The sequence below is a fragment of the Thiocystis violacea genome (genome assembly GCF_016583575.1).
Lineage (GTDB): Bacteria > Pseudomonadota > Gammaproteobacteria > Chromatiales > Chromatiaceae > Thiocystis > Thiocystis violacea.
Genome location: NZ_NRRG01000039.1, coordinates 1 through 49,821, shown reverse-complemented (window position 1 = coordinate 49,821; position 49,821 = coordinate 1). Strand labels below are relative to the sequence as shown.

Here is a 49,821-nt window from a genome sequence, read left to right as displayed (position 1 = left end):
TCTCGGGATCGCTGGCCGGGGCGGCCGTTTCGCGCACATCGAGATAGGCGAGCACGTCGGCCTTCTGAATCCGTCCATCGCGCCCGCTGCCATCGATCTGGCGCGTATCCAGATTCATTTCCTTGACCAGGCGACGGGCCGAGGGGGTGACCAGCGGCTCGTCCGCCGGAGCCGGTCCGGCCGGCGGGGGAGGCGCGGGGGACGTGGTCACGGGCGCCGGAGCAGGCGCGGCGCGCGGTGCCTCGGCGGCGACCCCGCTCGCCTCGACGATCAGCGCCAGCAGGGCGTCGGTCGTGACGACGGCGCCCTCGGGCGCCTGGATCTCGCCGAGCGCGCCGTCCTGGGGTGCCGGCACCTCCAGCACCACCTTGTCGGTCTCCAGTTCGACCAGAATCTCTCCCTGTGTGACCGGCTCGCCGGTCCGTTTATGCCAGGCCAGAACCGTGGCCTCGGCGACGGATTCGGGCAGGGAGGGTACGCGGACTTCACGACTCATTGGGGCGGGATCCTTTTGTTCATGGTCGGGTTGTAATGGCCGCCGAGGGCCTCGTCGATCAGGCGTTCGTGTTGCTCGACATGCGCGGCGCGATGGCCGACGGCGGGGGCCGCCGAGGACGGGCGGCCGACATAGTGGGGGCTCTTACCGCTCTGGATCAGCTGATGGAAGCGGTGCTTGATCTGGTCCCAGGCGCCCTGGTTCTGCGGCTCCTCCTGGCACCAGACGATTTCCTCGGTGTTGGGATAGGTCTCGATGGCGGCGGTGAAGTCGTCCTTGGGAAAGGGGTAGAGCTGCTCGATGCGCAGGATGGCGACATGGGTCTCCCCGCGTGTGCGCCGCGCCTCCAGCAGATCGTAATAGACCTTGCCGCTACAGAAAATCAACCGCTCGACGTTCGCCGGATCGATCGGATCGATCTCCGGGATCACCGACTGATAGCGACCCCGGGCGAGTTCCTCCAGCGAGGAGACCGCCAGACGATGGCGCAGCAGGCTCTTGGGCGTCATCACCACCAGCGGCTTGCGGTAGTCGCGCACGATCTGGCGGCGCAACAGATGGAACATCTGCGCCGGGGTGCTGGGCACGCAGACCTGGATGTTGTGCTCGGCGCAGAGTTGCAGGAAGCGCTCCAGCCGCCCCGAGGAGTGCTCGGCGCCCTGGCCCTCCAGACCGTGCGGCAGCAGCATCACCAGTCCGCAGCACAGCCCCCACTTGGTGCCGGCGGAGGTGATGAACTGGTCGATCACCACCTGGGCGCCGTTGACGAAGTCGCCGAACTGGGCCTCCCAGAGCGTGAGCGCCTGGGGCTCGGCGGTGGCGAAGCCGTATTCGAAGCCAAGCACCGCCTCCTCGGACAGGATCGAGTCGATGGCGATGAAGGCGCCCTGATGCCCCCCGAGATGTTGCAGCGGGGTGTAGGCGTCGCCGCTCGCCTGATCGTGAATCTTGGCGTGACGATGGAAGAAGGTGCCGCGTCCGGCGTCCTGCCCGGACAGGCGTACCGGAACCCCGGCGTCGAGCAGGGTGGCGTAGGCGAGATTCTCGGCATAGCCCCAGTTGAGGAGCTGATCGCCATGGGCCATCTTGCGCCGTTCCTCCCAGATCTTCTCCACCCTGGGATGCAGCTCGAAGCCATCCGGAAGCCGCAGCATGGTCTCGGTGAGCGCGCGCAGGCGCTCGATCGGGACGCCGGTATCCACGTCCTGGTCCCAATTCTTGCCGCGACAGAAGTTCCAATCGACCCGCGACATATGGTCCAGACCGCAGAGCACCGGGCGCGCGATCAGGACGCCTTGCTCGATGGAATCGCGATAGGCGCTGATCATGGCCTCGCTCTCGTCCCTGGAGAGCAGACCGTCGGTGATCAGCCGGTCGGCGTAGACGGCCCTGGGCGTCGGATGCTGGCGGATCTTGCTGTACATCATCGGCTGGGTCACGGCCGGTTCATCGGCTTCGTTATGGCCGAGGCGGCGATAACAGATGAGGTCGATGATGACGTCCTTGTGGAACTGGTTGCGGAAGTCGAGCGCCAGGCGGGTGACGAAGATCACCGCCTCGGGGTCGTCGCCGTTGACATGGAACACCGGCGCCTGAACGATCTTGGCGACATCCGTGCAGTAGGCGCTGGAACGGGTATCGAGCGGATGGCTGGTGGTGAAGCCGATCTGATTGTTGATGACGATATGCACCGTCCCGCCGGTCCCGTAGCTGCGGGTCTGTGACAGTTGCAGGGTCTCCATCACCACGCCCTGACCGGCGAAGGCCGCGTCGCCATGGATCAGCACCGGCAGCACCTGATCGCCCGAGCGATCGCGGCGGCGGCGCTGGCGGGCGCGCACCGAGCCCTCGATGACCGGATTGATGATTTCCAGGTGCGAGGGATTGAAACCCAGCACCAGATGCACGATGCCGCCGGGGGTCTCGATATCGGTCGCGAAGCCCATGTGGTACTTGACATCGCCGACCTGCTGGCGCCAGTCCATATGCACCCGGCCCTCGAACTCGTCGAAGATGTCCTGCGGGGGCTTGCCGAAGATGTTGGTCAGCACGTTCAGGCGCCCGCGATGGGCCATGCCGATGACGATTTCCTGCTGACCCTTGCGTCCGGCGCGCTGGATCAGCTCGTCGAGCATGGGGATGAGCGCGTCGCCGCCCTCCAGCGAGAAGCGCTTCTGACCGACGTAGCGCTGATGCAGGTACTTCTCGATCCCCTCGGCGGCCGTGAGCAGGGTCAGCAGCCAGCGGCGGTCGGCGGTGTCCAGCTCGGGCCGGGCGCGGTAGCCTTCCAGGCGTTTCTGGATCCAGCGCTTCTCCTGGGTGTTGGTGATGTGCATGTACTCGGAGCCGACGGTGCCACAATAGGTCTGTTCGACAATCGCGATGATCTCGCTCAGCGGCATGCGGTCCGGGGCGTAGAGCGAGCCGGTGTGGAAGACCACGTCCAGGTCGTCCGGTCCCAGGTTGTGATAGGCCGGATCCACGTCGGCGATCCTGGGCGGCTCGCGCAGCTTGATGGGGTCGAGGTTCGCGACCTGGTGGCCGCGATAACGGTAGCCGTTGATGAGGCTGAGTACGGCCGCCTGCTTCTCGGCGGCGGCGGGCTCCAGACGCTCGGTCGCGCGGGCGCGGGCGCTGGAGCGGCTTTCCGCCGCGAGGCGCAGGAAGTTCTCGCGCACCGGACCGTGCGGGGATTCCTGGACGACGGGTTCGTTGGCGGCGTCCTGGCGCAGACCGTCGAAGCGGGCGCGCCAGGCAAGGTCGATGCTTTCGGGATCGATCAGATACCGCTCGTAAAGATCCTCGATGAAGTCCGCGTTGCCGCCGTAGAGGGCGCCGGAGCTTCGGAATGAATCCAGGATTGTGCTCATGCTTTGTATTGACTGGTCTTTGGTGGTTTTTTGTTTTTTAGAACGAGGGTTTATAACATATTCGACGGAGGACTCAACCCGCCTCCCGGAAGCGGTTCGCCGACGGGCTTGTTAAGGGACTCCGCCAGGCGCTATTGGTTCGGGCGAATGGGATCGGCCGGCCTTCGCGATCGATCGGGCGATCCATCCCCGGCAAGGACTCGAAGGCTGATAAAATCAGTCACGCGAGGAGGGCGCGCCCGTTTTCGCGCGGCTTGCATCACGAATATCTCGTCCAATATCAAGACAGACGCGGGTCGAGATGGGTTCCAGTGGCGACATCGAGTACGAGTTGGCACGATGGACGACAAAAAAAGTACGGCGGTCGATCCCGAGGAGCGTAAGCGGCAGCGCGTTCGTCTGGCCAGACTGGAGGCGGACATGGCCTATTTCCAGGCGCGCCTGGAGTTGATCGGGGAGGCGAACAGCAGTAATCGAGCCGCCCAGCGCAAGGTTTTCAACCTCTTGCACAAGACGGTGGCCAGCAAGATCCTCAAGGTCAAGCGGCAATACGCCGAGCTTAACTGATTCCGGCGCCCGACCCGGGCTTGGCGATTTCACGATTTTTACATTCCACTATGTGCACCCTGGTTATCCTCGTTCGACCCGGCCACGACTGGCCGGTCCTGATCGCCGCCAATCGTGACGAGATGGCCGCGCGGGCGTCACGCCCGCCCGCCCGTCATTGGCCGGACCGTCCGGAGGTGGTGGCGGGGCTCGACCTGGAGGGCGGCGGCGCCTGGCTCGGGATCAACGACCACGCGCTCCTGGCTGCGGTCATGAACCGCGAGGGTAGCCTGGGACGGCGGCCGGGAAAACGCAGTCGCGGCGAGTTGGTCCTGGAGGCGCTCGACCACGCCGAGGCCAGCGAGGCGGCCCACGCCCTGGCCGAACTGCGACCGGACGCCTATCGGCCCTTCAATCTGGTCGTGGCCGATCCGCGCGCGGCCTATTGGATTCGCCATCATGGCTCGGGCGGAATCCAGGTCGCGCCGATCCCGCCGGGTCTGCATCTGCTGGCCGGCACCGACCTCGACGATCCGGATCATCCCCGCGTCGCCACCTACCGGCCGCGTTTCCAGACCGCCTCGGTGCCCGAGCCCGAGCGCGACGACTGGTCCGACTGGCGCGCCCTCCTCGCCAGCCGCGAGTACCCCGAGGCGCTGGGCCCCGAGGCGGCCATGCTTCAGGATCGACCCGACGGCTTCCGAACCCGCTCCAGCGCCCTGATCGCGCTGCCGGCCTTCCCCGGATTCAGGGGCCAGCCGGTCTGGCGGCATGCCGAGTGTGGTCCCGATCCCGAGACCTTCCAGACCGTCCTATGACACAATCGCGCCTGGCCGCCGCGGCTTGGCCGCGTGACGGGCGCCTTCTTCCGAGTCAGTCCCCAGGATTCAACATGTCGAACAGCATTCGTATCGCCACCCGCAAGTCCCCCCTGGCCATGTGGCAGGCCGAGCACACCGCCGCGCGTCTCAAGGCGCTCTATCCCGACCTCGAAATCGAGATCATCGGCATGAGCACCAAGGGCGACAGGATTCTGGACGCGCCCCTGGCCAAGGTCGGCGGCAAGGGACTCTTCGTCAAGGAACTGGAGCAGGGCATGCTGGAGGACGAGGCCGATATCGCGGTGCATTCCATGAAGGACGTCCCGGTCGATTTCCCCGAGGGATTGCACCTGGCGGTGATCATGGAGCGCGAGGATCCCAGGGATGCCTTCGTCTCCAATACCTACGAGTCGATCGAGCAGTTGCCCCAGGGCGCCTGCGTCGGTACCTCCAGTCTGCGCCGTCAGTGCCAGATCGCCGATCGGCGCCCGGATCTGCGCATCGAACCCCTGCGCGGCAACGTCAACACCCGACTCGCCAAGCTCGACGCGGGCGAGTATGACGCCATCATCCTGGCCTCGGCCGGTCTGATCCGGCTGGGTTTCGAGGATCGCATTCGCGGCCGGATCGAGCCGACGGTGAGCCTGCCGGCGATCGGGCAGGGCGCCATCGGCATCGAGTGTCGCCAGGACGACCCGCGCGTGAACGATCTCATCGCGCCGCTGCACCATCGCGAAACGGCGGACCGGGTGCTGGCCGAGCGGGCGATGAACGCGCGTCTGCATGGCGGCTGTCAGGTGCCGATCGCCGGCTATGCCACGCTCGACGGGGACCGGCTGTTGCTCAAGGGGCTGGTCGGGGATCCAGATGGTTCGCGCATCCTGCGCGCCCAGGCCGAGGGTCCGCGCGCCGAGGCCGAGGCCATTGGTGCCCGCGTGGCCGAGGATCTGTTGTCCCAGGGCGCGGGCGAGATCCTGAGCGCCTTGACGGAGCATTGAATGAGCGCGTCCCCCGATCTCGCGGGCCGCGGTGTGTTGGTGACCCGCCCGGCGGGTCAGGCGGAACCCCTGTGCCGCTTGATCGAGGAGGCTGGTGGGCGGGCCATTCGCTTCCCGACCATCGCCATCGAGCCGGTCACGGAGGCCGGTCTGGCCGCGCTTCTGGCCCAATCCTGGGATCTCATGTACTTCGTCAGCCCCAACGCTGTGGAACAGGCGCTGACGCTGGTCCCCGACGGTCGCTGGTCCCAGGTGACCTGGGTGGCGGCGGTGGGCCGCGGCACCGCCAGGGCGCTGACCGCGGCCGGTCGCGCGCCGGATCTGGTTCCGAGTGATCGCTACGAGAGCGAGGCGCTGCTGGAGATGCCGGAACTCGCGGCCATGTCCGGGAAACGCGTGCTCATCGTGCGTGGCGAGGGTGGCCGGGGGCTCTTCGCCCAGGCCATGAGCGAGCGTGGCGCCGAGGTGCGCTTCGCGGAGATCTATCGCCGCGTCCGGCCGAGCGTCGATCCGGCGCCACTGCTGGCGCGCTGGTCGGAAACTGTCGACTATGTCATGGCCACGAGCGACGAGGTGCTGCTGAACCTGGCCGAAATGCTGGGCGCGGATGGCCGGGATCGGCTGCTCGAAACGCCTCTGGTGGTGATCGCCGAGCGCACGGCCCTGACCGCGCGTGATCTGGGCTTTCGGGTCGTCAAGGTCGCCGAGCGCGCCGAGGATGCCGCCATCCTTCGGTCACTGAGCGATCTGGCCGGATCCCGCTGACGGATTGGGCAGGTAGCCGTCCATGGCCATCTGGGTGATGACATCCTCGATCACCTGGCTGATGGTGGTCTGCTCCGAATTGGTGTCGAGCGGCCGTGAGCGCCCCGACCAGACCAGGCGTTCCCGCTTGGCGTCATAGAGATTGGTTTCCAGCCGTAGGGCCTTGGCGTCCTTGTAGTAACCGGGTTCGCAGACCTCCTCGTAGACCTGGCTGAAATAAGGCACCAGATTTCGATAGTGATCGGGAATGGCGCCCAAGCGCGACGCTGGTTGGCCATCGGGCGGTGCGTCCGTGATCAGATGGGTGATGATGACCGCGTCGGCGTCGGCGCGGGAGTAGCCCTCAGTCAGCCTCACCAGCAGGCGCAGATTGGCGTCGGACACTAGCCGGTGTCCCGGCGTGGCGCTCACGCCAAGCGCCCGCAAGCGTTCGACGAAATTGTCCTCGTAGGCGCGCCGCACCTTGGGGCTGTTGGTAACGCCGAAGACCACCACTCGATGGTAGCGCGTGGGCGTATGGCCGGGATCGGTCCAGATCGAGGAGACCGGACCGGTTGAGCAGGCCGTCGTCAGCATGGCCAGCAAGCCGATGACGAGGGCGCGAAAGACAGGGTGCATCGGTCGATTCCCTAATGGACTGAGACAGGCGCCCGTGACGCCGATCGAGGACGATCAAGTTCGATGAGGGGCTCTCCCTTACGCCTCTATGCTGGAGCCATCCCGTCGGGGGCTGTATGAGACGGCGTTCAAGGTTGGCGGGCGCACGGGGCCTATCGATTTCATGGCCAGGCCACCCAGCCCAGTATGCCGGACGGGCGAATTCCTGCCTAGATCCCGCCCCAGTCGTCGTCCGAGCCCCCGGTGAAGGCGTCGGAGAACATCTGGTCGCGCTCCGCTCCGCGTGATGCGAAGGCGGCGCGCGCCGCCTTGGCCATCGCCGGCGGACCGCTGAGATAGATCGCGAATCCGCCAAGATCCGGGTGGTCCTCGATGACGGCCTCGTGAACCAGTCCGATGCGCCCGGACCAGTCGGGATCCGGATCCGATAGGACCGGCGTGAAGCGGAAGTCGTCGAGCTGATCCGTCCAGCGCGCGGGCCGGTCGGCGAGATAGAGGTCGCGGCGCGCCTTCACGCCCCAATAGAGTTCGATCGGCCGCGCGAGACCGATGTGGATCGCGTGCTCGATCAGGCTCTTGAGCGGAGCGAAGCCGGTGCCCCCGCCCACCAGGATCAAGGGGCGTTCGGAGTCCTCGCGCAGATGGGCGCTCCCCAATGGGCCGCGAATGCTCAGGATGCTCCGTTCCGCCAACCCATCGCAGAGAAATCGGGCAAAATCGCTCTCCGGGGCGCGGCGGATATGCAGTTCGATGAGGGCCTTCTCGTGCGGTGGGCTGGCGATGGAGTAGGCCCCTTCGCGCCCGTCTGGCAGGAGGAGCGAGAGATATTGCCCCGCGAGAAACTCGAACGGCTGCTGTTCCGGCGGCTTCAGCCAAAGTCGCATCACCTCTTGGTTGAGGGGCTCCTTGCGCTCCAGCCGACAGGGCAGGGTGCGGACCTCGATCTCGCTGGCTCTTTGGCGTGGTGGGATCTCGATGGCGAGGTCGGAGTGGGCGACCGCCTGGCAGGTCAGACAGGTGCCAGCGGGCTTTCCCTCCAGGGCCTCGATGAGGCCGCTCGGATAGGAGATGTCGCCGCGCTGGAGCTTAACGATGCAGGAGCCGCAGCGACCGTTGCGACAGCCGTGCGGTAGGTCGATGCCTTGACGCAGCGCGGCATCGAGCAGGGTTTCGTTGGGGTTGGCCTCGAAGGCGCGTTCTCCGGGAAGGATCTGGATCTTGAAACTCATTTGACTCCTTGCAAAGTGGCCGGCAGGTCTCGGATAGTGTCCGCATCCGAGGGGTTGAACAGAGAGGACGGTTGGAGCGCATGAACGAAATCATTATCGCCGGCTGCGGATATGTGGGCACGCGGCTGGCGCGCCAATACCTCGATCTCGGCGCGCCGGTCACCGGGCTGGTCCGGAGCCAGGGCGGGCTGGAGCGCCTGGCCGCCGCCGGCATTCCGGGGCTTCGCCATGATCTGAACGGTTGCGAGCCCGTTGCCCGTTCGCTGGCGGGCGTCGGACTCTTCCATCTGGCGCCGCCGAGCGATCAGGGAACCGAGGATCTCCTGACCCGGCGGCTGGTCGCCTCCTTCGCGCAAGCCGGGCATCCTCGACGCATCCTTTACGTGAGCACCACGGGCGTTTACGGCGACTGCGGGGGCGCCTGGATCGACGAGGATTGGCCGACACGTCCGACGGTCGCTCGCTCCCTTCGTCGCCTGGACGCGGAGGAAAGTCTGCGTCGGTGGAGCCGCGAGACTGGGGGCGAGCTGGTCGTTTTGCGGGTCTCCGGTATCTATGGGCCGGGGCGCCTGCCGCTGGAGCGTCTGCGTCGCGGCGAGCCCCTGGTGCGGCCCGAGGAGTCGCCCTACAGTAACCGGATCCATGTGGACGACCTGGTCGGTATCGGCGTCGCGGCCATGGAACGCGGAGCGAATGGCGCTATCTTCAACGTCAGCGATGGCCACCCCAGCACCATGACCGACTATTTCCTCCAACTCGCGAAGGTGGCCGGACTGCCGCCACCGCCGCTGATCTCGATGGCCGAGGCCGCCGAACATCTGTCGGCCGGCATGATGAGTTACATGAGCGAGTCGCGCCGCCTTTCCAATCGGAGGCTGCTTGAGGAACTGGGCGTTGAATTGCGTTACCCGACCTTGGCCGAGGGGTTGCGACAGGCGATCTGAAGCGAGTGGTTAGGTGGGTATTGCCTCGATTCGTAGGATGACGACAAACGAGCCTACCCGTGGGAGCGGCTTGCCGCCGCGAAAAACCTCGCGTCGGCGCCCATCGCGGCTAGAAGCCGCTCCCACGACATCCTATCGATTGGGGCGCTACCCATCTTGGATGTGTTCGACCCGAGGAAGAAGAAGTATCCGTCGTGCGCCATGGGCGCCATTTCGTCACCATGTTTCAATCCACGCCCGGCCAAGCCGGGCGATACGGCACGGAAGAGGTTACGCCTCTCCCGTGCGGCATGATCCCCCTGAAGGGGGAGGTTTCAACCTGGAGATTTCGATGAAGACCAAGCCTACCCTCCTTTTTGCCCTCGCCTGTGCCGGGGGGCTCGCCAGCCTGGGCGCCGGCGCCACGAACGAGGCCGCGTTCCGTTTCGACACCACGGTCAATCTCTACGAAATCTGCACCTTGCCCGAGGACGCGGCCGGCTTCCCGGTCGCCAATCAGGCCTGCCGCGCCTTCATCGAGGCCACCGTGCAGTATCACGACGAGGTCAGCGCGCGCAAGAAGCTCAAGCGGCTCGTCTGTTATCCGAAGGGCGCGACCATCGAGGAGGGGAAGCAGGCGTTCATCGAATGGGCCAACGCGCATTCCGGGGACTCGAAACTCATGGGCGAGCAGCCCGTGGTCGGGCTGGTCCGGTCACTCGCCGCCAAGTACCCCTGTCGGAAGTGAACCGAGCGGTTCGCGTCCGACTCCAAAAGGCAGGGGCGAGACGCGACGCTCGCCCGAGGGTCGCACAAGACATCGAGGAGTTTCAATCCACGCCCGGCCAAGCCGGGCGATACGGCACGGAAGAGGTTACGCCTCTCCCGTGCGGCATGATCCCCCTGAAGGGGGAGGTTTCAACCTGGAGATTTCGATGAAAACCATGACATTTACCCTGGCCATGCTGGCGAGCCTGGCGCTCGCCGGGTGTGGAACCACCACCGGCAGTCGCGCCGCGAGCGGCGCGGCAATGGGGGCGGCGGGCGGTGCCCTGATCGGCTCCGTGGGCGCGAACGCGGGCAAGGGCGCCCTGATCGGGGCCGGGGTTGGCGCCCTGAGCGGCTATCTCTACGATCAGCATGAGAAGGGCCATATCGACTGATGGGCGCGATAAGGCCCGGTTCGCGGGTCGTCCGTCGTAGCGCCAGGGATGGCCGCGCGTGATCGTCGGGGTTTCCTGGAGTCGCCGAGTGCCGCTCTACGATTCCAGGCTCGATTCAGGTGGCCCGCGATCCTGACCAAGACCCCACAATAGCCGTCCGAATCATCCGGTTTTTTATCGTGGCATGGTTGACGCACGGGCGCGCATCCACTAGTTTTTCCTCAGACCTAATCGCGGCCTTGGCCAGGATTTCCAGACAGTTCAAGCGAGCCTTCAGTGCCATTGTCACTCCGGATCCTTCCGGGGTTTGTCCTTGGGATCCGAGCCCGCCCAATCGTCCGCCGAGCCAAACGAAGGCTTGTGTCTGGTGTCGCGGATCTGGTCGCCTTCCCAAGCCTTCACTCCCCATCTGGTTTCGGCGTTTCCGACTCGCTGAATCTCCACCTGTCTCCGAGGCGCTCGCGTCCGTCCCGGTATCCCGCGATCCGTTGCCGGGCTTGTTTCATCCGCTGTCGAGTCCGCTTGTGTGTTGGCCCTCGACGGCATTCGCTTCGATCGACACACATGACGAGCGCGAGAGACAGAGATGAGGATCTACGTAGGCAACTTACCCTATAGCGTGACGGACGAAGATCTGCGGAGCCTATTCGGCGACTTCGGAGACTTGGCCGCCGCGGAGGTGATCAAGGACAAGTTCTCCGGCCAGTCGAAGGGATTCGGCTTCGTGGACATGCCCAACAACTCCGATGCCGACGCGGCGATCAAGGCGTTGAACGAGATGGACATGAAGGGCCGTAAACTGACGGTCAACGAGGCGCGTCCGCGCGCCGAACGGCCACGGGGCGGTGGCGGGGGTGGTAGTGGCGGTCGCTATTGATGGCGACTGGCTGAGTGGCCGGCCCCACGGCGGGGCCGGGATCGACTCCGAGGCGCGATGAGGCGGCGCTTCCCTCAAGACTGGCCAGGCAATCGAATTCCCAAATCCGCCCAGACACGATCGACCCGCTCGCGAACCTCCTCGTCCATGCGAATCGGCTGACCCCACTCACGCGTCGTCTCGCCCGGCCACTTGTTGGTGGCGTCGAACCCAATCTTGGAACCCAGTCCGGAGACCGGCGAGGCGAAATCCAGATAATCGATCGGCGTGTTCTCGATCAAGAGGCTATCGCGCGCCGGATCCATGCGCGTGGTCATGGCCCAGATGACGTCCTTCCAATCGCGCGTGTTCACATCCTCGTCCACCACGATGACGAACTTGGTGTACATGAACTGACGCAGAAAGGACCAGACGCCCATCATCACCCGCTTGGCATGTCCCGGATATTGCTTCTTGATGCTCACCACGGCGAGACGATAGGAACAGCCCTCGGGCGGCAGATAGAAGTCCTGGATCTCCGGAAACTGCTTGCGCAGGATGGGGACGAAGACCTCGTTCAGGGCCACGCCCAGCACCGCCGGCTCGTCGGGCGGACGTCCGGTGTAGGTGCTGTGGTAGATGGGATGCCGGCGGTGGGTGAGGCGATCGATGGTGAAGACCGGGAATCGGTCGACCTCGTTGTAATAACCCGTGTGGTCGCCGAAGGGGCCTTCGGGGGCCATGTCGTCCGGATGGATATGGCCCTCCAGTACGATCTCGGCGCTGGCCGGGACTTGCAGGTCGGACTCCAGACAGGCCGCCAGCTCGGTCCGGCTGCCGCGCAAGAGGCCGGCGAAGGCGTATTCCGACAGGCTGTCCGGAATGGGCGTGACGGCGCCGAGGATGGTGGCCGGATCGGCCCCCAGGGCCACCGCCACCGGGAAGGGCTTCCCCGGATGGGCGAGCGTCCAGTCGCGGAAATCGAGCGCCCCGCCCCGATGCGAGAGCCAGCGCATGATGACCCGGTTGCGCCCGAGCACCTGCATCCGATAGATGCCCAGGTTCTGGCGAGGCTTCTCAGGGCCGCGCGTGATCACCAGACCCCAAGTGATGAGCCGGCCGGCGTCGCCCGGCCAGCAATGCTGGATCGGCAGCCGCCCGAGATCGACTTCCGAGCCGCCGAAGGAGAACTCCTGGCAGGGGGCGTGACGCCGCACCTTGGGGGCCATGTCGAGCACCTTCTTGAAGATCGGCAGGGTCTCCCACGCCTGCTTCATCCCCCTCGGCGGATCCGGCTCCTTGAGAAAGGCCAGCAATCGGCCGACTTCGCGCAACGCCTCGACCGACTCCTCGCCCATGCCGAGCGCGACCCGCTTGGGCGTGCCGAAGAGGTTGCCCAGCAGCGGGATATCGGACCCCTTGGGTCGCTCGAACAAAAGAGCCGGACCGCCCGCGCGCAGGGTGCGGTCGCAGATCTCGGTGACTTCCAGATAGGGATCGACCTCGACCTGGACACGCTGCAATTCGCCGCGTTGTTCGAGCTGGTCGATGAAATCGCGCAGGTCTCTGTATTTCAAGCGGCAATACCCGAATGACGCAGCAGCGCGTCGGTATTGGGTTCGCGTCCGCGGAAGTTGACGAAGAGGGTCATGGCGTCCTCCGATCCGCCTTTCTCCAGGATATTCTCCAGGAAGGAGCGCCCGGTCTCGGCGTCGAACACGCCCTTTTCCTCGAACAGCGAGAAGGCATCGGCGGACAACACCTCCGCCCATTTGTAGCTGTAATAGCCGGCCGCGTAGCCGCCCGCGAAGATGTGCGCGAAACCATGGGCGAAGCGGTTGAAGGCCGGCGGACGGATCACGGCGACCTGGTCGCGCACCTCCTCGATGATCTCGTAAACGCGCCCGCCGCGCGCCGGGTCGTACTCCAGATGGAGACGGAAATCGAACAGGGCGAACTCCAGTTGGCGGACCATCCCCATGGCGGACTGGAAGTTCCTGGCCGCGATCATGCGCTGGTAGAGATCCTCCGGCAGCGGCCGGCCGCTCTCCCAGTGGGCGGCGAACAGATCCAGCGACTCGCGCTCCCAACACCAGTTCTCCATGAACTGGCTGGGCAGTTCCACCGCGTCCCAGGGTACCCCATTGATTCCGGCCACGCCCGGATAGTCGACCTTGGTCAGCATGTGATGCAGCCCATGGCCGAACTCGTGGAACAGGGTCGTGACCTCGTTGTGCGTGAGCAGGGACGGCGTGTTGCCGACCGGGGGCGTGAAGTTGCACACCAGATAGGCGACCGGGATCTGATCGCAGCGGATGGTGTGCATGCGGTTGGCGCAGACATCCATCCAGGCCCCGCCGCGCTTGTTCTGGCGCGCGAAGGGGTCGAGATAGAACTGGCCGCGCAGCGCGCCGCTGAGCAGGTCGCGGATCTCGAAGAAACGCACGTCCGGATGATAGGTGTCGAACGGCTCGACCTCCTGGATCTGGATCCCGAACAGCCGCTCCACCACGCCGAACAGCCCCGAGAGAACGCGCGAGACCGGGAAGTAGGGGCGCAGTTCCTCCTGGCTGATCTGGTAACGATGGACGCGGAGTTTCTCCGCGTAATAGCCGATGTCCCAGGGAGACAGGCTGTCCGCGCCATGGTGCTCGCGGGCGAATGCCTCCAGCTCCGCCAGTTCCTGGCGCGCCTGCGTCACCGAGCGATCGGCCAGATCGTTGAGGAAATTCAGCACATCCTCGGGAGCGCGGGCCATCTTGGTCGCCAGCGAGCGTTCGGCGAAATGGGCGAACCCGAGCAATTGGGCCAGTTCGTGACGCAGCGCCAGGATGCGCTCCATGATCTCGCTATTGTCCCAGCGTCCGGCATGAGGGCCCTGATCCGAGGCGCGTGTCCCGTAGGCTTCGTACATCTCGAAACGGAAGTCCCGGTCATCCGCGTAGGTCATGACCGGCAGGTAATAGGGCATGTCCAGGGTGAAAAGCCAGCCGTCCTTAACCTGCTGTGCGGCGTTCTGGCGCGCCAGGGCGCGTGCCGACTCGGGAAGTCCCTCCAGGCGCGCGGGATCCTCGATCAGCTTGCTCCAGGCGTTGGTGGCGTCCAGGACGTTCTCGGAATATTTGCTGGTGAGCTGGGAGAGTTCCTGGCTGATCTCCTTGTAGCGGGCCTTTTGCGCGGGTGGGAGGTCGACGCCCGAGAGATGGAAATCGCGCAAGGCGTTGTCCAGCAGCCGGCGCTGCGCTCCATCCAGGTGTTCCAGGGCCGCGACCGCCTGATAGGCGCGAAAGAGCGCCTCGTTCTGGCCCACCTCGGTGCCATAGTCGCTCAATTTGGGCAGGCAGGCGTTGTAGGCCGCGCGCAGCTCATCGCTGTTGAGCACGCCGTTCAGATGCCCGACCGGCGACCAGGTTCGATTGAGCCGGTCGTCCATTTCATCGATCGGCTCGATGAAATTCTCCCAGGTCGGCAGCGCGATCTCCTGGGTCAGCCGCTCGATCGTCTCGCGACAGGCCGCCAGACTGGCATTGATGGCGGGCTCGACATGCTCGGGTCGGATGAGGTGAAAGGCCGGAAGGCCGGCTTGATCGATCAGGGGATTGGGCATGGTTGGCTAATCGTCAGTGGACAGTGGACGGTTGTAATGGGTCGAGGCGAACGGCCATCCTCGTTGCGGGGATGCGGGTCGAATGGCGAGAACTCAAGATTCCGGGTCGCGCGGGAGCCTGGTCTCGGTCGACGCGAGGCGCGCTCGCTAGCCCGCGTCACCGGGGTGGTTCAGTCGGCCTGGAATCCGGTGTTCTGCCGGGGCGAGATGTGGCCTTTCAGTGAGCGAATCATATCCTTCCTGGGTCGGGGCATGAACTCGCGTGGCACGCAGAAATGATGGCGCCAGAGGTCGAGACGATAGCCTTCGGTGCCGTCGGTCGCGATGGTCAGCCAGTCGTTCCCTTCGAACTGGGTGAAACGGCCGCCTGTTTCATAGGCGAAGACCCTGTAACGACCCTTGGGTGTGCAGCGGATTCCTTCATGGGTGATATTGCGGGCGCCGCTGCCGGACTCGGCTACCAGGGTGTAGCGCACCACGCGATCGGGTCCGATCTCTAGGTGCTTGCCGTCGATGAAATAGCGGAAGGCGTCGGCGGGTCCGTCGAGCTTGAACTCGATCAGGTCCGCGTCGCCCGGCAGGGGTGGAAGCCGTGTCGGGGCCTCGCTCCAAGGCGCGCCGGGGCGAACGCTCGAGGGCGTCAGCGGCTCGGGCTCATGGATGAAGGGGCTTTCCTCGGCGCGAATCGTCGCGGTCCAGACAATCAATGAAAGAAACGAGAGTAGCAGGGCGTGTTTCATGTGGACGGAGAAGCGATGTGCGAATCGGAGCCTGGGCGCATGATGCGACAGGACCCGCTCTGGGTCGAGTGGCTTGCGTCGAGGTCGTGCCGCTTCCGAGCCAAGCGACCCCCGGTTGTCTTCCGGCCGCGAGCGCGTGGCGAGCGGTCGGAGCCCCGAGGGATTGGTGGTTCAGACCGCCATCGCCCCTCTAGGCGGACAGAGGATCCGAACGCTTATGTCCCGGAGAACCGGTGACGCGCTGGATGTGGTTCAAACCCCGGTTCGAATCAGGCGCCCCGGTCCGTGGCGCGGGGTATTCGATCACGGCTGGCCTGGCGTCCCGGCCCACTGGACTGGACTTGATGAGCGCCTCCTCTCCCGCCTGGCCCAGCGCCTCTTCCGCCTGGCTCAGGATTTCGCTGGGGTCGATGCCGTCCTTGGGATAGACGGCTTGGCCGATCCTCGCCAGGAGCCGGATGTCGCCCGTCTGGTGCCGGATTGGCTGAGAGGCCAGGGAACGGATGCGCTCCATCGCGCCGCGCGCCTTGGTTTGATCATCGATCTGATCCAGGATGACGCAGTATTCGGCGTCACCGAGCCACACGACCTTGTCTCGAGCCCGTAAACCCGCGCGGAGGTGTTCGGTCAAGGTTTGTCCCACGGGTTTCCCGCCTGTACGGTCGCTGATCTCGGGGCTTGAATCAGCCTCCTGGAGGCTCAGCAATAGCAGGACAAATCCACGGTGTTTGCCTCGATGACGCGCGATGGCCGCCTGAATGTGGTCGATGAGTTGGGCGCGATTGGTTAGCGAGACCGGAGAGCCCGCGAACTCCGAGGCTTTGAGCCAATGGGCGGGTTCGCGAGGCGAGGACGCGCGGCGCGGGTTCTGTCCGAGGTGGCGGATGAGGTCGGCGTCGTCATGCATGGTTCGATCGATCCTCTGGCGGATCCCAGGGGTTTCCGCGTGCCTTTCGGTTACATGGTCGCGACTCGCGCGAGAGACCTAGACAGCAATCCGGCAGAACCAGGGAGACCCGTGCCGCGGGTGCCTGCTGCGGCTACGGGCGAACGCTCGCACTTCACCGCGGGTGCCTCAAGGGTTCCGTTTCGAACCTTGACAACATAGCTATATCGTGATTTCCGAGGGCTTGGTCGGATTCGGGCGCAAGCCAGCCAGGATACTCGGCCCCGCGGAGGAGCGCGCGCAATGACTTGGCGTTTTCGTGTAATCGCGGGCGGGGGAGGCAGCCTGGGATCGACGATGCCGGCCGCGCCAAGTCGGCCGGCATCGCGATTATGACTACCACAATTCGTGGATACGATAAAGGCCGAGGAGGTAGCGCAACTGTTGACGGTTGCTCGCCCCCAGTCGCTGAGATAGCTCGTTCAGCAGCTTGTTGGCGTAAGCGGGTGTGACTTCATCTCCGTCGATGCACTTCAACGGGCGTCCGGTGGTCAGGAATATAAGGGTCTTTCGCTCCTTCTCGGAAAGGTCCGAGAGGCGCGCGAGCATCATGGTCTTGCGGCAGACAGGGTCGGCGTGGATACGGTCGTGGAACAAACGAACGAGATTGCGCAACACCCCAAGCCGCTTGTCGAGCAGCTTTCTGAACTCGGGCCCCTTGTCGCGGCTCACCAGGCTGGCGCCGGCGATCTCATCCTTGTCGAAGAGGGTCGGAATAGAGACCCCATTGTATAGACCATAATCGTGGCGAGCGACTTCGATGACGATTCGCTCCTCTGGCTTCACCGCCCCTCGCTCCTCTTCATGCCACCAATCCATCGGCTTCAAGTCGCCTTGCAGGATACGTTTGATGGTGAAGTCCTGATCGGCGAATCCGGCTTCTACATAGTGCTTCAAGAAGGCCGCGTCGAAGCCTTCCGAGCGCAAGAGCACGGGAGATGCGCCTCCCTCCCCATTCAGGCGCAAGAGATACGAGCTATAGACGATGCCGTCGAATCCGAGGCGGATGACGGCTCGCTCCAATGCCTCGAAGCATTGATCGATGCCCTCGGCGGCACAGAGCTCGCTGACGTAATCGACAATCAGTTGCATGCGTCGGACTCGTTACGCCGCGAAGTGCAGACAGATGGGAAAATGCCGATCAACTGTCGAGCACAAGCTTCTTTGGGCGGGATAACGCAGACCGGTCCTCTCGAAGCGATTTACTAGGGCAGGACGGGGTATACACCCCGTCCTGAACGTTTTCCAAACGGATCGGCCAGCGCCGAACCTCTGGGTGGTCATCAAACGTTACGGACGGGGCGAATGCCCCGTCCGGCCTGAGGGGTTTAAATTGCCGGATTTAGGTTAAACGAGCCTAGCACCCCGGCCGATACCGTAGATCCAGCGTATAAGGATGCTCGCCCGCCGGTTCCTCGGGTGGTGGATCGATCTCGCCGGGGGTGTGGCCCATGACGCGGAAGCGGGCGATGCGCCGGCTCTCGGCCTCGTAGCTGTTGACCGGGAAGCTGCTTTCGCTGCGTCCGCCCGGATGGGCGACATAGTAGGTGCAACCGCCCAGGCTGCGCCGGTTCCAGAGGTCGACGATCTCGAAGGTGAGTGGGCTGTGCGCCGCGATGGTCGGGTGCAGACCGGACGGTGGGCTCCAGGCCTTGAAGCGGATCCCGGCGACGAACTCGGCCTTGCGTCCGGTCGGACGCAGCGGGACGCGCCGCCCGTTGCAGACCAGCACATGCCGGTCGCCGACCAGGCCGTTGACCTTGACCTGCATCCGTTCCACCGAGCTGTCGACGAAACGCGAGGTGCCCTGCGCCGTGACCTCTTCACCGAGGACATGCCAGGGCTCGATGGCCGCGCGCAGTTCCATGTTGATCCCGTTCTCGGTGATCAGATCCCCGTAATGCGGGAAGCGGAATTCAAAGAAGGGATCGAACCAGGCGGACTCGATCGGATAGCCGGCCCGGCGCATGTCGCAGATGACATCCTCGAAGTCCTGGCGCGCGAAGTGTGGCAGGAGGAAACGATCGTGCAGCTCGGTGCCCCAGCGGATCGGCTTGCGGGCGTAGGGGGTCTTCCAGAAGCGGGCGACCAGGGTGCGCAGCAGCAGCAGTTGCGCCAGGCTCATGCGGGGATGAGGCGGCATCTCGAAACCGCGGAACTCCACCAGCCCCTGGCGGCCCGCGGAGGAGTCGGGCGAGTAGAGCTTGTCGATGCAGAACTCGGTGCGGTGGGTGTTGCCGGTGACGTCGGTCAGCAGATTGCGCAGCACCCGATCGACGACCCAGGGCTGTGGGATCTCGCCGGCGGGCATCTGCTGGAAGGCGATGTCCAGCTCGTAGAGCCGGTCGTCGCGCGCCTCGTCGACCCTTGGGGCCTGACTGGTAGGGCCGATGAAGAGCCCGGAGAAGAGATAGGACAGGCTCGGATGGTGCTGCCAATAGGCGATGAGACTCTGGACCAGATCCGGCTTGCGCAACAACGGGCTGTCGGCCGGGGTCGGGCCGCCGAGCGTGACATGGTTGCCGCCGCCGGTGCCGGTGTGGCGCCCGTCGAGCATGAACTTCTCGGTGCCGAGCCGGGCGAGCCGCGCCTCCTCGTAGAGGATGCCGGTGTCGCGCACCATGTCGTCCCAGCTCTCGGCCGGGTGGATGTTGACCTCGATGACGCCTGGATCTGGGGTGACCGCGAGCTTTTGCAGCCGGAAATCCCTGGGCGGCTCGTAGCCCTCGACGATGATCGGCATCTTGAGCTCGGCGGCCGTGTCCTCGATGCACATCACCAGATCCAGCCAGTGCTCCAGATGGGTCAGCGGCGGCATGAAGCAGTAGAGCCGACCCTCGCGCGGCTCGATGCAGAGCGCGGTGCGGATCAGGTCCGGATGCAGGTCGTCGGGCAGCGCGACCTGCTGACGAACATCCTGATGCGTGTCGTCGGCCGGGGTCAGACGGCCATAGCGCGCGGCCAGATCGCGCGGTTGCACACCCTGTTCGCGGATGCTCTGGGGTGGCTGGGCTGGTTCGACCAGTCGACTATAGCGGCGGGCCACCTCGTCAAAGGGCGAACGAAGGGGCGCGACCGGCTCGAAGGGGTTGCGCTCCGGCACCTGATCCAGCTCGCCCTCCGGGATGTAGGGCAGGGCATCCAGCGGCAACCGGAAACCCATCGGGGAGTCGCCGGGGATGAGGAAGAGATTGCCGTCGCGGAAGCTCCAGCGCCCGCTCTTCCAGCCCCCATCGATCCCGAATCCCCACCAGCGTAGAGGCAGCACATAACCGGCGACGCGGTCGAGTCCCTGGTTAAACAGCCGGGCGATGCGTTTGCGTTCGTTAGGTTCCTTGATCTTGCTGTCGAGCGGATCGACGTTGACCGGCAGCCGCGCCTCCTTCCAGAGGTAGTACCAGACATCTTCGTGGGCCTTGTCGGCGTGCTCAGGATCCACGCCCAGATGGCGGGCGAGGGTGCGGATGAAGGTCTCGGCCTCGGCCGGACCGTGGCCATAGCTGGTGTTTTCCAGGCCGAACAGCTCGGGGTCGTGCCACACCGGCTCGCCGTCCTTGCGCCAGTAGCAGGAGAGCGCCCAGCGCGGCAGTTGCTCGCCTGGATACCACTTGCCCTGACCGATGTGCAGCAGGCCGCCGGGCGCGAAGCGGTGCTTGAGGCGCCGCATCAGATCCTCGGCCAGTGGCTTCTTGGTTGGCCCCAGCGCGGCGGTGTTCCATTCGTCGCCGTCCATGTCGTCGATGGAGACGAAGGTCGGCTCGCCGCCCATGGTCAGGCGCACGTCCTGGGCCTTGAGCTCGGCATCGACCTGATGGCCGAGCGACTCGATCGCCTCCCATTGCTCGGTGGTGTAGGGCTTGGTGACGCGCGGATCCTCGTGGATGCGCGCGATCTCGTTGTGGAAATAGAACTCCACCTCGCAGGTATCGGTCGCGCCCTCGATCGGCGCCGCGCTGCGCGGGGCCGGCGAGCAGGCGAGCGGGATGTGTCCCTCGCCGGCGAAAAGCCCGGAGGTCGGATCCAGCCCGATCCAGCCCGCGCCAGGCACATAGACCTCGGCCCAGGCGTGCAGGTCGGTGAAGTCCTCCTCGGGACCGGAGGGGCCGTCCAGCGACTTCATGTCCGCCGTCAACTGCACCAGATAGCCGGAGACGAAACGCGCGGCCAGTCCCAGATGCCGAAGGATCTGCACCAGCAGCCAGCCGGTGTCGCGGCAGGAGCCCTTGCGCGTGCCGAGGGTCTCCTCGCAGGTCTGGACACCCGGTTCCATGCGGATCACGTAACCGATGTCCGCTTGCAGCCGCTGGTTTAGATCGACCAGGAAGTAGACGGTCTCGCGCCGGGTCAGGTCCACGTCCTTCAGCCACTCCTTGATGAGCGGGCCGTCGTCGGTGATTTCCAGATAGGGCGCCAGCTCCTTCTTCAGGTCGGCGTCGTATTCGAAGGGGTAATAGAAGGCGTATTCTTCAAGGAAGAAGTCGAAGGGATTGATCGTGAGCATCTCCGCGATCACGTCCACCTCGACCGAGAACTTCCGGGTCTTCTCCGGGAATACCAGCCGCGCCAGGTAGTTGCCGAAGGCGTCCTGCTGCCAGTTGATGAAGTGTTCGGCCGGTTCGATCTTGAGCGAATAGGAGCGGATCGGCGTGCGGCAGTGAGGGGCGGGACGCAGCCGCACGACGTGTGGCGAGAGGGCGACCGAGCGGTCGAAGTGGTATTCGGTCTTGTGGTTCAGGGCAACCAGAATGGACATCGGGACGGGGTTCCTTGGCTGAGATCTCGGAAGGCAAGCAGAAAACGTACCGCGAGTGGCGTGGGGTTGGAGCGAACCGCGCGGAGTCGTAACGATCCCACAAAAGCCGTTGTCTGTCTTGTTTCACAAGGCGATAGCGGGAATGCACCAAGGCGGCGCAACGGGCCGATCGGAACCCGATCATCGGCACTTCAATGGCGCGGCGCCAGGGTCCGTTGTTTGACGGGCGTGCCGGGCCCGAATGAAAAAAGGCGCCTTGCGGCGCCCTTTCATCCCAGACCCAGGGGGTCTGAATGAATCAATTCACCTTCGGATCCAGCTCGCCCTTGGCATAGCGGCCGGTCATGGCGTCAAGCGAGAGCACCTTGATCTTGCTCGCGTTGCCGGCGGTGCCGAAGGCCTCGTAGCGCGCCAGACAGATGCCCTTCATGGCCTTGGTGGCGGCGGCCAGATACTTGCGCGGATCGAACTCCTTGGGGTTCTCGGCCATGAACTTGCGGATGGCGCCGGTGGAGGCCATGCGCAGGTCGGTGTCGATGTTGACCTTGCGCACACCGTGCTTGATGCCCTCGGCGATCTCCTCGACCGGTACGCCGTAGGTCTCGCCCATGTCGCCGCCGAACTGGTTGATGATGGCCAGCCACTCCTGCGGAACCGAGGAAGAGCCGTGCATCACCAGATGGGTGGTCGGAATGCGGCGGTTGATCTCCTTGATGCGCTCGATGGCCAGGATGTCGCCGGTGGGCGGACGGGTGAACTTGTAGGCGCCGTGCGAGGTGCCGATGGCGATGGCCAGCGCATCGACGCCGGTCTTCTTGACGAAATCGGCGGCTTCCTCGGGGTCGGTCAGGAGCTGGCTGTGGTCCAGCGTGCCCTCGGCGCCGACGCCGTCTTCCTCGCCGGCCTGGCCGGTTTCCAGCGAACCCAGGCAGCCCAGTTCGCCCTCGACCGAGACGCCGCAGTCGTGCGACAGCTCGACCACGCGGCGGGTGACCTCGACGTTGTATTCATAGGACGAAGGCGTCTTGCCGTCGGTGCCCAGTGATCCGTCCATCATGACCGACGAGAAGCCGAGCTGGATGGAGCGCTGGCAGATCGCGGGCGAGGTGCCGTGGTCCTGGTGCATGCAGACCGGGATGTGCGGCCATTCCTCGATGGCGGAGAGGATGAGGTGGCGCAGGAAGGGCGCGCCGGCGTATTTGCGCGCCCCGGCCGAGGCTTGCACGATGACCGGGGAATCGGTCTCGTCGGCCGCTTCCATGATGGCGCGCATCTGTTCCAGGTTGTTGACGTTGAAGGCGGGCACGCCATAACCGTGTTCGGCGGCGTGGTCCAGCATTTGACGTAGTGAAATCAGGGCCATTCGATAATCCTCGTTGTCGTCAGTTGTCAGTTGTCAGTTGTCAGTTGTCAGTTGTCAGTTGTCAGTTCAAGGTTGATTTCCAGTGAAAACCGACAACTGTCGCCCGACGCCTTCTTTCAGTCGTCGGCCAGAAGTTTGTGCTCCCCGACGCGCATGATCTTCATGATGTTGGTCTGACCTTCGACACCGGAGCGGTCGCCCTTGGTGATGATGACCAGATCGCCGTCGCGCACCGTGCCCCGGCGCAGCAGTTCCTCGATCACCTCGCGGTTGACCTCGTGCATGTTGGTGCTCGCCACGTCGAAGCTGACCGGATAGACACCCCGGAAGAGCTTAACCTTACGGCGCGTCGGCGCGAAGCGGGTCATGCCGTAGATGGGGATCCCGGAGCGGATGCGCGACATCCATTTGACCGTCGAGCCGGTCTCGGTCAGCGCGGCGATCGCCTTCACCCCCAAATGGTTGGCTGTGTACATGGCGGCCATGGCGATGCCCTCGTCGACCCGCCCGAAGACCGAATCGAGTCGGTGACTGGAGCGGGTCACGCTCTTCTCGGCCTCCAGACAGATACGGTGCAGCGCCTCGACCACCTTGGCGGGATACTTGCCGATCGAACTCTCCGCCGAGAGCATGACCGCGTCGGTTCCGTCCAGCACGGCATTGGCCACGTCGAAGACCTCGGCCCGTGTCGGGATGGGGCTCTCGATCATCGACTGCATCATCTGGGTGGCGGTGATGACGACGCTGTTGAGATCGCGGGCGCGACTGATGAGATGCTTCTGGACCGCCGGCAACTCCGCGTCGCCGATTTCCACCCCCAGATCGCCGCGCGCGACCATGATGGCATCGGCGGCATTGATGATGTCGTCGATGCCGTTGAGCGCCTCGGCCCGCTCGATCTTGGCGACGATCCCGCCGCGTCCGCCGGCCTCGAAAAACAACTCGCGCGCGAGCCGCACATCGTCGCCGTTGCGCACGAAGGAGACCGCCAGGTAGTCGGCGTCGAGCTCGGCGGCGAAGCGGATGTCTTCCTTGTCCTTGTCGGTCAGGGCCGGGGCGGACAGTCCACCGCCCTTCTTGTTGATGCCCTTGTTGTTAGACAGCGTCCCGCCGACGATCACCTGGCAGTCGATGCGCCCATCGACCACGCTGTCGACCCAAAGCTCGATGGCCCCATCGTCGAGCAGCAGGGTGTCCCCGTGGCGCACGTCGTCGGCGAGTTCGACATAGGTGGTGCCAACCCGCGTCCGATCCCCGGCGTCGATGCCGCAAGTCGTGTCGATCGCGAAGGGCTCACCGTGAACCAGCTCGACCTTGCCTTGGGTGAATTTGCCGATACGGATCTTCGGGCCTTGCAGATCCATGAGGATCGCGACCTCCTGACCAGCCGCCCGGGCGCGCTCGCGCAGACGCTCCGCGCGCTCGCGGTGACGCGCGTGGGTGTCGTGCGACAGATTGAGCCGAGCGACATCCACGCCGGCGGCGATCATCTCGTCCATCACGGAAATGGGGTCCGTCGCCGGCCCCAGGGTCGCGACTATCTTGGTGCGTCTTGGCATGTCTGAGCCTCCAGGGTCTCCAACCGCCGGCCTCCACCCGGAGGCGGCGGATCGGGCTCGATCAATCCTTCGCCCGTGCTTCGAGCATGGCGACCGCCGGCAGGGTCTTGCCTTCCAGGTATTCGAGGAAGGCGCCGCCAGCGGTCGAGATGTAGGACACCTGGTCGTAGATGCCGTATTTCTGGATGGCGGCGATGGTGTCGCCGCCGCCGGCCAGGCTGAAGCCGGGGGCATTGGCGATGGCCATGGAGATGGCCTTGGTGCCCGCGCCGAACTGATCGAACTCGAAGACCCCGACCGGGCCGTTCCAGACGATGGTACCGGCCTTACTGATGATGTCGGCCAGCGCCTGGGCGGAGTTGGGACCGATGTCGAAGATCATGTCGTCCTCGGACACCTCGGAGGCCATCTTGGCGATCGCTGGCTCGTTTTCGTCGAACTTCTTGCCGCAGACCACGTCGGTCGCGATCGGAATGGTGGCGCCGCGCGCGGTCATCTTCTCCATCAGCGCCTTGGCGGTCGTGATCAGATCATGCTCGCACAGCGACTTGCCGACCGGGAAACCGGCGGCGGCCAGGAAGGTGTTGGCGATGCCGCCGCCGACCACGAGCTGATCGACCTTCTCCGACAGGGCCTCCAGCACGGTCAGCTTGGTCGAGACCTTGGAGCCGCCGACGATGGCCACCATGGGACGCGCCGGATTGGCCAGCGCCTTTTGCAGCGCGTCCAGCTCCTCGGCCAGCAGCAGACCGGCGCAGGCGACGGGGGCGAACTTGCCCGCGCCATGGGTCGAGGCTTGCGCGCGGTGCGCGGTGCCGAAGGCGTCCATCACGAAGACATCGCAGAGCGCGGCGTATTGCTTCGACAGCGTCTCGTTGTCCTTGCCTTCGCCCTTGTTGAAGCGGACGTTCTCCAGCAGGACGAGTTCGCCGTCGGCGAGGTCGGGTGGCGTTTCAAGGTAATCCTTCACCACCCGGACCGCGCGGCCCATCTTCTCGCCCAGGGTCGCGGCGACCGGCGCCAGCGAGTCGGCTTCCGAGTAGATGCCTTCCTCGGGACGACCGAGGTGCGACATCACCATCACCTTGGCACCGGCCTTGACGCAGTGCTCGAAGGTGGGCATGGACGCCGTGATGCGCGCGTCGGAGGTGACCTTGCCGTTCTTGACCGGGACGTTGAGATCGGAGCGGATCAGAACCCGCTTGCCGGCCAGGTCGAGGTCGGTGAGTTTGATGAATGACATGGTAAGTTGTCCTCTTGGAGTCTGTCTTTAAGGGTTACGCGGGCGGCGGAATTGCCAGATTTTCTTTATTGGTTTAATGACTAAAGTCGGTTGGAGCACCTTGCTAGCTTAAACCTCCGCCAGGCTTTTTCATTTGCTTCAGCAAACCATCGTACTCCGCATGAGTTCCTGCCCAGAACCAAACGATCCTTTCGCCATCGAGAATTCCGACGGCTCTGTAATCCTTGGTAATACGCACGGAGTAAACGGGAAGGCTCGAATGGACCCTTTTGAAGTTCAAGCTTGGATACCAAGGGTCATCGCGAAATAGCGTATAGACATCTTTCGCTTTAGACTGAATCTCTCGTGGAAATGCTCGATAGCATTTCCAGAACTTCGGGGTGGCCCTTGATTTCACAGCTTACTCGGGTCCAATTCCATTGTTGTTCCCTGCGCTTCCTCCTGCAAGGCTTCGGCGGCAAGCTGAGCGAGGACATCTTCTGATTCCGCGAAAAGATCACCCCATTTTTTTTCAGATTCGATCTCGTCGAGAACTGTTCGGGCAAGAATATTCTGTTCTAAAGTTGGGAGCTTCGAGGCGACTTCAAAGGCTTTCGCAAGCAAGCTGGTCATAGCGCTTTTTCTCTCGAATTTTAACAACTGCAATATTGGAATTCGACTGATTTGACTGAAAGGCAGGCTGCTACCGCTTCATGAGGATTCTTCAAGAGTTCTTCCATTGTGTCCCCTTGCGTCGCACAGCCCTGGATTGCGGGCACTTCCGCCCAAAAGCCACCTTCTTCCGCAGGATGTATGATCACTTTTAATTTCACGATGATAGTCCTCTCATGCTTGGACTTTGATCAGAGGCGGTGTTTGCCTGCCTCAATCCACTCCGCGAGCACGGAAAGGGTTAATATTTTGGCTCTTTCCATGGCATCCTCGGTACTTTCGCCATAGGTCAGCACGCCGGGGATTTCAGGAACTTCGGCTATCCAGCGGCCATCGACTTCTTGTTCATATTCGATATGGAAATGCATCGTGCCTCCGGTCGAATTCTGAATGGTATGCAATCAGGGGTAGTCCTGTCTGCTATATGCACCTAAAATCAGGTAAGCGATCTCACTGGCAAGGCATTCCAGAATGATCTACGAAATGCTGGGGTTCACGTTCGTTTACCCCAGCCTACTGCGCTGATTGATGGTTGTTGAGTTACGCAAATTAACTTATTTTTTTATACTTTCCTTTCTTGCAGGCTTTGCAAGTCAAATTCTGTGCTGCTATACCTTTGCCTCCTCCCATTGTTCCAGGGCAGGTGGCTGAGCAACGTACGTCTCCGCAATTATCACACTTATAAACCGAGGTTCCTTTGCCGCATGCTGGACATTTCATAGCTAAAATCTCCGCACCCAAAAATCAAAAGATGTTAGGTATTGGGTGCATTAATACCTAACAAATTTATAAAAAATTATTTATCTTGCAGATTTAAAAAAACTCCCGGGGCGGGGCATAAGCGGTTGATTTACAAAATTTCGATATATTGGCAGACAAAATAGTTGCAAAATAGCAGCCATCTTTATCAAATTGGCGTTCGTAGTGTGAATTTCTGATAGATATTAATCTCGACTTTGGTCATTTTTCCTGACCGCTAAGCTATTTAAGATCAAATGCTTACAATGCTCTCAAAAATAGCGAGGGGTCAAATTTCGGCGTTTTGAGCTTCCCGGCTCCCTCTAATTTTTTGCCCTCATGATTTTCAGGTAGTTACCCCACTGAGGCACTGCAAAAATCGCCAAGGTCGAGTTGATACGGTGTTAGCCATTCGATTTGCAAAGCCATCTAGAGCCAGATGAGAATTTAAGGGTCTTGTTCTATTGATCCTGCATGAAAGCCCAAGCTCGGACATGCAAGAGCTATTTCCGTGTCTGCTATCTGTTTTTTGTTTGTAAATACATAAGCCTTTATCCATATGGCAAGGTTATCATGCATAAATCGGATGCAACTTAAGTCTTCCTTGCCAATATGTGCGTTTTTTCTAAGAATTGCATTCGGCATTTCGAAAACAGTTGCTACTATTCCTAGGCGGTATTTTCTGTTTTTCTTTTTCTGCAAATATTTTACATGTTCAAAATCAGAGTTAGAGAAACAATACAGTTTCATTCTTTCTAGTTGCAGTACATTGTCCACCTTGTCGTTTTCGAAATCATATGGGTGGCTATGAAAATCGCCTATATATTCAAGTTCCGGATAAAAGTAATCCACAAATTCTTCTTTAATGGAAAAAGATTCTTGCTGTGGTCTCACGGTTTTTGGTTTTCTCGTGGCAGATGTATCAACGTCAGCCAATAAGATGCGATAAACGCTTTCGTTTCTTTTGGTTTTAGATTGATAGCCCCGTAGATTTCCATAAGTCTCAATTGGAATATGCTTTTCCATTTTATGCTCAGAGTGGCTAACTTTGTAAGCCTCAAGAGCGGAAGTGATAATTGTGAAAAATGCCTGATCTGAAATTGAGACAATGTAATAATTGGGAGGCATTATAAGTAACGAGCGAGAAATAAGTTATACGTGATGTGATTCAACCGCCCTGTCCACGCTAGATCGTGTCCAGAATGATGCACCACTAGTTAGTGAGCTGTTACTAAGCATTCCGGGAGAATTGTTTGGCAGCAGGCGGTTTTTGTTTTTCTATAACTGATTTTAAATGATCTTAAATTGAATCCGGGATTTTCATTCGCCATTATTTATTTCATTAGCGAGTAGCGAGTAGGATGGGTAGAGCGGCCATGCCACGAAACAACCGATTGGCACTGACGCTTGCTGGCCGCGAAACCCATCATCGCTCCGACCCTTGGCGGGGATGATGGGTTTCGCTTCGCTCTACCCATCCTACGTCTAATTTACTTGGCGACGTGCTCGACCATCCGGAGCATGTTGCAGGTGTAGCCGTATTCGTTGTCGTACCAGGCGACGACCTTGACGAAGGTCGGGTCGAGCGCGATGCCGGCCTCGGCGTCGAAGACGGATGGGGTGGACTTGCCGCGGAAGTCGGTGGAGACGACCTTTTCGTCGGTGTAACCCAGCACGCCCTTCAGATCGCCGGACTCGGAAGCGGCTTTCATCGCGGCGCAGATGTCTTCGTACTTGGCGTCCTTGTTCAGCTCGACGGTCAGGTCGACCACGGAGACGTCGGAGGTCGGGACGCGGAAGGCCATGCCGGTGAGCTTGCCGTTCAGCTCGGGCATCACCTTGCCGGCGGCCTTGGCGGCGCCGGTGGAGGAGGGGATGATGTTCTCCAGAATGCCGCGGCCGCCGCGCCAGTCCTTCATGGAGGGGCCGTCGACCGTCTTCTGGGTGGCGGTGGCGGCATGCACGGTGGTCATGAGGCCACGCTTGATACCCCAGTTGTCATGCAGCACCTTGGCGACCGGCGCCAGACAGTTGGTGGTGCAGGAGGCCGCCGAGATGATCGCCTGACCGGTGTAGGTGTTGTGGTTGACGCCGTAAACGAACATGGGGGTCGCGTCCTTGGAGGGCGCGCTCTGCACGACCTTCTTGGCGCCGGCCTGGATGTGTTTCTGACAGGACGGCTCGTCGAGGAAGAAGCCGGTGCATTCGATGACCAGCTCGGCGCCGATCTCGTCCCACTTGAGGTTGGCCGGATCCTTCTCGGCGGTCAGGCGGATGGGCTTGCCGTTGACGATCATGGTGTGGCCGTCGACGGCGATGTCGCCATTGAAGTTACCGTGGACCGAATCGTACTTCAGCATGTAGGCCAGGTATTCCGGGTCGAGCAGGTCGTTGATGCCGACGACCTCGATGCCGGGGAAATCCTTGGCGATGGCGCGAAACGCCATGCGACCGATGCGGCCAAAACCATTGATGCCAACTTTGAGTGTCATGCGTTTAAAGCTCCAGTGAAGAAAGTTGTCAGTTGTCAGTGATCAGTTGTCAGTCGGAAACCGCAGTCCGATGATCGATCGCGGCTCCGACAGTCCATGGCATGGCTCAGAGAACGCCCTTCACCATGGCCACCAGATTCTCGACGGTGAAGCCGAATTCCTTGAAGAGCGCGCCAGCCGGGGCGGACTCGCCGAAGCGGTCGACGCCGAGCACCGCGCCCTGGCTGCCGACATATTTCCACCAGCCATCCGTGACCGCCGCCTCGACCGCGACTCGGGCGGTGACCGCCTTGGGCAGCACCGACTCCCTGTAGGCCGCGTCCTGCTTGTCGAAGAGATCGGTCGAGGGCATGGAGACGACGCGGATCGCCTTGTCGCTCATGGCCTCGGCGGCCTTCATGGCCAGTTCGACCTCCGAGCCGGTCGCGATGAGGATGGCGTCCGGCGTGCCCTCGCAGTCGCGTAGCACGTAACCGCCGCGCGCGATGTTGGCGAGTTGCTCGTCGCCGCGCGGCATGTGGGCGAGATTCTGGCGCGAGAAGATGAGACAGCTCGGGCCAGTGGTCCGCTCGATGGCCAGCTTCCAGGAGACCGCCGATTCGACCGCGTCGCAGGGACGCCAGACGCTCATGTTGGGGATCATGCGCAGCGTCGGGATCTGCTCGACCGGCTGGTGGGTTGGGCCGTCCTCGCCCAGACCGATGGAGTCATGAGTGTAGACGAAGATCGTGGGGATCTTCATCAGCGCGGCCATGCGCAGCGCGTTACGGGCGTACTCCGAGAACATCAGGAAGGTCGCGCCGTAGGGGATGAAACCGCCGTGGAGCGCGATACCGTTCATGATGGCCGACATGCCGAACTCGCGCACGCCGTAATAGACATAGTTGCCGGCTTCGCTGCCCTTGCCGACGCCCTTGCAACCCTTCCAGAGGGTCAGGTTGGAGCCGGCGAGGTCGGCCGAGCCGCCGAGCAGTTCCGGCAGCAGCGGGCCGAAGCCGTTGAGCGCGTTCTGGGACGCCTTGCGCGAGGCGATGGTCTCGCCCTTCTCGATCACGGAGGCGACGAAGGCGTCGGCCTTCTCGGACCAATCGGCCGGCAGGTCGCCCGCCATGCGGCGCTTGAACTCGGCGGCCTCGCTCGGGTACGCCTTGGCGTAGGCATCGAACCTGGCGTTCCAGTCGGCCTCGGCGGCGGCGCCACGCTCCTTGGCGTCCCAGCCCTGGTAGATGCTGTCCGGGATCACGAAGGGCGGGGATGTCCAGCCGAGATTTTCGCGGGTCAGGGCGATTTCATCATCGCCCAGCGCGGCGCCGTGACACTCCTCCTTGCCCTGCTTGTTCGGCGAGCCGAAACCGATGATGGTCTGGCAGCAGATGAGACTGGGCTTGTCGGAGACGGCGCGCGCCTGCTCGATGGCGGCCTTGATCGCCTCCGGGTCATGTCCGTCGACCTTGGGGATCACATGCCAGCCATAGGCTTCGAAGCGCTTCGGGGTGTTGTCGAGGAACCAGCCGGGCGTGTCGCCATGGCCGCGCACCTCGCCATCGATGGAGATGTTGTTGTCGTCGTAGACCGCGATCAGCTTGCCGAGACCCAGCGCGCCGGCGAGCGAGCAGGCTTCGTGCGAGATGCCTTCCATCAGACAGCCATCGCCGAGGAAGACATAGGTGTGATGATCGACGATCTCATGGCCAGCCTTATTGAACTGGTTGGCCAGCGCCTTCTCCGCCAGGGCCATGCCGACCGCGTTGGTGATGCCCTGGCCGAGCGGACCGGTGGTGGTCTCGACGCCGGGGGCGTAGCCGTATTCGGGGTGTCCCGGCGTCCTGGAATGGAGCTGACGGAACTGCTTCAGATCCTCGATACCAAGACCATAGCCGGTCAGGTGCAGCAGGGCGTAGATCAGCATGGAGCCATGACCGTTCGAGAGGACGAAACGGTCGCGATCGGCCCAGTTCGGGTTGTTCGGGTTGTGGGTCATGAAGTCGTTCCACAACACCTCGGCGATATCCGCCATCCCCATGGGCGCGCCGGGATGACCGGAATTCGCCTTCTGCACGGCATCCATGGCGAGCGCCCGGATGGCGTTGGCAAGTTCTCTGCGTGAGGACATTGAGCCCCTCCTGATTAGCTAGCGATGACCAAAAAGTTGCGCTGGCCGCGACCGTCGGCAGCCGATGGCATTGTCGAGACAGCGGTTTGCCAAGACGGATCGAGGCGCGGCGTCGGAAAATGGTTCGTGGGCTCGCGGCCACGTCGAGCCTGGGGTCGTTCCGAGCCGGACGTGGACGCCTCCGCGGAGGCGATGATGCCAAGGCCGTGGCGCCCTCGACGGAGCGTCATTCTGAACCAAAACACACAGACCCCGGAATCAAAACAAACTGATACCGCCAGAAGCCAATTTATTACTTCCTAATATTAAGAATTGGAGGCGGAAATGGCCAGCCTTTTCGTTGTCGCTTCTTCGCCGGGTTCGATCAGTCGGCAAGCCACTTGATGGAGCAGCCAATGCTGGGGATCTGGTCGGCGGGTCCGGAGCCGGTCTCGGCCACCTGTTTCATGGCCTCGAAGAGATCCCGGCGGACATCGGCGGGCGCGGCCTCCTTGCGGCTGGCGTCGAGCCGGCCGCGATACTGAAGCCCCAGCCCGGCGTCGTAGCCGAAGAAGTCCGGCGTGCAGACGGCCCCATAGGCGCGCGCGACCGCCTGGGTTTCATCGTAAAGGTAAGGGAAAGGAAATTCGTGATCCGCCGCGACCCGCTGCATCTGATCGAAGGAGTCCTCGGGGTAGTCGTTGGCGTCGTTGGAGCTGATGGCCACGCAGCCGATCCCGAGCGCGGCCAACTCGCGGGCGTCGCGCACGATCCGCTCGCGCACCGCCTGCACATAGGGGCAGTGGTTGCAGATGAACATGACCAGCAGGCCGCGTTCGCCCTTGCAGTCGTCGCGGTTCCAGGTCTTGCCGTCGACACCGGGGAGCGAGAAATCCGGGGCAGGCGCGCCGAAATCGCAGACAGGGGTTTCAGTCGAAGCCACGGGGAACCTCCGAGTTTGGCGGTTGGTTTATGAAGGTCGCACGCATGGTACCGGAAGACCGCCGGATTCCAAATGCCGCGACCCTCGAATCCCAGTGCCGCGCGCGATTCTCCACCCCTCGTCCCGGTTTTAAGACCTTGATCGAAACGGTATCATGCGGCGCTTCATCAACGCGCCACGGGCGCCCCGACCAGGTCTCGCAACCGAACTATGAGCAAGGACTACATCTTTACCTCCGAATCCGTTTCCGAAGGCCATCCGGACAAGATGGCGGACCAGATTTCCGACGCTGTCCTCGACGAGATCTATCGCCGCGACCCCAACCACGCCAAGGCGCGCGTGGCCTGCGAGACCCTGGTCAAGACCGGCTTCGTGATGCTGGCCGGCGAGATCACCGTGACCGACGCCGACCTCAAGATCGATTACGAGAAGGTGGTCCGCCGCGTCGTCAAGGAGATCGGTTACGACAACTCCGACGTCGGCTTCGACGGCAACAACTGCGGCGTGCTCATCGCGCTCGGCGAGCAGTCCAAGGACATCAACCAGGGCGTCGACCGCGAGACCGAGGAGGCGCAGGGCGCGGGTGACCAGGGCCTCATGTTCGGCTACGCCACCAACGAGACCGACATGCTGATGCCGGCCCCGATCGACTACGCCCACCGCCTGGTCAAGCGTCAAGCCGAGGTCCGCAAGAACGGCACCCTGCCGTGGCTGCGCCCGGACGCCAAGTCCCAGATCACCATCCGTTACAGCGACGGCAAGCCGGTCGGCGTCGACGCCGTGGTGCTCTCCACCCAGCACAGCGACGACGTCAGCGAAAGCGTGCTGCACGAGGCGGTGATGGAGGAGATCATCAAGCCCGTGCTCACCGAGACCGGCTGGCTCAATGCCGGCACCAAGTACCACATCAACCCGACCGGAAAGTTCGTCATCGGCGGCCCCGTGGGTGACTGCGGCCTGACCGGGCGCAAGATCATCGTCGACACCTACGGCGGCATGGCCCGTCACGGCGGCGGCGCCTTTTCCGGCAAGGATCCGTCCAAGGTCGACCGCTCGGCCGCCTATGCCGGCCGTTATGTCGCCAAGAACATCGTCGCCGCTGGCCTGGCCGACAAGTGCGAGATCCAGGTGTCCTACGCCATCGGCGTCGCCGAACCAACCTCGGTCTCGATCGACACCTTCGGCACCAGCGCAATCAGCGAGCACCGGATCATCGAACTCATCCGCGCCCATTTCGATCTGCGTCCCTACGGCATCATGCGGATGCTGGATCTCACCAACCGTGAGCTGATCAAGTATCAGGACACGGCCGCCTATGGTCACTTCGGTCGCGCCGAGCCGGGCTTCACCTGGGAGCGGACCGACAAGGCCGACATGCTGCGCGAGGCGGCCGGTATCTGATCGAAATCCTGGATGGGTGAAGCACGGCGACACCCATCGACTGTCGTTCGGACGTTTCTGGCCCAGATTTAAGAACGCCCTCGGTTTCGCGAGGGCGTTCATCGAGCCCGAGTGCCGTGACCGCTACCTCCAGCCCAGATCCATCACCGGGGTTGAGTCACGCGGGGGCCGGCCTCGTACCACCCCTTGCTCCGATTCACCACCCGCACCACCAGCAGCATCACCGGCACCTCGATCAAGACACCGACCACGGTCGCCAACGCGGCACCGGACTGAAAGCCGAACAGGCTGATGGCCGCCGCCACCGCCAGCTCGAAGAAGTTGGACGCCCCGATCAACGCCGAGGGACAGGCGACGCTGTGCTTTTCGCCAACCGCGCGGTTCAGCCAATAGGCCAGCGATGAATTGAAGAACACCTGGATCAGGATCGGCACCGCCAGCAGGGCGATGATCAGCGGCTGCGCGAGGATCTGCTCGCCCTGGAAGGCGAACAGCAGCACCAGCGTCAGCAGCAGGGCGACGATGGAGGCGTGACCCAGGGTGTCGAGGGTAGCGTCGAAGCGCGCCTGGCCCTGGGCGAGCAGCCGCTTGCGCCAGAGCTGGGCGAGGATGACCGGGATGACGATATAGAGCACCACCGAGATCAGCAGGGTGTCCCAGGGCACGACGATCGCCGAGAGCCCCAGCAGCAGCGCCACGATCGGCGCGAAGGCGACGATCATGATGGCGTCGTTGAGCGCGACCTGCGTCAGGGTGAAATAGGGATCGCCCCCGGTCAGCCGGCTCCAGACGAAGACCATGGCGGTACAGGGCGCGGCGGCGAGCAGGATGAGTCCGGCCACATAGCTGTCCAGTTGCTCCGCCGGCAGCCAGTCGGCGAAGAGTCCCCGGATGAAGAACCAGGCCAAAAGCGCCATCGAGAAGGGTTTGACCGCCCAGTTGATGAAGAGGGTGACGCCGATACCCTTCCAGTGGTCGCGCACCTGATGCAGGGCGCCGAAGTCGATCTTGATCAGCATCGGGATGATCATCACCCAGATCAGCAGCCCCACGGGGATGTTGACCTGGGCTACCTCCAGCCGGCCCAGGAACTGGAAGGGCGCGGGCAGGAACTGGCCGAGTGCGATGCCGGCGACGATGCAGAGCGCGACCCACAGCGTCAGCCAGCGCTCGAAGACGCTCATGGGCGCCCCGGCGGCCTGTTTGGCGGTGACTTCACATTGAACCGACATGGGCTACTCCGATCCGGCTGGGTCGAGACCCAGCGCCTCGGCCACGGCCGGAACCAGGCGCGCGCGGATCTCGTCGCGCACCGCGATAAAGGACGCCAGCGGTTCGCCGTGCGGGTCATGGAAAGGCAAATGGATCCGGGGCACCGGGCGCGGGAAGATCGGGCAGCTCTCACGGGCGTTGTCGCAGACGGTCACCACCAGGTCGATTGGCGTGTCGAGCAGGACATCGATGTCCTTGGGATGGAGCCCCTCGGTTGGCAGGCCGAGCGCCCGCAGCGCGGCGATGGCGCCATCGGCGACCTTGAGCTGCGGTCGGGTGCCGGCGGACAGGGCGCGCACCTGTCCGGCCAGGTCATGGTTGAGAAGCGCCTCAGCCATCTGCGAGCGGCAGGAATTGCCGGTGCAGAGGACCAGAACGGTCTTGGGCGTGGTGGTCATGAGGTTCCTCGGACGATGCGGGATTGGAGACGGTGTCGATCGGGGATCAGGTTTCACAGGGATCGCAAACAGCGGGCGCGGGCGTGATCGCCTCGCTTCCCAGGCTGTCCTTCATGTGTATCAGGATGCGCAGCGCCCAGGCCGGCAGTCGCGGATCGAGGCGGTAACGCATCCACACGCCATCACGCCGGACCTGGACCAGCTCCGCGCCACGCAATACCGCGAGATGGCGCGAGACCTTCGGCTGTGGAGCATCGAGCGCGCTGTGTAGATCGCAAACGCACAACTCGTCGGCGTCCAGCAGCATCGCCAGGATGCGTCGGCGGATGGGGTCGGCGAGGGCCTCGAAGAAGGCTTGTGGATCGATCATGAGGGCGAATCGCAAGGCTCCGGATGACGTGGATGATGCTGTCGCCGACATCCTATCACATGCGACTTAGCGCATATTATGAATATAATATGAATGACAATGGAAGTCTTAATATCTTCCATGTCGGATATCTGGCTCCCTCGGTTTGTCGTCTTCCAAGGGCGCTACCTGATTCTCCGCAGACTGGGCCTCCCGCCAGTTTTTCAGATAAGGCACTGGGGGAGATGTCATTGATGGTGGAGTGTCGGCGCCGAGGGTTGTAGAACGCCTCGATGTACTCGAAGGCGGTGGCCTTCATCGCTTCGCGGGTTGGAAGCGTGCCTCGAAGACCCGCTCATTCTTGAAGCGGTTGAACCAGTTTTCGGTCGGGGCACGGCCCCCTGGATCGGAAGGATTGGTCGTGCCACGGGCCGGGCGCGATGGGTCACCGCATCCGGCCCGCGGCATTTCAATCGAGACGGTTCATCATCAGTAGCCGGGGCGCGAGTAACGTCCAGGCTCGTCCTGGGGGCCGCGACCGCCAGGTCCGGGGCCATAACCTGGGCCAGGTCCATAACCGGGTCCTGGACCATAGCCAGGTCCGCCCGGTCCGCGACCAGGCCCGTATCCCGGACCACCTGGACCACGTCCGTAGCCCGGACCCCGATCGTATCCGCCGCGACCAGATCCCTGTCCCTGGCTGGGGCCTTGCCCCGAACCCTGTCCCTGGCTAGGGCCTTGTCCCGAACCCTGTCCCTGGCTGGGGCCTTGCCCCGAACCCTGTCCCTGGCTGGGGCCTTGCCCCGAACCCTGTCCCTGGCTAGGGCCTTGACCCGAACCCTGCCCCTGGCTGGGGCCTTGACCCGAACCCTGCCCTTGGCTGGGGCCTTGTCCCGAACCCTGTCCCTGTCCTGAACCCTGACCTTGTCCCTGACTCGGGCGTTGTCCCTGGCCTTGGCTCTGTCCTTGCCCCGGCCCGGATCCTGAACCGGGCTGCGCCCAAACGATTCCGGCCATGCCAAGGGTCAAGGCCGCCGCGAGGGCGACGGTCGATACCTGCGTACGTACGTTGTACATTCAGACCTCCATAATAAGGTGACTCATCCACCATGTGGGCCGAGGCGATAGTATCCGGTTGGTGGAAAGCCGCAAGGACAGGAAAGAAAAACGGCGAGACTGAGTCTCTCGTCGGCCGGACGTGACGGCGCGCCCCGTGCCCCTGGGTCAGCCGAGGAATTCGTTGGCCAGGCCGTACTGATGTCGGGCCTCGTCGATCTCGGACGCCGATTCATCTTCCATCATGGCGCAACTGACCGCCATCCGGGCCTGAACGGCGGCCTTCCAGGCGCGATTCTGCTTCTCGGCCATCTGCTCGTCCGGGGTGAGCGCGGCGGCGGCGGCGGCGGCGACGAAGTGATCGGCCTGCGCCATCCAGTCGGTATCCTTGCCGCAATCGGTGTAGGTTTTGATGGCATACGCCTTGGCGGCCTTGAAGGCGTCCTCCAGCTCGCCGGGGGCGAGTTGCTCCGACAGCCCGGTGGCGATGGCGCGGTTGACCCGCTCGTCGCGGCTCAGGTGCGTGACACGTTGCGCGAACCGGCAACCGAGCCGCCGCTGCTGCTCCGATCCCAGCTGCTTGATTGCCGCGCGGAGATCCTGATCGTTGGTGATCGTGGCCATTGGGTAAGAGTCCTCAGCCGAGTGGTGGAGTGTTCCGCCGGTCAGCGTCCAGGGCGACCGCCGCGGCGCGCGTCTATATCAACAAATCCCAATATAGATAACATTGACATGAGTCACGGGGCGCCTCGGGGACAAAGGCGATAAGCTGTCGGGCGCGATACCGACAGCTCGACCTCGGCGCCGAGCCTAACCTTCTCAGCTAGGGATACCATGAACCGCACCGTTTTTTTTGTTTCCGAGAGCACCGGCATCACGGCCGAGACGCTGGGCCACAGTCTGCTGTCTCAATTCGACACCGTCGAGTTCGAGCAGGTCTACATGCCCTACATCAACACCGAGCTGCGCGCCTCGGCCCTGACGCAACGGATGCAGGAGGCGGCGGACCGCGATGGCGCCCGCCCGATCGTCTTCGCGACCATGCTGGACAACGGGATCCGCGCCATCCTCAAGGGCGGCAACTGTTTCTACATCGAGCTCTTCGAGGTCTTCGTCGAACCCCTGTCGGCCGAGTTGGGCGTGCCGCCGAGCCGCAAGGCCGGTCGCAGTCACGCCATCACCAAGCCGAGCTACTACACCAAGCGGATCGAGGCCATCAACTTCGCCATGGCCAACGACGACGGCATTCGGCCGGACAATTTCCATCGCGCCGACGTGGTCCTGACCGGCGTGTCGCGCTCGGGCAAGACCCCGACCTGTCTCTATCTGGCGATGCACTACGGTCTGCGCTCCGCCAACTATCCCATCACCGAGGAAGATTTCGAGCGTGGCGACGTACCCCAACTGCTCTACGACTGTAGTCACAAGCTGTTCGCCCTGACCATCGATCCACAGCGGCTTCAGCTCATCCGCGAGGAGCGCCGGCCGGGCAGTGGCTACGCCTCGCTCAAACGCTGTCAGGACGATATCCGCATGGCCCAGCAGATCTACAAGCGGTTGCAGATTCCGGTGCTCAACACGACGACCCAATCCATCGAGGAGATCTCCTCGCAGATCATCAAGGCGCTCAAGGAAAACCAGGAAAAACGGCCAGCGATACTGAGGGATATGTCGGCGGCGGATTCTTGAAACCGCCGCGCGCCCGGAAAGAAACGCGGCGGTTTATTGTCTCCAATGGGGAGGGGTAAAACTGAGGTTCCCCCGGTTTTTCGTCTTCCAAGGGTCGGGACGCATGGTCGGGATCCGGGCTTGGCTGAGTTTCACGTAGAGCTTATTTCGTCTCGCCGATACCCTCGTCCTCTCCCGCGGCTTGGCGCAGCAGTGCCAGGCCGCGCTCGGCCTGTCCGCGTCCACGTTGAGCGCGCGCGCGAAAGCGTGCCTCGGCGTCCGCTTCGGCCACCAGCGTGGCGGCTAGGCGGTCGAACAACTGCCCGACGCTGACGCCCCGAGTCCGGGCGATCTCATTGAGCCGTTGATAGGTGTCGTCGGGCAGGCTCAGGGTAAAGGATGTCATGACGTCAACTCCCGTAGAAAGTCCTCGGGACTGCACACCCGCAGTTCGGGAAAGCGCAGTTCCATGCGGGCCAGATCGCGCAGGTTGCGCGTGACGAGGTAACGCGACTGACCGGCAACCGCCAACTCGATCAGATGATTGTCGCCCTCGTCCACGAGATTGGGGCGCCAGCCAAAGTAGATCGGCGTCCACTCGCATATCCCCAGGAAGATGTCCAATAGTTCTTCGCGCTCGACCGCGCTCAAGCGGCACCGGGCAAACAGCGATTCACGTCCCAGGATGTCTTCGTATTCGGCCAGAAGCGTCGTCCCCATCAGCGGGATCGCCTGACCGCGCAGACAGGCCGCGACCACCGCATTAGCCGCGCCACGGGTCAGCAAGGCTCCGAGGAAGACATTGGTATCGACGACGATCCGCTGGGCGACGCTCATAGGATGACTTGCATGCGAAAGGGTCTGACGCCTGAGTGTGGTTGACTCAAGGCTAACGACCCTGAACCGATCCGGCAAGTCCCTCCAGTCTGATGGGGCATTCGCCCCGTCCGAAATGGTTTGAACCGTGCCGAGCTGCCGTCAAAAATGTGCGGGATGGTGTGAATACCTCACCCCAAGGGTGCTCAGTTCACCAGTACGGGCACCACGGCACGGATACCGAAATTGCGTCCGACTGTCAGTCCCCTAGGAATCTGGGGATCGCAATCCGGTGCGAAGTAGATGGTTTTCTGTCGCCAACCGTTGAGTTGGGGGTTGTCATTCCAAGTGGCTGGATCGGGCTCTCCGTCCCCGTTTGTATCCAGGCCCAAGATGTTGAACTGGTTGACGAAAGAGTTCCAACGGAGAATGCCGTAAGCCTCCGACCCATCCGGTGCCTCCGAAGTCGGGACGGGGGCGACCCATTCACCATCGCCCGCATCAATGATTTCATTCTGGTTCGTATCCTCAGGGAAGATCATCCGCGTGGGCGCGTCATCCTCGATCTTGTTGGCTTGGTCGACCATATATAGGACATTGACCGCCACGACGCCAACCACCTTGTTGCAAGGGCCGGGGTTATTGCCATTGCACTGGATAACCGGCAGAACCATCGGCCAGGGCTGCGTTTTATTGGTGCTGGCCACCCAGCAGTTATAAAGATCATCGAAGACGGTCTGTACCTGGCCGCCGATGGTAGCCATGTCCCTTCCGAAAACGATCGGCTCGGGATTGCCGTTACTACAGATCAAGGGCCTCATCTCCGAGGCGTTGGTTCCACCCTGACAGGCGTTGTCTTGGTTGAAGCTGGTCCAACCGCCCGTTTCGGTGGTGGTCGGGATGAAGCGTCCCACGGAGCAGGTGTAACCGCCGTCTTCGTCGACGAGTGCCTCCTGGCAGATGGCAATGGGCTGGTCGACGTCGCCTGGGTCGACCGAGCCGGCATAGCCCAAATAGGCCACCGATTGAGCGGCGGCCGGGAAATTGGCAATCCCCAGCACTCGGGCGAAAAAGCTCTGAACCGGCGTGGTACGGCGTTCAGCCACCACCCGAACCGCGTTGATCTCACCGGAACAGGCGAGGTTGAGATTCTTCGTGCAATCCGTCGGATCCGCGGGATCGTAGAGCACTTTCCCTTCCAGATTCGCTGGTGTATCCGACATGGTGGCGGTGAATTGCCCACCGCCGCCAGGGTCGAACCGCCAATGCCCGATCTCCACGCTGGCGACCTCCGCCATGGATTTGCGCGAGAGATTGGCCGTGACCGCCGCTGTTGCCTCGGCGATCACCGTGCCTCTCTGGATGGTGGTGCCTTCCTCATTGTAAAGATGTGTCACACCTTCCAATGCGCCAGCATCCGCCGCGTTCTGCAGTTCCGCGGCTGCGACGAACAGGTTGTTCACATCCACCGCGAGAGCCGCGAGACCCAGCAGTGGCACGAGCGAAAGCGCCCAGAGCACCGTCGAGGCGCCCTTCTGATGGCTCATCGATGTTTTCATGGCGACATCCTATGATGCTGTGCTCAACCTAGGGTGATGGCGGTTTGCGCGGCAGTACGCACATCTCGGTTGCAGCGGTCAGGTTCAGATCCGCGAGTCCTGGCATGAAGAGTGGCTGTGGTAGTACAAAAAATCGGTAGCGGTATGTCAGAGTAACGATGACCCTGGCCCGCTCGTCGTAGCCGCTCCTGTCCGCGCATGGCTCATCACTTTCTTCCCAATCAAAGTTAAGCGTCTCCGGACCCGCCCAGGTAAACATGCGTTGCGCGGCCTGCTCTGCGGCCTGTTCGGCGGCCACCTCGAAGTCCCAAGTGGCCCAGTCATGGTTGGGCGGCACGGCGCGGATCAGTTCCCTGGCCGCCGCCCGGCTAGCGTTCGTGAGGATTGCTTGATCGAAGAAACCGACCGACATCTCCACGACGCCAAAAAACAACAGCAGAATGAACGGCAGGCTAATGGCAAATTCGACGATTTCCCCACCATGCTGCCGAGAGCGACGATGACAGAAACGCATACCCACCTCCTACCTTGCTCGACCCCAGTCCGCGCTTTTCCGGCGATCCTGGCTCCGATATCCGCTAGCACATCTATTCGACGCGCATCTCCGCCCGCGCCGCCATATCCATGTCCAATAGACCAGCAAGGGCCGCAGTCACTGGAGCGCGATACAGGAATGACAGATCCACCCGCACGCGCTCCCCGGCCCCGACCGGTCGGGTATCCATGCTGTCGATACGTTGCCCCTCGTGCAAAATCGCAACGGCCGTCGTGGCATCCGTGAACGAGATCATGAACCGGCCGGCAAAGTTGGTGATGGCGTCATCAACCTCGGAGATCTTGACGCGCTGATCGTCCTCGGGATCGCTATCGAGAGAGATCTGAGTGACATCGAGCCAATAAAGCGATGCCTCCCGCGCTCCCACGCGGGAGGAATGAAGCAAGATCCCCTGGTTATACATCGCGATGGAAAATTCGATGATACCGAACAGCAGAAGAAAAAAGAGCCCTGCTAGTAGCGCGAACTCAACCGTCTCTCCACCCCATTGACATCGACGCCTCCCGATCCATCCCCTCAGGCGTAACTTATTAGGAATATTGGCGTTCATGACGTATGACCCTCGATACGATCTCAAGGCGCCGCCGAATGTCCCTGCATGATGGCGACGCGCCGCTCGTTGGTGTCGGCTAGGGCGTAGAACTCGGGCGATAGGCGCTTGGCTTCCTCGAAATAGCCGCGCGCGGTGTCGAGCTTGCCTTCGACCATGGCGATGTAGCCGACGTCGTTGTATGCCTTGGGTCGGTCCTGGACCTTGGCGAGGGCGTCGATGGCTTCGCTGTAGCGTTTCTGGCGGGCGTAGACGAGGGCTAGGTTGCGCCAGGCGAGTTCGTGGTTGGGGTCGATGAGGAGGGCGTCGCGGAAGGCGGCGGCGGCTTCCTTCCATTTCCCGGACAGGTAGCGTGAATAGCCGAGGTTGTTGAGCACGGACGGGGAGCGGGGGTTGGTGGCCAGGGCTTGTTCATAGTGACGCTGGGCACTTGGGTAATCGCGCTCCAGGTCGGCGATGACGCCGAGTGCGTTGTGAGGACTGGCGAGACGGTTGTCGATGCTCACGGCCAGTTCCAGATGTTGCTTCGCTTCCGCGTAATTCCTCTGTTTCAATAATAGAATACCCAGCCCGCTCAGTGAGCCGACCTTGCGCGGATCCTTCTTGAGCGACCAGCGGAAGGCCATTTCGGCGAGTCGCTGATTGCCGCGTCCGGCGTGGATGAGGCCGATTTTGTAGAGCGCCTCGGCGTTGCCGTCGTCCAGCTCCAGGGCGCGGATGTAGTGGAACAGCCCCTTGTCCAGATCGCCGCTGGTGACGGCGATATCGCCGCGCTGGATGGCCTCGGCGGCGGAGCTGGCCGGTAGCTCGGTGCCGAAGGCGACCTCGGACTTGCCCTCGTAGAGCGCGTTGTAGGGTCCGGCCGAGGGTTTGATTTCGGGCTTGGATTGGTTGGAGGCGCAGCCGGTCAGCGTCACCGTCAGCGTGACGACCAAGGCGATGTGGCTACGCGAGATCTTGTTTCCGACCATGGGTTTTCCTTGGATGGCTAATGGTTCGACCGGCTATTTGAGGGCCGGAATGTCCGCTAGAACCTTTATGGCCCCCAGGATCGGAGGCCCGAGCACGACGAGAAAGAAACTTGGGAAGATGCAGAAGATCATTGGGAAAAGCATGAGCGTGCTCACTCGGGCCGCTTTTTCCTGCGCCCGTTGCAGGCGCTTGTCCCGCAGTTCATCGGAATAGATGCGCAGCGTATCGGCGATGCTGGTACCGAACCGCATGCTCTGGAGCAGCATGGCCACCAGGGTCTGGATGTCTTCCAGACCCGTTCGCTCCTCCAGATCCTTCAGGGCGGAGCGGTTGTCCATGCCGGCGCGGGTCTGCATGGAAAAGAGCGCCAACTCGTCCGCTAGGTCCGGGTGCGTAATGATCAGCTCGCTCGCGACCCGTTGGATGCCTGAATTCAGACCCATGCCGGCCTCGGAGCAGACCACGAGCAGATCCATCGCATCCGGTAGTCCGCGCCTCAGCCGGTCCTGGCGGCGACGTGCGAGTCTTGGCAGCAGGATGTCCGGAGCTAGAAAGCCCAGTGCGCTGGCCAGCAGCATGTAAAGCAAGGCATCGCCCATGGCGAGGGCTGGGGTCAAGGCGGCCACCAGGAGCACCAGCAACGCGCTCAGCACCAACCCCGCGAACTTGATCCCATAAAACACCCGCACGGCCCCAGGCGAGCGAAGATTGGCGTATCGCAACAGGGTCTCGGTGCGACCGCGTTTGGATGCGTCCTTCGGCATCAAAAGACTGCCGAGCTTCTCGACGGCGCCATGCGGATGGCTCTTGCGCGCGGGTAATCCAGCCGTCTCCTTGACCGAATCCACCCGCTGACGCAATGGATTCCAGACACCCGTGATCACGAAATAAAGGGCCAGGACCACGCCGGCGGCCGAGGCGCCGATCATCGTCGAGTACAGGAGCCGCAGCCGCTCGGGGTCATCCGAGAAGGTGTGCGGCCAGGCGGAAATGCTTGAGATCCAGTCGATCATGGCGCTATCCGGCTAGACGTCGATATTCACGATGCGGCGCATCCAGAAGACGCCCAACATCATGAATCCGAAGGCCCACATGATGAGTTCCCGACCGGTCGGATCCTCGGTCAGCATGGGAATGAATTCCGGATTGACCAGGGTCAGTACCCCGGCCAATGCAAACGGCAAGAGCACCAGGATCCAGGCCGCCATCCGGCCCTCGGCGGTCAGAGTGCGCAGGGTGCGCTGAAAGCGGAAGCGGCTGCGTACCATGTCCGAGAGCTTGCCCAGCAACTCGGCGAGGTTTCCGCCCGTGTCGCGTTGCACCAGCACCGAGGTCACCATCGCCATCACGGCTACGCTCGGCACCCGCTCCAGCAACCCGAGCAAGGCCGCGCGCGGGTCGCCTCCGTAATTGATCTCGGTGAAGACGATGCCGAACTCGGTGCCGGCCGGGGCCTTCATTTCCTGCGAGACCAGGTTTAGCGACTCAGTGAAGGGCAGACCGGCGCGCAAGGCGCGGGCCGCGATGGTCAGGGCTTCCGGGAGCTGCTCCTCGAACCGGGCCAGGCGCTGGGCGCGCTGGCGCCGCAACAGCAGGATGGGCGTCGCGCCGGCGATCAACCCGAGGAGCAAAGCGCCAATCCCCCAGCCAAAGGCCAGACCCAGGGTCGCGCCGACGGTGACCGCGAGCCCCAGGCTGGTGAAGGCCACTCGATGCGGAAACTGGGAGGATCCCGCCTGGTCGATCAGCATCTGCAAGCGATCCATTCCGGGCAGGCTCAAGAGCTTCAGCTCGAAGGGGGTGAGATCCTTCAGATAGCGCTCACGCACCAGCGAGACATGCTGTGACGCTTGCGGGTCGAGGGACAGATTGCGGATGCGCTCGCGCAGCCGTTTGCGGGCCTGGCTGTCGCTACCCATCAATGGGCGCACGAAGGACTGGGTCATCAGAAACCCGATGACGAAGATCATGAGGATGAAGATCGATTGGTCGGACATGGATCCCTCGCTCGCGTTGCCCTGGGTCTAATGGGCCTGGGCCGGATCGAAAACCGCGATTTCAAGCTCCAGGCCGCGCCGGCGCAGTTGATCGTGAAACCTGGGCACCACGCCGGTCGCCTTGAAACGTCCGATCACGTTGCCCTCGCGATCCAGCCCCTCGCGCTCGAAGCGGAAGATTTCGGACATGGTGATGATGTCCCCTTCGATTCCGTCGATCTCCTGGATGCTCACGACCCGGCGGCGTCCGTCCTCGTGGCGTTCGAGCTGCACCACCAGATCCAGCGCCGAGGCGATCTGGGCGCGCAGCGAACGGGTCGGCAGGTTGACGCCGGACATGGCCACCATGCTCTCGATGCGGGTCAGCCCGTCGCGCGGGGTGTTGGCGTGGATGGTCGTGAGCGAGCCGTCATGGCCGGTGTTCATGGCCTGGAGCATGTCCAGCGACTCGGCCCCGCGCACCTCGCCGACCACGATGCGATCCGGGCGCATGCGCAGACTGTTGCGCACCAGATCGCGCTGGGTCACCTCGCCGCGTCCCTCGATGTTGGGAGGGCGGGTCTCCAGCCGCACCACATGGGGCTGCTGGAGTTGCAGCTCGGCGGAGTCCTCGATGGTGATCACACGCTCGTCGGGCGGAATGAAGCCCGAGAGCACGTTGAGCAGGGTGGTCTTGCCGGTGCCGGTGCCGCCCGAGATGAGGATGTTCAGCCGTCCGCGCACCACCATCTGGAGCACCCGCGCGATGCCGGGCGTCAGTTCGCCCAGCTCGACCAGACGCTCGGCGGTCAGCCGGTCGACCGCGAAGCGGCGTACCGACATCACCGGACCATTGAGCGCCAGCGGCGGGATGATGGCGTTGACGCGCGAGCCATCCTTGAGACGCGCGTCCACCATGGGCGAGGACTCGTCGATGCGCCGCCCGACACGCGAGACCACCCGGTCGATGATGGTCATCAGGTGCCGGTCGCTGTCGAAGCGCGCGCTGGCCAGTTCCAGCTTGCCATGCCGCTCCACGTAGATCTGATCCGGGCCGTTCACCAGGATGTCCGAGATCGCGGGATCCGCCAGCAGGGTATCGAGCGGGCCGAGGCCCAGGATCTCGCTCTCGATCTCGCGCACGATGCGCTGACGGGTCGGAACGTTGAAGGGCAGGGACGCCTGATTGAGCAGGCGCTCGCACACCTCCTGGATCTGGGCGCGCGCCTCCGTCTCCTCCATGCTGGAGAGCAGCGACAGGTCCATCATCTTCACGACCCGTTGCAGGATGTCCTGCTTGGCGTCCTGCTCGCCGTTGCTGAGACCCGCGCTCAGACGCCCGCCCAGGCCGCGGCGATGCAGTGGGTTATCCTCGCCGTTCGCCGGGCGGGAGGCGAGACCGGAAAGCCGTCCCGTGATCATATCCATGGCTCGGTTCCTCTAGTGACGGGCGCGCGACAGCCAGGCCACCGGGCCGCGCTGGGGTTGAATGGGACGCTCGCGCGGCGAGACCAGCGACTCGACCAGTCCGAGCAGCGCCCTGGAGAGCGGCGAGCGCGGTGCCTGATCGAGTAGCGGAATACCCAGATTGATGCTCTGGGATACGCCCTGGTAGTCGTTCGGCAGGGTCTCGATGCGCAGACCGGTCAGGGCGTCGCCGAAATCGCTCAGGGTGACCTCGGCGCGCCGCTGGTAGCGGTTGACGACCACGATCAGACGATCCAGCGGGATGCCGAGATCGCCCGTCAGGAAGGTCGAGAGCCGCTTGATGTCCTGCAGATGAGCGACCGTCTGCTGGACCGTCAGGATGACCAGATCGGAGCGATCCAGCACCGCCGCGTTGGCGCGATCCAGGCGTCGGGGCAGATCGATCACCAGTTCTTCGTAAGCCTCGTCCAGCACCGCGAACAGCTTGGCGACCCGCTCCTCGTGCACATCCTCGGGCAGCACCAGACCTTCCGCCGCCGCCGCCATCAGATAGAGACCGCTCGGGTGCTGCTGCGTGTAGCCCTGGAGCGCCGTCACGTCGAGCGAGTCGACCAGCTCCAGCGCGCGGATCAGCCCATTGCGGGACTGAAGGTTGAAATAGGTGCAGAGACTGCCGAATTGGAGCTCGAAATCCAGCAGCACGCTTCGGCGCCGATGCCGCGCGGCCAGGATATGGGCGAAGTTGGCGGCGCAGAAGCTGGCGCCGCTGCCGCCCTTGGCATTCATGAAGGTCGTCACCCGCGCCGAGAGTCCGCCGTGACGCTCGTGCTCTTCCTTGGCCAGCCGATCGAGCGCGGGGACCAGATCGTTCGCGCCCACCGGCAGCGGGAAGAAATCGCGTCCCCCGACCCGCATGGCCATGCGCATCAGCTCCATGTCTTCGGGCGGACCCACCACCAGCAGCGGCTTGGTCGCTGGGGCGTCGCGCCTGAAGCAGACCTCCAGGGTCGCGCGCCAATCCCGGTCGAGCACCAGGACGATGGCATCGCAACGTTCCTGGAGATCCGAGAGGAAATGCGCCTGACCATTGCCCACCACGGGCTTGAGGGTCATCAGGATCTGACGATGGTCGGCGAGCAGATGCTCGACCTCCGACAGCGGAACGCCGGGACGTCCGACGAGCAGGATTCTCAGTGGATGGCGCATGGCGTGTGTCGGCTAGTGGCGATCAGGCGGATCCGGACGGTTCTTGGTCGTGGCGAACGGGGCGTCATTGCCCGACCCTAAAGATAATGTCCCGCTCGACGCTCTTGGGTTTGGCCACGTCCTCCCGGTAGGCGCGCAGCACCGTCTCGGCCTTCACGGCATCCATGCCGGTGCCCTCGTGGGTGGCGCCGCCGGTTTGCAGGGCGATGGTGTGACGCACCGAGTCGCCGAAATCCGCGCTCCACTCGGGTGACTCCTCCATCGCGCAGCCCGCCAGTCCCAGGGCGGCGACCGTGCCGATCGCGAGATATCGAGTCAGTCTCTTTTGATTGTTCATCTGCCTGACCATGCGCGTCGCTCCTAGAGATCGTGACCGAAAGGCCCTTCGCTGCCGGAGGTGTCCGGCCCCAGTCCGCCACAGGCGAAAGGATTCCGAGGATCCCGGTTCCGGCAGCCCTCCAGCCGTCCCATGAGATAGAACTCGGTGTCGTTCGGCTCGACGAAGCTGTCCGTGGGCAACTTGACCAGATCCGGACTGAAGGAGCGGGCGAGACGCGGGGTGACGAAGATCACCAGCTCGGTTTGACCCTTCACGTACTCCTGACTGCGGAACAGCATGCCGATGACCGGCAGTTCGCCGAGCCCAGGGAATTTGTCCACGTTCTCGCGCAGGCTCTCGTTGATGAGTCCGGCGATCGCGATGGTCTCCCCGGTCTTGATCTCCACCGTGGCGTTGGCGCTGCGCTTGGTCAGGGCCGGCACGAAGAAGCTGGTGCCGCCGGCGGTGGCGCCGCTGCTGAGCGAGACGCTGTTCTGGGTGGTCAGCTCCGAGACCCCCACGTTGACCTTGAGACTGATCACGCCGGAGTCGAGCACGAAGGGGACGAACTGCAAGCCCACGCCGTAATCCTTGTACTCGATGGTCGTGTTCCCATCGTCCTGCGGAACCGGGATGGGGAATTCGCCGCCGGCCAGGAACTTGGCCTCCTGACCGCTGAGCGTGGTGAGGTTGGGCTCGGCCAGGATCTTGGCCAAACCCTGATTCTTGGCGGCGTCGATCACCACGTTGAAGAGATAAGTGCCGCTGAGATACTGGGCGAACAGACCCCGATCCTCGATGACCGTCTTGCCTGGGGCCAGCTCCGTGACGGCTGGTCCCACGATGGCGCTTTCGTTGAAGACCGGAACCCGCACTTCCTTTCCGCTCACGGGGTCCGTGAAGAGTGCGTCCGGGAAGGAGGTGCCGCTGCCGACGGTTCCGATCTTGAAATCGGAGCTGTTGAGGAACTGGGTGAAATTGACATCCAGCCGCTTGACCAGGGTGCGCGAGATCTCCGCGACCTTGACCTCCAGCATCACCTGCTGGGAGCCGCCGACCTGGATCAGATTGAGAACCTTGGCTTTTTTGGCTTCATCGTTCTCGTCCCCCGTGCCCACGAAGCTTTGGGCGAGTTGGGCCGCCGCCGACGCCTTGTCCGGGCTGGTGACCGTGCCGCTGACCACGATGGTTCCCTGGGCCGAGCGCACCTGCACACGCTCGCCGGGCAGCACCTCGTGCATTCGGGTCTTCAACAGGTCCAGGTCCGGGGTCACCTCCAGCAGAATTCCCCGGCCGATGGGCCGGTCGTTGGCGTCCCAGAGCACCAGATTGGTGGTCCCGAGCTGTTTGCCGACCACATAGATCTGGTCTGGAGCCAGCGCCAGGATGTCGGCGATCTCGGGATTCGCCACCGACACCCGATTGGCGGAGGCGCGCAGCTTGATGACACGCGACTGATCGAGAGCGATGGTGACATGCTCCCGATCCGACGCGGTGGACTGGCTGTCCGCGGCGCGCGCGTCATCCCAGGGCGGGAGCAGGGCGAGGGCCTGAGCCAGGATCAGAGCGGAAACGCCCGCGGCGAGCAGACCCAACCAGCGACTCCGTGACGACCGACCGCGCTCCCTGCTCGCCTTTCCATTCCATTCCTTCGTATTTCCGTGATTCATCGAGATTCTCGGCTTTATCCTTCATTCGATACCGAAGGCCACCGATCGCCGGATCGACCGCCCGCTGCATAAATCATTGATTAAAACCTGGTTCCGTGAACTGAATGAACCGTCTTCCAAGAATTCCCGTTACATAACAAGAGGATGGAGGTAAAATACGCCCATTCTAGGGCTCACCCGGCAGGTGACAAGTTGCGACGTTTCATCATCACG

Annotated in this window: 48 protein-coding genes; 11 read left to right on the top strand and 37 right to left on the bottom strand. The window is 63.1% G+C overall.

Annotated elements, in window-relative coordinates; genetic code table 11:
• Positions 1 to 496 (bottom strand): biotin/lipoyl-containing protein (locus CKO27_RS16975; protein WP_200376105.1); only part of this gene is annotated, 496 nt, incomplete at its 3' end.
• Positions 493 to 3,366, bottom strand: a complete 2,874-nt coding sequence (locus CKO27_RS16970) for a 2-oxoglutarate dehydrogenase E1 component (RefSeq protein ID WP_200376104.1) — start codon at positions 3,364 to 3,366, stop codon at positions 493 to 495. The genes CKO27_RS16975 and CKO27_RS16970, both read right to left, overlap by 4 nt.
• A 339-nt stretch (positions 3,367 to 3,705) precedes the next feature.
• Here CKO27_RS16970 and CKO27_RS16965 point away from each other — a divergent pair, with 339 nt between their 5' ends.
• The 4 genes from CKO27_RS16965 (at position 3,706) to CKO27_RS16950 (ending at position 6,496) form a co-directional block, all read left to right on the top strand.
• Entirely contained in the window at positions 3,706 to 3,933 is a 228-nt protein-coding gene (locus tag CKO27_RS16965; protein ID WP_200376103.1) for a hypothetical protein, read from the top strand.
• A gap of 50 nt (positions 3,934 to 3,983) precedes the next feature.
• Positions 3,984 to 4,730: an NRDE family protein gene (locus tag CKO27_RS16960; protein WP_200376102.1), complete on the top strand. Its 747-nt coding sequence runs from the start codon at positions 3,984 to 3,986 to the stop codon at positions 4,728 to 4,730.
• A gap of 74 nt (positions 4,731 to 4,804) precedes the next feature.
• A complete protein-coding gene (hemC, locus tag CKO27_RS16955; protein WP_200376101.1) occupies positions 4,805 to 5,731 on the top strand; it encodes a hydroxymethylbilane synthase in 927 nt (308 codons plus the stop codon).
• Positions 5,732 to 6,496: a uroporphyrinogen-III synthase gene (locus tag CKO27_RS16950; RefSeq protein ID WP_200376100.1), complete on the top strand. Its 765-nt coding sequence runs from the start codon at positions 5,732 to 5,734 to the stop codon at positions 6,494 to 6,496.
• Here CKO27_RS16950 and CKO27_RS16945 read toward each other — a convergent pair.
• Positions 6,467 to 7,114, bottom strand: coding sequence for a hypothetical protein (locus CKO27_RS16945; RefSeq protein WP_200376099.1), 648 nt, complete (start codon positions 7,112 to 7,114; stop codon positions 6,467 to 6,469). The genes CKO27_RS16950 and CKO27_RS16945 overlap by 30 nt on opposite strands.
• Positions 7,115 to 7,323: 209 nt before the next feature.
• Positions 7,324 to 8,343 carry a 2Fe-2S iron-sulfur cluster-binding protein gene (locus tag CKO27_RS16940; RefSeq protein ID WP_200376098.1) on the bottom strand — a complete coding sequence of 340 codons (1,020 nt, stop codon included), beginning with the start codon at positions 8,341 to 8,343 and terminating at the stop codon, positions 7,324 to 7,326.
• Between the two features lie 80 nt (positions 8,344 to 8,423).
• Here CKO27_RS16940 and CKO27_RS16935 point away from each other — a divergent pair, with 80 nt between their 5' ends.
• The 4 genes from CKO27_RS16935 (at position 8,424) to CKO27_RS16920 (ending at position 11,306) form a co-directional block, all read left to right on the top strand.
• Positions 8,424 to 9,287, top strand: a complete 864-nt coding sequence (locus tag CKO27_RS16935) for an SDR family oxidoreductase (protein WP_200376097.1) — start codon at positions 8,424 to 8,426, stop codon at positions 9,285 to 9,287.
• Positions 9,288 to 9,618: 331 nt separating this feature from the next.
• Positions 9,619 to 10,014 carry a Rap1a/Tai family immunity protein gene (locus CKO27_RS16930; RefSeq protein WP_200376096.1) on the top strand — a complete coding sequence of 132 codons (396 nt, stop codon included), beginning with the start codon at positions 9,619 to 9,621 and terminating at the stop codon, positions 10,012 to 10,014.
• 187 nt (positions 10,015 to 10,201) lie between these two features.
• On the top strand, positions 10,202 to 10,429 hold the full coding sequence (locus CKO27_RS16925) for a glycine zipper family protein (protein WP_200376095.1): 228 nt from the start codon (positions 10,202 to 10,204) through the stop codon (positions 10,427 to 10,429).
• Between the two features lie 586 nt (positions 10,430 to 11,015).
• A complete protein-coding gene (locus CKO27_RS16920; RefSeq protein ID WP_200376094.1) occupies positions 11,016 to 11,306 on the top strand; it encodes an RNA recognition motif domain-containing protein in 291 nt (96 codons plus the stop codon).
• Between the two features lie 74 nt (positions 11,307 to 11,380).
• Here the strand turns inward: CKO27_RS16920 and ubiD are convergent, their stop codons facing one another.
• The 17 genes from ubiD to CKO27_RS16840 form a co-directional block, all read right to left on the bottom strand.
• On the bottom strand, positions 11,381 to 12,862 hold the full coding sequence (ubiD, locus tag CKO27_RS16915; RefSeq protein WP_200376093.1) for a 4-hydroxy-3-polyprenylbenzoate decarboxylase: 1,482 nt from the start codon (positions 12,860 to 12,862) through the stop codon (positions 11,381 to 11,383).
• Complete coding sequence (prlC, locus tag CKO27_RS16910) at positions 12,859 to 14,892, bottom strand: oligopeptidase A (RefSeq protein WP_200376092.1); 2,034 nt, start codon at positions 14,890 to 14,892, stop codon at positions 12,859 to 12,861. Before prlC ends, ubiD begins: the two co-directional genes overlap by 4 nt.
• 170 nt (positions 14,893 to 15,062) lie before the next feature.
• A complete protein-coding gene (locus CKO27_RS16905; protein WP_200376091.1) occupies positions 15,063 to 15,632 on the bottom strand; it encodes a CNP1-like family protein in 570 nt (189 codons plus the stop codon).
• A gap of 190 nt (positions 15,633 to 15,822) precedes the next feature.
• On the bottom strand, positions 15,823 to 16,539 hold the full coding sequence (locus CKO27_RS16900) for a diguanylate cyclase domain-containing protein (protein WP_200376090.1): 717 nt from the start codon (positions 16,537 to 16,539) through the stop codon (positions 15,823 to 15,825).
• A 375-nt stretch (positions 16,540 to 16,914) separates the two neighbouring features.
• A complete protein-coding gene (locus CKO27_RS16895; protein WP_200376089.1) occupies positions 16,915 to 17,670 on the bottom strand; it encodes an autoinducer binding domain-containing protein in 756 nt (251 codons plus the stop codon).
• Positions 17,671 to 17,935: 265 nt separating this feature from the next.
• Positions 17,936 to 21,331, bottom strand: coding sequence for a transglutaminase family protein (locus tag CKO27_RS16890; protein ID WP_200376088.1), 3,396 nt, complete (start codon positions 21,329 to 21,331; stop codon positions 17,936 to 17,938).
• Positions 21,332 to 21,629: 298 nt separating this feature from the next.
• Complete coding sequence (gene fba, locus CKO27_RS16885) at positions 21,630 to 22,694, bottom strand: class II fructose-bisphosphate aldolase (RefSeq protein ID WP_200376087.1); 1,065 nt, start codon at positions 22,692 to 22,694, stop codon at positions 21,630 to 21,632.
• A gap of 116 nt (positions 22,695 to 22,810) precedes the next feature.
• Positions 22,811 to 24,253, bottom strand: a complete 1,443-nt coding sequence (gene pyk / locus CKO27_RS16880; protein ID WP_200376086.1) for a pyruvate kinase — start codon at positions 24,251 to 24,253, stop codon at positions 22,811 to 22,813.
• Between the two features lie 61 nt (positions 24,254 to 24,314).
• Positions 24,315 to 25,496, bottom strand: coding sequence for a phosphoglycerate kinase (locus tag CKO27_RS16875; RefSeq protein WP_200376085.1), 1,182 nt, complete (start codon positions 25,494 to 25,496; stop codon positions 24,315 to 24,317).
• A 103-nt stretch (positions 25,497 to 25,599) separates the two neighbouring features.
• The gene (locus CKO27_RS25350; protein WP_420825841.1) at positions 25,600 to 25,893 is read right to left on the bottom strand and encodes a ParE family toxin-like protein; all 294 of its coding nucleotides are present in this window, start codon (positions 25,891 to 25,893) and stop codon (positions 25,600 to 25,602) included.
• A complete protein-coding gene (locus tag CKO27_RS16870) occupies positions 25,890 to 26,108 on the bottom strand; it encodes a hypothetical protein (RefSeq protein WP_200376084.1) in 219 nt (72 codons plus the stop codon). The genes CKO27_RS25350 and CKO27_RS16870 overlap by 4 nt, the downstream gene beginning before the upstream one ends.
• Before the next feature lie 20 nt (positions 26,109 to 26,128).
• A complete protein-coding gene (locus CKO27_RS25345) occupies positions 26,129 to 26,296 on the bottom strand; it encodes a type II toxin-antitoxin system HicB family antitoxin (RefSeq protein WP_420825842.1) in 168 nt (55 codons plus the stop codon).
• A 42-nt stretch (positions 26,297 to 26,338) separates the two neighbouring features.
• Complete coding sequence (locus CKO27_RS16860) at positions 26,339 to 26,515, bottom strand: type II toxin-antitoxin system HicB family antitoxin (protein ID WP_200376082.1); 177 nt, start codon at positions 26,513 to 26,515, stop codon at positions 26,339 to 26,341.
• Between the two features lie 817 nt (positions 26,516 to 27,332).
• A complete protein-coding gene (locus tag CKO27_RS16855) occupies positions 27,333 to 28,013 on the bottom strand; it encodes a hypothetical protein (protein ID WP_200376081.1) in 681 nt (226 codons plus the stop codon).
• 362 nt (positions 28,014 to 28,375) lie between these two features.
• On the bottom strand, positions 28,376 to 29,377 hold the full coding sequence (gap, locus tag CKO27_RS16850) for a type I glyceraldehyde-3-phosphate dehydrogenase (protein WP_200376080.1): 1,002 nt from the start codon (positions 29,375 to 29,377) through the stop codon (positions 28,376 to 28,378).
• Positions 29,378 to 29,483: 106 nt separating this feature from the next.
• A complete protein-coding gene (tkt, locus tag CKO27_RS16845; RefSeq protein ID WP_200376079.1) occupies positions 29,484 to 31,490 on the bottom strand; it encodes a transketolase in 2,007 nt (668 codons plus the stop codon).
• Between the two features lie 364 nt (positions 31,491 to 31,854).
• A complete protein-coding gene (locus tag CKO27_RS16840) occupies positions 31,855 to 32,412 on the bottom strand; it encodes a redoxin domain-containing protein (protein ID WP_200376078.1) in 558 nt (185 codons plus the stop codon).
• A gap of 210 nt (positions 32,413 to 32,622) precedes the next feature.
• On the opposite strand from CKO27_RS16840, the gene metK reads away from it, so the two are divergent.
• Complete coding sequence (metK, locus tag CKO27_RS16835) at positions 32,623 to 33,813, top strand: methionine adenosyltransferase (RefSeq protein WP_200376077.1); 1,191 nt, start codon at positions 32,623 to 32,625, stop codon at positions 33,811 to 33,813.
• A 143-nt stretch (positions 33,814 to 33,956) separates the two neighbouring features.
• Here metK and arsB read toward each other — a convergent pair whose 3' ends face one another.
• The 3 genes from arsB to CKO27_RS16820 are packed head-to-tail and all read right to left on the bottom strand — an operon-like array spanning position 33,957 to position 35,853.
• Positions 33,957 to 35,045 carry an ACR3 family arsenite efflux transporter gene (gene arsB / locus CKO27_RS16830; protein ID WP_200376076.1) on the bottom strand — a complete coding sequence of 363 codons (1,089 nt, stop codon included), beginning with the start codon at positions 35,043 to 35,045 and terminating at the stop codon, positions 33,957 to 33,959.
• A 3-nt stretch (positions 35,046 to 35,048) separates the two neighbouring features.
• On the bottom strand, positions 35,049 to 35,483 hold the full coding sequence (locus tag CKO27_RS16825) for an arsenate reductase ArsC (protein WP_200376075.1): 435 nt from the start codon (positions 35,481 to 35,483) through the stop codon (positions 35,049 to 35,051).
• 46 nt (positions 35,484 to 35,529) lie between these two features.
• A complete protein-coding gene (locus tag CKO27_RS16820) occupies positions 35,530 to 35,853 on the bottom strand; it encodes an ArsR/SmtB family transcription factor (RefSeq protein ID WP_200376074.1) in 324 nt (107 codons plus the stop codon).
• A gap of 687 nt (positions 35,854 to 36,540) precedes the next feature.
• Between CKO27_RS16820 and CKO27_RS16815 the strand changes: the two genes are divergently transcribed.
• On the top strand, positions 36,541 to 36,747 hold the full coding sequence (locus tag CKO27_RS16815; protein WP_200376073.1) for a hypothetical protein: 207 nt from the start codon (positions 36,541 to 36,543) through the stop codon (positions 36,745 to 36,747).
• A 309-nt stretch (positions 36,748 to 37,056) separates the two neighbouring features.
• Here the strand turns inward: CKO27_RS16815 and CKO27_RS16810 are convergent, their stop codons facing one another.
• Positions 37,057 to 37,512, bottom strand: coding sequence for a hypothetical protein (locus tag CKO27_RS16810; RefSeq protein WP_200376072.1), 456 nt, complete (start codon positions 37,510 to 37,512; stop codon positions 37,057 to 37,059).
• 210 nt (positions 37,513 to 37,722) lie between these two features.
• On the opposite strand from CKO27_RS16810, the gene ppsR reads away from it, so the two are divergent.
• Entirely contained in the window at positions 37,723 to 38,577 is an 855-nt protein-coding gene (gene ppsR, locus CKO27_RS16805; protein ID WP_200376071.1) for a posphoenolpyruvate synthetase regulatory kinase/phosphorylase PpsR, read from the top strand.
• Positions 38,578 to 38,719: 142 nt separating this feature from the next.
• Here ppsR and CKO27_RS16800 read toward each other — a convergent pair whose 3' ends face one another.
• From CKO27_RS16800 to CKO27_RS16745, 12 genes are all read right to left on the bottom strand, one after another.
• Entirely contained in the window at positions 38,720 to 38,962 is a 243-nt protein-coding gene (locus tag CKO27_RS16800; RefSeq protein ID WP_420825839.1) for a ribbon-helix-helix protein, CopG family, read from the bottom strand.
• Complete coding sequence (locus CKO27_RS16795) at positions 38,959 to 39,393, bottom strand: putative toxin-antitoxin system toxin component, PIN family (protein ID WP_200376070.1); 435 nt, start codon at positions 39,391 to 39,393, stop codon at positions 38,959 to 38,961. Before CKO27_RS16795 ends, CKO27_RS16800 begins: the two co-directional genes overlap by 4 nt.
• Before the next feature lie 185 nt (positions 39,394 to 39,578).
• Positions 39,579 to 40,931: a pilus assembly protein TadG-related protein gene (locus tag CKO27_RS16790; protein WP_200376069.1), complete on the bottom strand. Its 1,353-nt coding sequence runs from the start codon at positions 40,929 to 40,931 to the stop codon at positions 39,579 to 39,581.
• A gap of 28 nt (positions 40,932 to 40,959) precedes the next feature.
• Positions 40,960 to 41,445, bottom strand: coding sequence for a TadE family protein (locus CKO27_RS16785; RefSeq protein WP_200376068.1), 486 nt, complete (start codon positions 41,443 to 41,445; stop codon positions 40,960 to 40,962).
• A gap of 73 nt (positions 41,446 to 41,518) precedes the next feature.
• Positions 41,519 to 42,037, bottom strand: a complete 519-nt coding sequence (locus CKO27_RS16780; protein WP_200376067.1) for a TadE/TadG family type IV pilus assembly protein — start codon at positions 42,035 to 42,037, stop codon at positions 41,519 to 41,521.
• A gap of 23 nt (positions 42,038 to 42,060) precedes the next feature.
• The gene (locus CKO27_RS16775; RefSeq protein WP_200376066.1) at positions 42,061 to 43,008 is read right to left on the bottom strand and encodes a tetratricopeptide repeat protein; all 948 of its coding nucleotides are present in this window, start codon (positions 43,006 to 43,008) and stop codon (positions 42,061 to 42,063) included.
• A 33-nt stretch (positions 43,009 to 43,041) separates the two neighbouring features.
• Entirely contained in the window at positions 43,042 to 44,022 is a 981-nt protein-coding gene (locus CKO27_RS16770) for a type II secretion system F family protein (protein WP_200376065.1), read from the bottom strand.
• A 12-nt stretch (positions 44,023 to 44,034) separates the two neighbouring features.
• Positions 44,035 to 45,006 carry a type II secretion system F family protein gene (locus CKO27_RS16765; protein ID WP_200376064.1) on the bottom strand — a complete coding sequence of 324 codons (972 nt, stop codon included), beginning with the start codon at positions 45,004 to 45,006 and terminating at the stop codon, positions 44,035 to 44,037.
• 27 nt (positions 45,007 to 45,033) lie between these two features.
• Complete coding sequence (locus tag CKO27_RS16760; RefSeq protein WP_200376063.1) at positions 45,034 to 46,413, bottom strand: TadA family conjugal transfer-associated ATPase; 1,380 nt, start codon at positions 46,411 to 46,413, stop codon at positions 45,034 to 45,036.
• A 12-nt stretch (positions 46,414 to 46,425) separates the two neighbouring features.
• Positions 46,426 to 47,619, bottom strand: coding sequence for a CpaE/TadZ family protein (locus tag CKO27_RS16755; protein ID WP_200376062.1), 1,194 nt, complete (start codon positions 47,617 to 47,619; stop codon positions 46,426 to 46,428).
• Positions 47,620 to 47,683: 64 nt separating this feature from the next.
• Entirely contained in the window at positions 47,684 to 47,968 is a 285-nt protein-coding gene (locus CKO27_RS16750; protein ID WP_200376061.1) for a hypothetical protein, read from the bottom strand.
• 11 nt (positions 47,969 to 47,979) lie between these two features.
• A complete protein-coding gene (locus CKO27_RS16745) occupies positions 47,980 to 49,533 on the bottom strand; it encodes a type II and III secretion system protein family protein (RefSeq protein ID WP_200376060.1) in 1,554 nt (517 codons plus the stop codon).
• Between the last annotated feature and the right edge of the window lie 288 nt (positions 49,534 to 49,821).

What these genes read in the sequence shown, in the direction of transcription:
- gap (WP_200376080.1), bottom strand. Translation starts at nt 29,377, where the DNA reads ATGACACTCAAAGTTGGCATCAATGGTTTTGGCCGCATCGGTCGCATG.
- prlC (WP_200376092.1), bottom strand. Translation starts at nt 14,892, where the DNA reads ATGCCCAATCCCCTGATCGATCAAGCCGGCCTTCCGGCCTTTCACCTC.
- CKO27_RS16820 (WP_200376074.1), bottom strand. Translation starts at nt 35,853, where the DNA reads ATGATCGATCCACAAGCCTTCTTCGAGGCCCTCGCCGACCCCATCCGC.
- CKO27_RS16920 (WP_200376094.1), top strand. Translation starts at nt 11,016, where the DNA reads ATGAGGATCTACGTAGGCAACTTACCCTATAGCGTGACGGACGAAGAT.
- CKO27_RS16905 (WP_200376091.1), bottom strand. Translation starts at nt 15,632, where the DNA reads ATGAAACACGCCCTGCTACTCTCGTTTCTTTCATTGATTGTCTGGACC.
- CKO27_RS16825 (WP_200376075.1), bottom strand. Translation starts at nt 35,483, where the DNA reads ATGACCACCACGCCCAAGACCGTTCTGGTCCTCTGCACCGGCAATTCC.
- hemC (WP_200376101.1), top strand. Translation starts at nt 4,805, where the DNA reads ATGTCGAACAGCATTCGTATCGCCACCCGCAAGTCCCCCCTGGCCATG.
- CKO27_RS16945 (WP_200376099.1), bottom strand. Translation starts at nt 7,114, where the DNA reads ATGCACCCTGTCTTTCGCGCCCTCGTCATCGGCTTGCTGGCCATGCTG.
- CKO27_RS16930 (WP_200376096.1), top strand. Translation starts at nt 9,619, where the DNA reads ATGAAGACCAAGCCTACCCTCCTTTTTGCCCTCGCCTGTGCCGGGGGG.
- CKO27_RS16895 (WP_200376089.1), bottom strand. Translation starts at nt 17,670, where the DNA reads ATGCAACTGATTGTCGATTACGTCAGCGAGCTCTGTGCCGCCGAGGGC.
- CKO27_RS16870 (WP_200376084.1), bottom strand. Translation starts at nt 26,108, where the DNA reads ATGACCAGCTTGCTTGCGAAAGCCTTTGAAGTCGCCTCGAAGCTCCCA.
- CKO27_RS16855 (WP_200376081.1), bottom strand. Translation starts at nt 28,013, where the DNA reads ATGCCTCCCAATTATTACATTGTCTCAATTTCAGATCAGGCATTTTTC.
- arsB (WP_200376076.1), bottom strand. Translation starts at nt 35,045, where the DNA reads ATGTCGGTTCAATGTGAAGTCACCGCCAAACAGGCCGCCGGGGCGCCC.
- tkt (WP_200376079.1), bottom strand. Translation starts at nt 31,490, where the DNA reads ATGTCCTCACGCAGAGAACTTGCCAACGCCATCCGGGCGCTCGCCATG.
- CKO27_RS16810 (WP_200376072.1), bottom strand. Translation starts at nt 37,512, where the DNA reads ATGGCCACGATCACCAACGATCAGGATCTCCGCGCGGCAATCAAGCAG.
- metK (WP_200376077.1), top strand. Translation starts at nt 32,623, where the DNA reads ATGAGCAAGGACTACATCTTTACCTCCGAATCCGTTTCCGAAGGCCAT.
- CKO27_RS16775 (WP_200376066.1), bottom strand. Translation starts at nt 43,008, where the DNA reads ATGGTCGGAAACAAGATCTCGCGTAGCCACATCGCCTTGGTCGTCACG.
- CKO27_RS16970 (WP_200376104.1), bottom strand. Translation starts at nt 3,366, where the DNA reads ATGAGCACAATCCTGGATTCATTCCGAAGCTCCGGCGCCCTCTACGGC.
- CKO27_RS16875 (WP_200376085.1), bottom strand. Translation starts at nt 25,496, where the DNA reads ATGTCATTCATCAAACTCACCGACCTCGACCTGGCCGGCAAGCGGGTT.
- CKO27_RS16770 (WP_200376065.1), bottom strand. Translation starts at nt 44,022, where the DNA reads ATGATCGACTGGATCTCAAGCATTTCCGCCTGGCCGCACACCTTCTCG.
- CKO27_RS16785 (WP_200376068.1), bottom strand. Translation starts at nt 41,445, where the DNA reads ATGCGTTTCTGTCATCGTCGCTCTCGGCAGCATGGTGGGGAAATCGTC.
- CKO27_RS16750 (WP_200376061.1), bottom strand. Translation starts at nt 47,968, where the DNA reads ATGGTCAGGCAGATGAACAATCAAAAGAGACTGACTCGATATCTCGCG.
- CKO27_RS16965 (WP_200376103.1), top strand. Translation starts at nt 3,706, where the DNA reads ATGGACGACAAAAAAAGTACGGCGGTCGATCCCGAGGAGCGTAAGCGG.
- CKO27_RS16860 (WP_200376082.1), bottom strand. Translation starts at nt 26,515, where the DNA reads ATGCATTTCCATATCGAATATGAACAAGAAGTCGATGGCCGCTGGATA.
- CKO27_RS16765 (WP_200376064.1), bottom strand. Translation starts at nt 45,006, where the DNA reads ATGTCCGACCAATCGATCTTCATCCTCATGATCTTCGTCATCGGGTTT.
- pyk (WP_200376086.1), bottom strand. Translation starts at nt 24,253, where the DNA reads ATGCCAAGACGCACCAAGATAGTCGCGACCCTGGGGCCGGCGACGGAC.
- CKO27_RS16780 (WP_200376067.1), bottom strand. Translation starts at nt 42,037, where the DNA reads ATGAACGCCAATATTCCTAATAAGTTACGCCTGAGGGGATGGATCGGG.
- CKO27_RS16755 (WP_200376062.1), bottom strand. Translation starts at nt 47,619, where the DNA reads ATGCGCCATCCACTGAGAATCCTGCTCGTCGGACGTCCCGGCGTTCCG.
- CKO27_RS16940 (WP_200376098.1), bottom strand. Translation starts at nt 8,343, where the DNA reads ATGAGTTTCAAGATCCAGATCCTTCCCGGAGAACGCGCCTTCGAGGCC.
- CKO27_RS16800 (WP_420825839.1), bottom strand. Translation starts at nt 38,962, where the DNA reads ATGACATCCTTTACCCTGAGCCTGCCCGACGACACCTATCAACGGCTC.
- fba (WP_200376087.1), bottom strand. Translation starts at nt 22,694, where the DNA reads ATGGCCCTGATTTCACTACGTCAAATGCTGGACCACGCCGCCGAACAC.
- CKO27_RS16760 (WP_200376063.1), bottom strand. Translation starts at nt 46,413, where the DNA reads ATGGATATGATCACGGGACGGCTTTCCGGTCTCGCCTCCCGCCCGGCG.
- CKO27_RS16795 (WP_200376070.1), bottom strand. Translation starts at nt 39,393, where the DNA reads ATGAGCGTCGCCCAGCGGATCGTCGTCGATACCAATGTCTTCCTCGGA.
- ppsR (WP_200376071.1), top strand. Translation starts at nt 37,723, where the DNA reads ATGAACCGCACCGTTTTTTTTGTTTCCGAGAGCACCGGCATCACGGCC.
- CKO27_RS16960 (WP_200376102.1), top strand. Translation starts at nt 3,984, where the DNA reads ATGTGCACCCTGGTTATCCTCGTTCGACCCGGCCACGACTGGCCGGTC.
- CKO27_RS16900 (WP_200376090.1), bottom strand. Translation starts at nt 16,539, where the DNA reads ATGCATGACGACGCCGACCTCATCCGCCACCTCGGACAGAACCCGCGC.
- CKO27_RS16950 (WP_200376100.1), top strand. Translation starts at nt 5,732, where the DNA reads ATGAGCGCGTCCCCCGATCTCGCGGGCCGCGGTGTGTTGGTGACCCGC.
- CKO27_RS16935 (WP_200376097.1), top strand. Translation starts at nt 8,424, where the DNA reads ATGAACGAAATCATTATCGCCGGCTGCGGATATGTGGGCACGCGGCTG.
- CKO27_RS16790 (WP_200376069.1), bottom strand. Translation starts at nt 40,931, where the DNA reads ATGAAAACATCGATGAGCCATCAGAAGGGCGCCTCGACGGTGCTCTGG.
- CKO27_RS16925 (WP_200376095.1), top strand. Translation starts at nt 10,202, where the DNA reads ATGAAAACCATGACATTTACCCTGGCCATGCTGGCGAGCCTGGCGCTC.
- CKO27_RS16890 (WP_200376088.1), bottom strand. Translation starts at nt 21,331, where the DNA reads ATGTCCATTCTGGTTGCCCTGAACCACAAGACCGAATACCACTTCGAC.